Origin of the sequence: Pseudoxanthomonas daejeonensis, from assembly GCF_010093205.1 — a bacterium.
In the GTDB taxonomy this organism is placed as follows: domain Bacteria; phylum Pseudomonadota; class Gammaproteobacteria; order Xanthomonadales; family Xanthomonadaceae; genus Pseudoxanthomonas; species Pseudoxanthomonas daejeonensis.
Map to the genome: position 1 here is coordinate 56,757 of NZ_PDWN01000012.1, position 56,621 is coordinate 113,377.

Sequence of the window (56,621 nt, forward strand, 5' to 3'; positions counted from 1 at the left end):
CTGCCGCCGCAGGGACAGGCGTTCGCCGACACCGTGCACACCGCGTTGGCGCACATGCTGGTCTCCCGCATCGGTCCGAGGCTGCAGCCCGGCACGCGTTCGTATTCGCGCAGCTGGATCCGCGATGGCGCGATGATTTCCGAAGGCCTGCTGCGGCTTGGGCGGCCGGAAGTCGTGCGCGACTACCTGGAGTGGTACGCGCCGTACCAGTTCGACAATGGCAAGGTTCCGTGCTGCGTGGACGACCGCGGCAGCGACCCGGTACCCGAGAACGACAGCCACGGCGAACTGATCTTCAACATCGCCGAGTACTGGCGCTACACCGGCGACCGCGCGTTCCTGGAGAAGATGTGGCCGCATGTCGCCGGCGCGTTCGACTACATGGAACAGCTGCGCGCCAGCGAGCGCACCGACGCGAACCGCAGGCTGGACCCGGCGTTCTACGGAATGATGCCGGCATCCATCAGCCACGAAGGCTACTCGGCCAAGCCGATGCACTCGTACTGGGACAACTTCTGGGCCCTGCGCGGCTACAAGGATGCGGTGGAGATCGCGCGGGCGCTGGGCAGGGACGACGAGGCGAAGCGGATGGCCAGGGCGCGCGACCAGTTCCGCGCGGACCTGGCAGCATCGCTGCGCGCGGCGACCACGCGCCACGGCATCGACTACCTGCCCGGTGCCGCCGAGCTGGGCGACTTCGACCCGACCTCGACCACGATCGCGCTGGCGCCGGGCGGCGAGCAGGACTGGCTGCCGCGCGACCTGCTTGAGAACACGTTCGAGCGTTACTGGCACGAGTTCGTCCAGCGCCGCGACGGCCAGCGCGAGTGGAAGGACTACACGCCGTACGAGTGGCGCAACGTGGCCGCGTTCGTACGCCTGGGTTGGCGCGAGCGCGCCTGGGAGGCGACCGGGTACTTCTTCCGGGACCGTGCCCCGGTCGAATGGAACCAGTGGGCCGAGGTGGTCTCGCGCACCCCGCGCACGCCGTTCTTCGTCGGCGACCTGCCGCATGCCTGGGTGGCGTCGGACTTCCTGCGCTCGGCGCTGGACATGTTCGCCTACAGCCGCGAGCGCGACGACAGCCTCGTGCTGGCGGCGGGCGTACCGGTGGACTGGCTGGACGGCGAGGGGATCGCGATCGAAGGCCTGTATACGCCCCATGGCCGCCTCGGCTACACGCTGCGCCATGCCGACGGAGAACTGCGGCTGGACCTGGCCGCGGACGCGGGCCTGCCGCCCGGCGGCCTGGTGCTGCCCTGGCCGTATGCGGGAACGCCGGGAGCGACCACCATCGATGGATCGGCGACGCAGTGGCAGGACGGCGAGTTGCGAATCACCCGACCTGGCGCGCGGGTGCGCATCGCGATGCCCTGAGAGCCGGGCGCAGACGCGAGCCCACAACCTGGGATCACTGGCGGAGACCTGCCATGTCGCGCAGCACTGTTCCCTTATGGATCTTTCCGCTGGCCATCGCGCTGGTGATGCTGGCGTCCGCGCACCTGGCCTGGTGGCTGTCGCTGCGGGCCGGCTACATCGAGCCCTGCAACCCGTACTGGGACGGCTGCACCTCGATCAGTCGCGCCGCCCGGCATGGGTTGGGAAACCACCTGTTCCGCCTGATGATGCTTCCCTGCGCATTGCTGGTGGCGATCCACTGGTGGCTGGCTGGGCGCTGGCTCGGCGCGGGTCGCAAGCCGGCACGCGCCTTTGCCGTGCTCGGAATGGCCTGCGCGGTGGCGCTGGGTGTGTACGCGACCTTCCTGGGCACCGAGGGCGCCGCCTATGGCTTCCTGCGCCGGTATGGCATCACTGTGTTCTTCGGCTGCGGTTTCCTGGCCCAGCTGGTGTTCCTGCGGCGATGGAATGGCGATACGACGACGGGCGCAGCGCGGCCGCAGTGGCGGATGATGGCCGCGGTCTGCGTGGCGATGCTGCTGCTGGGCGTCGGCAACGTGCTCGGAGATGCGTTGCTGCAGGACCGTGCACGCCAGGACCGGCTGGAGAACGCGCTGGAATGGCAGCTGGGCCTGCTGTTGGCCACCTGGTATCTGCTGCAGGCGTGGTGCTGGCGTCACGAGCGCCTGCATCTTTCCTTCAATGATCCGTAGAACGCGGCTTGCCCCGCTGCTGCGGCCTGCGAATTCGACGCGACGCCGCGTAAACGGGGCGACGGAAGCAGGGCAAGCCCTGCTCTACAAATCCATCGTGCGACGGCAGCGGGGCTGGCTCCACTCTACGTACAGCCAAGCGGCGGTGCATGGGTCAGCGGGCGCGCACACCTGCCACGATCGCCGCGGCCTTCGCCGCACTGGCCTCGACCTTGTCCCACTCGCCGGCCTTGAGCCAGTTCTTCGGCACCATCCACGAGCCGCCAATACAGACCACGTTGGGCTGCGAGAGGAAGTCGGCCGCAGTGTCTTCGGTGATGCCGCCGGTAGGGCAGATCTTCAGGTCGGCCATCGGGCCGGCCAGGCCCTTGAGCATGGCCAGGCCGCCGACCGCGGTGGCGGGGAACAGCTTGCACACGCGGAAACCGCGTGCCATCAGCGACAGGAACTCGGTCGGGGTGGCGCCGCCGGGGACCACCGGGATCGGCGCCTTGGCCAGTGCGTCGGCCAGCTCCGGCGGAGTGCCCGGGGTGACCAGGAAATCCGCACCGAGTTCGATGCACTTCTGCATCTGCTCGATGGTCAGCACCGTACCCATGCCCACCGCGATGCCGGGCAGCTCCTTCTTCAGCGCGACCAGCGCGTCCAGCGCGGCCGGCGTGCGCAGGGTCAGCTCGATCGCGGTCAGTCCGCCCTTGAGCAGCGCCGCGGACAGCTTGCGCGCTTCGTCCACGCTGTCGGCGGTGACCACCGGCAGGATGCCGGACTTGCGCAACAGCTGTTCGGCCTGGGCCTGGGTGGCGGCGATGCTCATGGGGTGCGTATTCCGTGCGTATTCGTGCGGACGCCGATTCTAACCGAGGCCCCGGGCATCCACGCTTCGGTTGCAGTTGCATCCAATGGGTTAGGCCATGGCGTAGAGCGGGGCAAGCCCGGCGCTACGCCACCCGGTATTGGTGCCGCGTGGCCCGCGTGATGCCACCGCGGGCTCAGGCGTCCTTGGCCTCGTGTGGTGCGAGCGCGGCTTCGGCGTCGCAGCCCAGTTCGTACTCGGCGTCGTAATCCCAGGCACCACCGTCGTGTGCCGGCGGGCCGCAGGAAATCGACAAAGCACCCTGGTCGGCAGGCCCGACCAGCGCCCGGCTGTTGGCGAACAGGTTGCGACCCATGTCGTGCAGCGCAGGGCTGGTGTTGGCAGCCACCTCGCGTGCGTTGAACTCGGCCGCGTCGACCAGGATCTGCAGCGTGCCGGCCTCGCTGTCCAGGCGCACGAGGTCGCCGTCGCGGACCTTGCCGATCGCGCCACCGCGCGCCGCTTCCGGGGTGACGTGGATCGCCGCCGGGATCTTGCCCGAGGCACCGGACAGGCGGCCGTCGGTGACCAGCGCGACCTTGCGGCCCTGGTTCTGCAGCATGCCCAGCAACGGCGCCAGCGAGTGCAGTTCCGGCATGCCATTCGCGCGCGGGCCCTGGTACGTCACCACGGCGACGAAGTCGCGGGGCAGCACGCCGGCGGCATGCAGCTTGTTGAGCTTCTGCGGCGCATCGACCACCACCGCCTGCGCCTCGACGTAGCGGTGCTCGGGCTTCACCGCGGAAAGCTTGATCAGGCCGCGCCCGATATTGCCGCGCAGCAGGCGCAGCCCACCCTGCGCTTCGAACGGCTCGGCCACGGTGCGCACCACCGATGCGTCGGCGGAGAGCGCCGCGGCAGGCGCCGAGGACAGCGTGCCGCCGTCAAGGCGCGGCTCGCGGGTGAAGGCGCGCATGCCCTCGGGCACGACGGTCACCAGGTCATGCATCAGGCCCGCGTCGAGCAGTTCGCGGAACACGAAGGGCACGCCGCCGGCGGCCTGGAAGCGGTTCACGTCGGCCTCGCCATTGGGATAGACGCGCGCCAGCAGCGGCACGACCTGCGAGATCTCGTCCATGTCATCCCAGGTGAGGACGACTCCGGCGGCGCGTGCGACCGCGATCCAGTGGATGGTGTGGTTGGTCGAACCGCCGGTGGCCATCAGCGCGACCACCGCGTTGACGATCGCGCGTTCGTCAATCAGCCGGCCCAGCGGCCGGTAGTCGTCGCCCAATGCGCTCATCGCCAGTACGCGGCGTACCGCTTCATCGTCCAAAGCCTCGCGCAGCGGCGTGCCCGGATTGATGAACGAACTGCCCGGCAGCTGGACGCCCATCGCCTCCAGCAGGACCTGGTTGGAATTGGCGGTGCCGTAGAAGGTGCAGGTACCGGGCGCGTGGTAGGACTGCGCCTCGACCTCGAGCAGCTCCTCGCGCGAGGCTTCGCCGGCGGCGTAGCGCTCGCGTACTTCGGCCTTCTTCTTGTTCGGGATGCCCGCCGGCATCGGCCCGGCTGGCACGAACAGCGCCGGCAGGTGGCCGAACGCGAGCGCGCCGATCAGCAGGCCCGGCACGATCTTGTCGCAGATGCCCAGGTACAGCGTCGCGTCGAAGGCGTCGTGGCTCAGGCCGATCGCCGCGGCCTGGGCGATGACGTCGCGCGAGAACAGCGACAGCTCCATGCCGCCGCGGCCCTGGGTCACGCCATCGCACATCGCCGGCACGCCTCCGGCGACCTGCGCGGTCGCGCCGAGGCTGCGGGCGAGGGCGCGGATGCGCTCGGGATAGTGCTCGTACGGCTGGTGCGCCGAGAGCATGTCGTTGTACGCGGTGATGATGCCCAGGTTGGGCGTGGCCCCGCCGCGCAGCCGCGACTTGTCGGTGGTGTCGCAGGCGGCGAACACGTGCGCCAGGTTGGCGCAGCTCAAGGGCTTGCGGTTGGGGCCGTTGCGCACGGCTTCGTCGATGCCCGCCAGGTAGGCGGCGCGCGAGGCGGCGCTGCGCTTGCGGATGCGCTCGGTGATGGCTTCGATCTTGGGATGCAGGCTCATTGGCGTGGGGGCTACCTGAGTCGGGGGGAGGCGCCTGGCGGAATCATCCAGCGCCATGCTCTTCGTTGAATCCCCGCACATGGACGTGCGGGGTCTTGCGAGGGACTCGCATCAAGCACACCAGTGCACGCGCATCGGCTCGATCCCGATGCCGATCGCGGCCCGGATCGGCAGTTCGCGGACATCGTCGCCGTCGAGCGCGCGCAGGAATACCTCGCGCTTGGTTTCACCGCGCAGCAGCAGCAGCCGGTGGCGGGTGCGCGCCAGTCCGGCAGGCGTCAGGGTGATGCGCAGCGGCCAGTCACCGGCCACCGCGCAGCCGCTGGCATCCAGCGCCGCGTAGGGCTGGTCGCTCGCGAGCACGCGGTCCAGGTCGATCGAGCCGGGGAACAGCGACGCCGTATGCCCGTCGTTGCCCATGCCCAGCACCGCCACGCAGGCCTCGTCGGCATGGCGTGCCTCGACGTTTGCGGCATGGACCGACTCGGCCAGGGTCAGGCCTTCCCGGACCAGCGGCTCGAAGCGTCCGACTTCGGCGTGGTCGAGCAGGCTCTCGCGGATCAGGCGGGAATTGCTCGCGCTGTCGTGCGGCGAGAGCCAGCGTTCGTCGACCAGGCCGACCGTGATCCTGGACCAGTCCAGCGGCGCCACCGCCACCTGCGCGTATGCCGGCGCCGGCGTGGTGCCACCGGAGAGCAGCATCCGCGCGCGGCCGCGGATCGCCAGCTCCACGGCGAGCATGCGCTCCATGTCGCGGGCGATGCCATGTACCCAGGATTCCGGATCGCGGTGCTCGATCCACTCTATGCGCGAGTCGCGCTTCATCGGTGCGGGTTTCATTGGGCCTCCCGGCGCAGCAGGTCGACCGCGTAGGCGGCCGCGCCGAGCAGGCCGGCGCGCGGATGCATCACCGCCAGCGACGGGACCCGCGACATGTTGGGCGAGAACCGGCCCTTGTATTCGAAGCGCTGGCGGAAACCGGAGTGGCGCAGCGAGTCGAGCATCTTGGGCACCAGCCCGCCGGTGAGGAACACCCCGTCCCATGCGCCCAGGGTCAGCACCAGGTCGCCGGCGATGGCGCCGAACACCGCGCAGAACACATCGACCGCGCGCATGCCCAGCGCATCGCCCTGCGCGGCGCGCGCGGTGATGTCCTTGGGCTCGAGCAGGCCCGGGTCGACCCCGGCGATCTCGCACAGCGCGCGGTGGATGTTGACCAGGCCCGGGCCGCAGATCAGGCGCTCGTTGGACACGCGGCCGAACTGGGCCGACAGGATTTCCAGGATCCGGATCTCCTCCGGCGTGCCCGGCGGGAAGCTGACATGGCCGCCCTCGGTCTCCAGCGGATAGCAGCGGCCGTCGCGGACCACCAGCCCACCCACGCCCAGGCCGGTGCCCGGGCCGAGCACGGCGTAGGTGCGCGGCTGGTCCGGTGCGGCCGGGATCCAGCCCGCGCCGCCGATCTGGACCACGTCCTCGGGCCGGTACAGGCTGATCGCCATCGCCTGCGCGGCGAAATCGTTGAGCAGGTGGACCTGGTCGAAGCCGAGCATCTCGCAGGTCCGGCTGCGCGAGATCACCCAGGGATGGTTGGTGATCCGCGCCTCGTCGCCGTCGACCCGCCCGGCGACCGCGAACACGCCGCGGCTGGCGTGCGCGCCGACCTGCTCGAGGTAGTGGCGCGCGGCATCGGCCAGCGACGGGAAATCGGCGACGGCGAACTCGCGCACGCTGTCGTCCAGCAAGGGCACCGCGGCGTGCGGGTCGGCCAGGGCGAAGCGGGCGTTGGTCCCGCCGATGTCGGCGATCAGCAGCGTTCCGGACATGCTCAGGACCCGCGCTGCGCCGGGCGACCGACCGCGTCGAACTGCGCGGGCAGGTAGGCGGTGGCTTCATGGGGTCCCGAGGTCCCGGCCGGGTAGTAGCGCAGCGGCACGTCACCGGCCTTCCAGCCTTCGACCACCGAGTCGATCCACGCCCAGGCGGCCTCGACCTCGTCGTTGCGCACGAACAGCGCGTGGCTGCCGTGCAGCGCGTCCAGGAACAGGCGCTCGTAGGCGATGCGACGGTTCTTGCCGGTTTCCGAGGAAAGCTCCAGCTCCAGCGGCTGCAGCTCCAGCGTGCCCCATTCCGGTCCGGCCAGGCTGCTCATCAGGCCCAGCTCGATGTCCTCCTGCGGCTGCAGGCGGAAGGTCAGGCGATTGGGCGCGGCGTGCGCGCCGTCCGGGCGTTCGAACAGCCAGTGGCTGACCGGCTTGAGCGTCACCGTGACCACGGTGGCGCGCTCGGCCATGCGCTTGCCGGTGACCAGGTGGAACGGCACCCCGGCCCAGCGCCAGTTGTCGATGTGCGCGGTGACGCCCACGTAGGTTTCGACATCGCTGTCATCCGGGGCCGCATAAGCCTGCACCGGCGCGCCATCGATCGTGCCCGCGATGTAGCGGCCGCGCACGCTGTGGCGTTGCGCCTCGTGGGCGGTGAACGGGCGCAGCGCGCGCAGCACCTTGACCTTCTCGTCGCGGATGCGATCGGCGGCCAGCGAGGCCGGCGGCTCCATCGCCACCAGGCACAGCAGCTGCAGGATGTGGCTCTGGACCATGTCGCGCAGCGCGCCGGAACGGGCGTAGTAGGCGTTGCGGCCATCCACGCCCTCGGTTTCCGAGACCAGGATGTTGACCGAGTCGATGTAAGTGCGGTTCCAGACCGCCTCCAGCAGCGTGTTGCCGAAGCGCAGGGCCAGCAGGTTCTGCACCGCCGCCTTGCCCAGGTAATGGTCGATGCGGAAGATCCGGTCCTCGTCGATCAGGCCGCCGATCGTGGCGTTGATCTCGCGCGCCGACGCCAGGTCCGCACCGATGGGTTTCTCCAGCATCAGCCGGTTCGGCGCTTTGAACGCGCCGCCCAGGGCGAGGCCTTCGCAGGTGCTGATGTACAGGCCCGGCGGGATCGACAGGTAGCTCACGCAGGGCCGGTCGACCAGGTCGCGCACGGCCTCGGCCACCGATTCGGGCGTGCGCATGTCGACCGAGCGGTAGTCGATCCTGGCCAGGAACGTGTCGACCTGCTCGGCGGTCGGGGTGTAGTGGGCGAGCTGGGTGAAGCGTTCGCGCAGGATCTCGCGGAACTTGTCAGTGTCGTGCGGCGACAGGGCCAGCGCACGCACGCGGAAATTCTCCGGCAGCAGCCCGTCGCCCTGCAGGCGCAGCAGCGATGGGAACAGGTAGCGCTGCGCGAGGTCGCCAGTGGCGCCGAACAGCAGCAGGGTGTCGTGCATCCGGTGGGCTTCCGTGGCGTGTGGCATCGGTTCCGTGGCTTCTCTCGTGGGTCGCGTCCGGCGGGCGGACGGATGACGCTGTGGGGATGTGAAGGCTGCCCGTGCGCGGGCGTACAAACTGTCGAAATATGGCCGTCCGCCGCACTTCTTGTCCAGTGGTCAGGAACGTCTCTGTGGAAACGGTCGATTCCATGCCCCGGCGCACGGAGGGGGCTTGGCCCTATCCCGGTACGCATACCGGCACGCGCCGGACACAACCGCATGCAGGCCCTGTCGTACCTGCATCGCGGGACATCGCGCGTTCTCGCGCGAGCGGCGGCGGGTCGCCTCGGCCCCGGTCGCGTGACATGATCCCGGTCCAGTCGGGCGAATGCCGGGGATGGCGCCGCACGCGTAACGCATACGTATTCCCGGAGGTCCGGATGGCGGGTTTGCAGCTGGAACAGGTCCGCAAGGTCTATCCGAACGGCCAGGTCGCCGTGCATGGCGCGACCTTCGAGATCGCCGATGGCGAACTGATGGTCCTGGTCGGTCCGTCGGGTTGCGGCAAGTCGACGCTGTTGCGGATGATCGCGGGGCTGGAGGAGATCAGCGCGGGAACCCTGAAGATCGGCGGGCGCGTGGTCAACGACGTCGCCCCCAAGGATCGCGACATCGCCATGGTCTTCCAGAGCTACGCGCTGTACCCGCACATGACCGTCGCCGAGAACCTGGCCTTCGGCCTGAAGCTGCGCGGCCAGCCGCGCGCCGAAGTCGAGCGGCGGGTCGCGGACGCGGCGGGGATGCTCGGCCTGGACGGCATGCTTGGCAAGCGCCCGCGCGAGATGTCCGGCGGGCAGCGCCAGCGCGTGGCGCTGGGGCGGGCGCTGGTCCGCGAGCCGGCGGTGTTCCTGCTCGACGAGCCGCTGTCCAACCTGGACGCCAAGCTGCGCCACTCCACCCGCACCGAAATCGCACGCCTGCACCAGCGCCTGGGGGCGACGATGGTGTACGTCACCCACGACCAGGTCGAGGCGATGACCCTGGGCCAGCGCATCGTCGTGCTCGACGCCGGCCGGATCCAGCAGATCGACACCCCGATGGCGTTGTACGAGCGCCCGGCCAACCTGTTCGTGGCCGGTTTCCTGGGCAGCCCGGCAATGAACGTGCTCGAAGGCGAGCTGCAGCTCGCCGATGGCTTGCGCCTGGTGCTGGACGGGCAGGGCGACGTGCCGCTGCCGGGCGCTGAAGTTCCCCCGGCCTGGCTGGGGCGGCGGGTGGCCCTGGGCGTGCGTCCCGAGCACCTGCTGCCAGTGGCCGGCGAAGGCCTGCAGGCGCGGGTGGACGTGGTCGAGCCGATCGGAAGCGAGGCGTTCCTGCACCTGGATTTCGGTGGTCGTGCCCTGGTCTCGCGGCTGCCGCCGCAGCGCCTGCCCGAGCCGGGCACGCAGCTGAACCTGCGGGCCGATCCGGCGCACCTGCACTTCTTCGACCCGGGCAACGGCATGCGGCTGGCGGCCTGAGCCGCCCTCCGCCCGGACGGTTCAGCGGGCGAAACCCTCGACGAAGGCTTCAGTCACCGTTTCGCTGCCGTCCGCGAGCAGCGGGGCTGGCTCCCGTTCCAGCGGCAGGACCGCCAACGCGTATCGCCGCGACCGCCCGGCCGCACTGACGATGCTGCCGATCGCGGTGCCGGACTGGGTGACCTGGGCGCCCGGATCGACCTTGTCGGCGACCCGCAGCAGGAGCAGTTCGCGCTTGGCCCTGCCGAGGAAATGGGTGCGGGCGACGATTTCCTGGCCGGGGTAGCAGCCCTTCTTGACGCTGAAGGCCTCCAGCCGGTCGAGCGCCAGCTGTTGTGGCGTCCACTGTTCGCGCTGCGGCGGCGGCAGGCGTGGCAGGCCCAGCCGCAGATCGGCGACGTTCCAGGCTTCGACGGATGCGGGATCGTCGGGCAGCAGGGCGGGGGACAGGCGCAATGTGCGCGGCAGCCCCGGCGCTCCGTAATCGAGCTCCAGGCCGCTTTCCTCGTCGCCCGCCAGCACCGGGCCGTGCGCCTGGGCCGGCGCGGCGAACATCCCCGACACGCGCAGGTCGGTTCGCGCCGAGATGGTGACCTTGCGCCGGAACACGAATCGACGAAGCGCGTCGCCCAGTTCCGCCGCGTCGTGGTCCGGCAGCACCAGCCGCAAGGCCGTATCGCCCGTGCGCAGCAGCGCGAACACCGCGATGACCCGGCCCTTGGCGGTCAGCCACGCACTCCAGTGCCAGTGTCCGGGGGCGAGGGCGACGACGTCGCTGGCGAACTGGGCCTGGGCGAAAGCAACCGCATCGGCCCCGTCCAAGGCGAGTACCGTATGGCTCTCCAGTGCGAAAAAACCCGCTGGATTCAAGGGGGATACGAATGGCTGGTTGTCAGGCACGTGACCGGGGCTTAAAATTTTGTGCGTTGCAAGGAATCCCATGATAGGTCAGATCCCCGTGGTTCCCGAGCCTGCCGCCGCGCAGGATCCCGGAACGATGCGGTCCGCGGACGCGGACGGCGCGGTGTTGCCACGCGAAATCGGTGGTCGCGAGGGTCCGGAGCCGACCCGCTACGGGGATTGGGAAAAGAACGGGCGCTGCGTCGATTTCTGACGCCGTACCTTCAGCCACGCGGCCGGTCGGCCGCACAGCCGAGACATACCAGCGAATGAGCAGTCGCGAACGTCCCCTGTCACCGCATCTGCAGGTGTACCGCTGGCAGATCCAGATGGTGACCTCGATCCTGCACCGCGCCACCGGCATCGTCCTGTCGGCCGGCGCCCTGGTCATCGCCGCGGGCCTGTTGTGCCTGATGCTCGGTCCGGACCACTGGGCCTGCTTCACCGGCGTGGCCGCCACCTGGTACGGCAAGCTGTTCCTGTTCGGCTGGAGCTGGGCCTTCGCCTACCACCTGTGCAACGGCATCCGCCATGTCGTGCAGGACTTCGGCCACGGCTTCAGCATCGCGGCCTTCGTCCGCAGCAGCTGGCTGTCGGTCGTCGCCAGCCTGGCCATCACCGCGCTGATCTGGTTCTGCGCCCGCAACGGAGGTGCCGCATGACCCGTTTCCGCACCCCGCTGAAGAACGTGCGCGGCCTGGGCACGGCCAAGACCGGCACCGAGCACTTCGTCCACCAGCGCCTGACCGCCACCGCCCTGGTGTTCCTGGGCATCTGGTTCGTCTGGTTCGTGCTGGGCCTGGTCGGCAGCGATTACCTCACGGCCGCCGACGCGGTGTCCAAGCCGTGGAACGCGGTGCTGCTGGTCGGCTTCCTGGTCGCCGCCTTCTGGCACGCGCAGTTGGGCCTGCAGGTCATCCTGGAGGACTACATCCACAATTCGCTGCTGGCCCTTGCGCTGCAGGTCAGCGTCAAGTTCATCGCGGTGCTGGGCGCGATCGTCAGCATCTTCGCCGTGGCCCGCATCGCGCTGGCCGGCTGACCGCGCGCAAAGGAACCAAGACTCGATGTCCGCCTACAAGATCACCGAACACAAGTACGACATGGTCGTCATCGGCGCCGGTGGCGCCGGGCTGCGCGCCACCTTCGGCCTGGCCCAGAAGGGCCTGCAGACGGTCTGCCTGACCAAGGTCTTCCCGACCCGCTCGCACACGGTCGCCGCGCAGGGCGGCATCTCCGCCGCGCTGGGCAACATGGGCGAAGACGACTGGCGCTACCACTTCTACGACACCATCAAGGGTTCGGACTGGCTGGGCGACCAGGACGCGATCGAGTACATGTGCCGCGAGGCGATCCCGGCGATCATCGAGCTGGAGCACTACGGCGTGCCGTTCTCGCGCACCGAGGAAGGCAAGATCTACCAGCGCCCGTTCGGCGGCATGACCACCAAGTTCGGCGAAGGCCCGCCGGCGCAGCGCACCTGCGCCGCCGCCGACCGCACCGGCCACGCCATGCTGCACACGCTGTACCAGCAGTCGCTGGCGCACGACGCGCGCTTCATGATCGAGTACTTCGCGCTCGACCTGATCTTCGACGAAGAGGGCGCATGCCGCGGCGTACTGGCCCTGGACATGGCCGAGGGTTCGCTGCACCTGTTCCGCGCCCATGGCGTGGTCCTGGCCACCGGTGGCTACGGCCGTGCCTACTTCAGCGCCACCTCCGCCCACACCTGCACCGGTGACGGCGGCGGCCTCGTGGCCCGCGCCGGGCTGCCTTTGCAGGACATGGAGTTCGTGCAGTTCCACCCGACCGGCATCTACGGTGCCGGCTGCCTGATCACCGAAGGCGTGCGCGGCGAAGGCGGCATCCTGCGCAACGCCAATGGCGAGCGCTTCATGGAGCGCTACGCACCGCATTACAAGGACCTGGCTTCGCGCGACGTGGTCAGCCGTTCGATGACCATCGAGATCCGCGAAGGCCGTGGCGTCGGCGAGCACAAGGACCACATCCTGCTCGACCTGACCCACCTGGGCCCGGAAGTCATCAACGAGAAGCTGCCGGGTATCGCCGAAAGCGCGCACATCTTCGCCGGCGTGGACGTGACCAAGCAGCCGATCCCGGTGATCCCGACCGTGCACTACAACATGGGCGGCATCCCGACCAACTACCACGGCGAAGTCGTGCGCAAGGTCGGCGACAACCCCGACGCGGTCGTGCCCGGCCTGTACGCGATCGGCGAGGCGGCCTGCGTGTCGGTGCACGGCGCCAACCGCCTGGGTTCCAACTCGCTGCTGGACCTGGTCGTGTTCGGTCGCGCGGTGGCCAACCGCTGCGCCACCACGATCAAGACCAACGCCCCGCACAAGCCGCTGGCGTCCGACGCCTGCGACAAGGCGCTGTCGCACCTGGACAAGCTGCGCAACGCCGATGGCGACACGCCGACCGCCGTGATCCGCGACCGCATGCAGCGGACCATGCAGTCCGACGCGGCGGTGTTCCGCACCAGCAAGACGCTGAAGGAAGGCTGCGAGAAGATGGCCGACATCTTCTCCAGCTTCGAGGACGTCAAGGTCTCCGACCGCTCGCTGGTCTGGAATTCGGACCTGATCGAGACCTACGAGCTGCACAACCTGCTGCTGAACGCGGTGGCCACGATCAATTCGGCCGAACAGCGCCATGAGAGCCGCGGCGCCCACGCCCACGAGGATTTCCCCGAGCGCGACGACGTCAACTGGCACAAGCACACGCTGGTCACCGTCGACGACAAGGGCGCCTGCAGCTTCGACTACCGCCCGGTGCACATGTACACGCTCAGCGATGACGTGGCCGTGGTGCCGCCCAAGCCGCGCGTGTACTGACGCGGTGATGCAGCGCCCGACCTTCCATTCCCACGACGCGCGCTGCGCGCGCGTCCCGCTCGCACTGCGGGCCGCCTGAGCCAACGAGATCAGCCATGGCAGAGTTCAGTCTTCCGAAGAATTCCACGGTCAGGAAAGGCAAGCATTTCCCGGCCAAGGACGCGAAGAACCCGCGTACGTTCAAGGTCTACCGCTGGAACCCGGACGACGGGGCGAATCCGCGCACCGATACCTACGAGGTCGACCTGGCCGCGTGCGGGCCGATGGTCCTGGACGCGCTGATCAAGATCAAGAACGAGATCGACCCGACCCTGACGTTCCGCCGTTCCTGTCGCGAGGGCATCTGCGGTTCGTGCGCGATGAACATCGACGGCACCAACACGCTGGCCTGCACCCGCGCGATCGCGGATTGCGGCAAGGCCGAAGTGCCGATCTATCCGTTGCCGCACATGGAGGTGGTCAAGGACCTGGTCCCGGACCTGACCCACTTCTACGCGCAGTACGCCTCGATCAAGCCGTGGATCCGCACGCAGACGCCGGCGCCGCCGGACCGCGAGCGCCTGCAGTCGCCGGAAGATCGCAAGAAGCTGGACGGCCTGTACGAGTGCATCCTGTGCGCATGCTGTTCGACCAGCTGCCCGAGCTACTGGTGGAACGGCGAGCGTTACCTGGGCCCGGCGATCCTTTTGCAGGCCTATCGTTGGATCATCGACTCCCGCGACGAGGACACCGGTGCGCGCCTGGACGACCTGGAAGATCCGTTCAAGCTGTACCGCTGCCACACCATCATGAACTGCGCGCGGACCTGCCCGAAGGGCCTGAATCCTGCGCTGGCGATTGCCGAGATCAAGAAGCTGATGATGGCGCGCCGCGCCTGATCCAGGCCTGGCGGTGGAGCGATCCACCTGGGCGAGTATCGAAAGGCCCGGCAATGCCGGGCCTTTTTCTTTGGTCCTCATGGGCCGCGATACGCAGCCTCGGGTAGTGGTCGAAACTGCGTACGAGCGGGCATCGCGACCGGAAGGGCCTCGCCCCGGCATGCGGACCCCGCCAGCGAATGTCCCCCGGCATCCGCTTGCGCGGCTGCCTCCTCCTTGATTTCGCTTCTGGGATACGCATGCCAGGTCGAGGCTCGGGGAGTCGAGCTTGTTTCAGCGCGGGATTTCGAACGAGGCTGGCCGGGGCCTGGGCGGAACTGCGCTTTCACGGGCAACACACCACACCCGGTTCGTCGGTGCGAGGTCTCCTGGCGCGAAATAAAGGAGGAGGCGTCGGCCGCAGGCCGGCGCCGGGGGACATTCGCGCCAGGAGGCCTCGCGCCTGGCGACACGACCAATTGAAAGAGCGGCCTTTTTGGCGGGTGCTTCTTGCGTGAATCGATGCGCTCGAGGCAGACCCGCGCGCCCGCTACTTGACCTGCTGCTTGCCGAGCTTGCGCGCCAACGTGCGCCGGTGCATGCCCAGTCGACGCGCGGTTTCGGAAACGTTGAAGCCGGTCTCGGCCAGCACCTCGTGGATGCGTTCCCACTCCAGGGTCTTGATCGAGCTCTGGCGCTCGCCCAGCGCGACTTCCACGTTACCCCCGGCGCGGCCGAACGCGGCCTCGATGTCGTCGGTGTTGGAGGGTTTGGCCAGGTAATGGCAGGCGCCGAGCTTGATTGCCTCCACCGCCGTGGCGATGCTCGCGTAACCGGTCAGCACCACGATCAGCATGTCGGCATCGTGCGCATGCAGCGCCTGCACGCAGGCCAGGCCGGAACTGCCGCCGGCCAGTTTCAGGTCCACCACCGCATAAGCCGGAGCGAAGTCGCGCAGCACCTCCTCCAGTTCGGCTTGGCTGGTCGCGTGGCGCACTTCGTAGCCGCGCCGTTCGAACGAGCGCAACAGCGTGCGTGCGAACGCGGCATCGTCCTCGACGACGAGGAGGCGGCGTAGCGCGGCAGGAGGGTCATTCGTCATCGGCATCGTCCAGGTCGTTCTCGCCCGCGGTGTCGCCTGGCAGTGCCAGCGAGGCCAGCGGGAGTTCCAGCACCACCGAGGCCCCGTTCGGGACGCGATTGCTGGCGGCAAGGCGGCCGCCGAGGCTGCGTGCGACGTTGAGCGAAAGGAACAGGCCCAGGCCACCGCCTGGCCGGCCCTTGCTCGAATTGTAGGGCTTGCCGAAATCGGCCAGGGTGCCGGCGGTGAACCCCGTTCCGGAATCGCTCACCTTCAGCCGCAGTACTTCGCCGTCCTCACCTTCGCGGGTCACATCGAGGCCGACCCATTGCGGCGACGCCTCCAGCGCGTTGTCGAGGATGTTGTTGATCATCTGCTTGAGGCCCGAGTCCGACACGATCGGCACGTCGGCATCGAGCTCGCGACGGTAGTCCAGCGTTTCCACCGGCCGGGTGGCGCTCCATTCGCTGACCAGTTCATCCAGGAACACCGCCAGCGTGGTGTGGGCCGGGGCCTCGCCGCGCGCATCGCCCGCCGACTGCAGGATGCCGGTGACGATGCTCTTGCAGCGCACGAGCTGGGTCTGCATTTCGTCCAGGTCCTGCTGGAGGTCGGGGTGCGAGGTGAACGGCTCCATCCGTCGCCAGTCGCCCAGCAGCACCGACAGGGTCGCCAGCGGCGTGCCCAGCTCGTGCGCCGCGCCGGATGCGAGCAGGCCCATGCGCACGATGTGCTCTTCCTCGACCGCCTGCTGGCGCAGGTCTGCCAGGCGCGCGTCGCGGTCGCGCAGGATCCGCGCGATGCGCCCGATGAATACCGCCGCCAGCACCGTGGTCAGCAGGAAGCACGCGAGCAGGCCCTGCACGTAGGGATCGGCGATGCCGCGCGCAGGGTCCGCTGCGAGGGTGACGGGTCCGGGCGATGCCACCAGGTAGAGGACGCCCACGCAGCTGGCCGCGACCACGACGCGGCCCGCCCAGGCCGGCAGCAGCACCGCGCCCAGGGCGACCTGCAGCAGGTAGAGGAAGACGAACGGATTGGTGATGCCGCCACTGAGGTGCAGCTGCGCGGTCAGCGCGGCCACGTCGACCAGCAGCGCGACCAGCAGGACCGCATCGCCAACCTCCTGGCGCGGCCGCCAGAACACCAGGCTGGCCAGGTTGAACGCCGCCAGCCCCCCGGCCACGGTGAGCATGGACACCAGCGGCAGATGGATGCCGAGGACGAAGTGCACGAACGCGATGGTGGCGAGTTGGCCGACGATGGCGATCCAGCGCAGCTGGATCAGCTGTTGCATGCTGCGGATGCCCGCACCGCGGGTGGTGTCGGTGCGCGCGGACTCGATCGCCTGGCGTTTATCGGTGCCGGGAACCGGCGCTTGTTCCTGGGGCATCCGTGGACTCCGTGTGCTGGCGCCAGTGGCGGCGGATCCGGCGTTCCTCGACCGCGAATCGCCAGCCGCCGCCGGCCACCAGCAGGGCCAGCGCGAACCAGGTCAGCGCATAGCCCAGGTGGTTGTCGCGGAACCGTACCACCGTCAAACCGCCACGGGGCCATGGCGTGCCGGCCTGCGTGGCGGAAGCGGCATCGGCATCGACGAACCAGGGGGCTGCCGGCGCGAGCCCGCGGTGGAGCGCGATCGCTTCGACGTCACGGGAGTACCAGCGCTCCGCTGCCGGCACGTTCTGGCGCAGGAAGCCGCCCCCGGGTTCGGACAGGCGCAGCAACCCGGTCACCGCGGCCCGGCCGGAAGGCGGCTCGGGCAACGGCCAGTCTTCCGGGACGAAGCCCAGGTTGACCAGCACGACGCTGCCATCCTCCCTGCGCAGCGGGCGCAGCAGCCAGCGACCGGCGCCGGCCTCGGTCACCGCCTGTACGCGGGTGTCCTTGCCCGGCAGCCACGCACCGTGCAGGACCACGTGGCGGTACTCCTGGTCCTTCGGTGTGCTGGCGGCCCATGCGGCGGCATCAGGCGCCGGCTCGGCGGGGGCGTGGATGCGCGCGTCCACCCGCGCGACGAGGTCGTGCTTCCAGCCCAGGCGCTGCACCTGCCAGGCGCCGAGCGCGGCGAACAGCAGGAAGCCGGCGATGAACGCGACGACCAGCACGCTCGCCGCGAGCGGGCTGCGCGGCGGGCGCGGTACCTCGCCGCTGGCGTGCGACGACCGCGGCGGAAGTTGCCGGGTGCTCATGTCCGCGTGCAGGGCATGCCGTGGCTGGCCGTGATCAGGGCTGGATCCGCGCCTCGTGGGGCGACATCGGCATCATGTTCTTGTTCATGTGGTGCATCACCCACATCGAACCGGCCAGGATGATCACCACGAATACCGTGGTGAAGATCAACGCCAGGATGTTCCAGCCACCCTCCGAGCGCGGGTTCATGTGCAGGAAATAGACCATGTGCACCACGATCTGCGCCGCCGCGAATCCCAGGATCACCAGCGCGGTGGTCCCCGGGTCGGCGATGACCCCGTCCATCACCAGCCAGAACGGGATCGCGGTGAGGATCACCGACAGGATGAAGCCGGTGACGTAGTCGCGCATCGAGCCGTGCGCGGCTTCCACGTGCGGGCCGTGCTCGCCGCCATGCTCCTCGTGTGCGGGGCCGTGCGCGGAGTCGTGGCGTGCGTGCGGATCACTGGGCAGGCTCATCACAGCACTCCCATCAGGTAGACGAAGGTGAAGACGCCGATCCAGACGACATCCAGGAAGTGCCAGAACATCGACAGGCACAGCAGCCGCCGCTGGTTGGCCGCGTGCAGGCCATGGCGCTGCACCTGCACCATCAGCACCACCAGCCAGACGATGCCGAAGGTGACGTGCAGGCCGTGGGTGCCGACCAGGGCGAAGAACGCGGACAGGAACGCGCTGCGCTGCGGGCCTGCGCCCTGGTGGATCATGTGCGAGAACTCGTACAGCTCGATGCCCAGGAAGGCCAGGCCGAACAGGCCGGTGATCGCCAGCCAGGCCAGCACGCCGGGGATGTGGCGACGCTGCATCGACAGCATGGCGAAGCCGTAGGTGATCGAGGAGAACAGCAGCATCGCGGTGTTGATCGCCACCAGCGGCAGGTCGAACAGGTCCGCGCCGGTCGGGCCGGCGGCGAAGTTGCGGCCGAGCACCCCGTAGACGGCGAACAGCGAGGCGAAGATGAGCAGGTCGCTCATCAGGTACAGCCAGAAGCCGAGCAGGGTGCCCTGCTGCGGGTGGTGATCGCCGGACAGGTCGTAGAACCGCAGCGGCTCGCCGGGCGCGGCGGCGCCGGTCAGGGGCAGGGTGGTGGCGTCAGACATGGGCATCCAGCAGGGCGGTGCGCTGCTCCTCGGTCCGGGCCACGGTCTGCGCCGGGATGTGGTAGTCGCGCTTGTAGTTGAAGCTGTGGACGATGGCGGCGATGAGGGTGGCGGCGAACGAGGCGATCACCAGCCACCAGATGTGCCAGATCAGGGCGAAGCCGAGCACGGTGCTCAGGCCGGCCAGGACCACGCCGGCGGCGGTGTTCCTCGGCATGTGGATCGGCAGGAAGCCGGACCGCGGGCGCGCGGCGCCGCGCTGCTTCATGTCCCACCACGCATCGTTGTCGTGCACGACCGGGGTGAAGGCGAAGTTGTACTCGGGCGGCGGCGAGGAGGTGGACCATTCCAGGCTGCGCGCATCCCACGGGTCGCCGGTCACGTCGCGCAGCTGTTCGCGCTTGCGGAAGCTGACGAAGATGCAGATCAGGAAGCAGGCGATGCCGATCGCCACCAGCACGGCGCCGAACGCGGCGATCTGGAACCAGATCTGCAGCGAGGGATCGGTGAAGTGGCTCACGCGCCGGGTCACGCCCATCAGGCCCAGCACGTAGAGCGGCGTGAACGCGAACCAGTAGCCGGCCAGCCAGAACCAGAACGACATCTTTCCCCAGAAGTCGTCCAGCCTGAAGCCGAACGCCTTCGGGAACCAGAAGGTCATGCCGGCGAACAGGCCGAACACCACGCCGCCGATGATCACGTTGTGGAAGTGGGCGACCAGGAACAGGCTGTTGTGCAGCACGAAGTCGGCCGGCGGCACCGCCAGCAGCACGCCGGTCATGCCGCCGACGACGAAGGTGACCATGAAGCCCATCGTCCACAGCATCGGCACCTCGAAGCGGATCCGCCCGCGGTACATGGTGAACAGCCAGTTGAAGATCTTCGCCCCGGTCGGGATCGAGATGATCATCGTGGTGATGCCGAAGAACGAGTTGACGCTGGCGCCCGAGCCCATGGTGAAGAAGTGGTGCAGCCACACCAGGTAGGACAGGATCGTGATCACGACCGTGGCGTAGACCATCGAGCTGTAGCCGAACAGGCGCTTGCCCGAATAGGTGGCCACGATCTCGGAGAACACGCCGAACACCGGCAGGATCAGGATGTAGACCTCCGGGTGGCCCCAGATCCAGATCAGGTTCACGTACATCATCGGGTTGCCGCCGAGGTCGTTCGTGAAGAAGTTGGTCCCCACGTAGCGGTCCAGGGCGAGCAGGGCCAGCACCGCGGTCAGCACCGGGAAGCTGATCACGATCAGAACGTTGGTGCACAGCGCGGTCCAGGTGAACACCGGCATGCGCATCAGGGTCATGCCCGGCGCGCGCATCTTGACGATGGTGACGATCAGGTTGACGCCCGATAACAACGTGCCCAGGCCGGCGATCTGCAACGCCCAGATGTAGTAGTCCACGCCCACGTCCGGGCTGTAGTCGATGCCGGACAGGGGCGGGTAGGCCAGCCAGCCGGTCTTGGCGAACTCGCCCACGAACAGCGACAGCATGACCAGCACCGCGCCGGCGGTGGTCATCCAGAAGCTGAAGTTGTTGAGGAACGGGAAGGCCACGTCGCGGGTGCCGATCTGCAGCGGCACCAGGTAGTTCATCAGGCCGGTGACCAGGGGCATGGCCACGAAGAAGATCATGATCACGCCATGGGCGGTGAACACCTGGTCGTAGTGGTGCGGCGGCAGGTAGCCCAGGTTGTCGCCGAAGGCCATCGCCTGCTGCATGCGCATCATCAGCGCGTCGGCGAAGCCGCGCAGCAGCATCACGATGCCCAGCACCATGTACATGATGCCGATCTTCTTGTGGTCGATGCTGGTGAACCAGTCACGCCACAGCGTGCCCCACAGCTTGTAGCGGGTGATCAGCGCCAGTATCGCGATGCCCGCGACCGCGGTGCCGATGAAGGCCGACAGGATCACCGGGTCGTGCAGGGGGAACGACTCCCAGCCCAGGTAGCCGGTCAGCGGGTTGTGGGGCGCGGAGGTGGAGTGCGGCGAGGACATGTGTTCGGACTTCCGTCGTCAGGCCGCCACGCGGGCGGCAGGCGCAGGGTTCAGGGCGAATTGCGGTAGAGGGCAGTGGTCAGGCCGGGCGCGGGTGCGTCGGTGGATGCGCACATCGCCGACTGCACGTAGCGGCGCCCGCGCAGGTCGCCGGTGCGACGCTGCTCCAGGCCTTCCATGCCGCTGCGGCCTGGGCCGTTGCCGGCGTCGATGGCCATCATCTCGTGCATGCACATCCGGCGCGGATCCACGCAGCGGTTGAGGATGGCCTCGTACAGGCCGCCTTCGACCTGGCCGAAGTGCTGCGCGGGCTCGCGCTCGCTGGGCTTCTCCAGCACCAGGTACGCCTCGCGGTCGAGCTTGCCGCCGGCGCGCACCGTGGTGACCCACTCGTCAAAGCCGCCCTGGTCCAGCGCATGGAAGCGGAAGCGCATGCCGGAGAAGCCCGCGCCGCTGTAGTTGGACGAGAAGCCTTCATAGTCGCCGGGCGTGCTCATCACCGCGTTCAGTTCGGTCTGCATGCCGGGCATGGTGTAGATCATGCCGGCCAGCGCGGGGACGTAGAACGCGTTCATCACCGTGGAAGAGGTGAGCTTGAACAGGATCGGCCGATCGACGGGGGCGGCCAGTTCGTTGACCGTGGCGATCCCCTGTTCCGGATAGAGGAACAGCCACTTCCAGTCCAGGGCCACCACCTCGACCACCAGCGGTTCGGTGCCTTCGGGGACCGGCCGGCCCTCGGCGATGCGGTCCAGCGGCCGGTATGGGTCCAGGGTGTGGGTGCTGATCCAGGTGATCGCGCCCAGCGCGATGATGATCAGCAACGGCGCGGCCCAGATCACCAGTTCCAGCTGCAGGGAATGGTCCCAGTCCGGCTTGTAGGTAGCGTCCTTGTTGGCTGCCCGATAGCGCCAGGCGAAGAACAGCGTCAACGCGATCACCGGGACGATGATGATCAGCATCAGCAGCGTCGAGACGATGATCAGGTTGCCCTGCTGGCGGGCGATGTCGCCCGGGGCATTGAGCAGGATCGTGTTGCAGCCGGCCAATGGCAGGGCCAGGGCGGCGGCCATCAGCAGGCGGCGCAGGGGCGTGAAGGAAGGCATCTGAATAGGCGGCTGGTGGGGGCGCAGCGAGGTGCCACTCTACTCCCGCTCCGTGAACGCCACGATTGGGCGTTTTGTCCTATGGCCCCCCCGTGGGAATGGTGGGACTCTGTACCGCCGCCACCCGGCCCGGCGGCGGCTGCACGCCCGCCACACGGACCGGTGTAGCCTCTCACGCAGGCCTCAGCACAGCCCCCCCGCGATGTCCTCGACCCCCGCGTCCAGCAGTTCCACCGTCTCCGTCCACGGCCAGGATTCCGGCGCGCATGCGCATGTCGCTCCCGGCGAGATCGCCGTGGGCGTGGTCATCGGCCGCACGTCCGAGTACTTCGACTTCTTCGTGTACGGCATCGCCTCGGCGCTGGTGTTCCCGAAGGTGTTCTTTCCCTTCGCCGAACCTTTGCAGGCGACGCTGTATTCGTTCGCGGTGTTCGCGCTGGCGTTCGTCACCCGGCCGCTGGGCACGGTGCTGTTCCTGTGGATCCAGGAGCGCTGGAGCCGCGGCACCAAGCTGACCGCCGCGCTGTTCCTGCTCGGCACCAGCACCGCCGGCATCGCGTTCCTGCCCGGCTACGGGAAGATCGGCGCGGCGGCCATCGTGCTGCTGGCGATGTTCCGCTGCAGCCAGGGCGTCGCCCTGGGCGGCTCCTGGGACGGATTGCCCTCGCTGCTGGCGTTGAATGCGCCCAAGCACCGCCGTGGCTGGTACGCGATGCTCGGCCAGCTCGGCGCGCCGGTGGGCTTCATCGTCGCCGCATCGCTGTTTGCGTTCCTGTACTCGAGCCTGTCCAACGACGACTTCTACGATTGGGGCTGGCGCTATCCGTTCTTCGCCGCGTTCGCGATCAACGTGGTCGCGCTGTTCTCGCGCCTGCGCCTGGTGGTCACCCACGAGTACGCGCAGCAGATGGGCGAGCGCGAGCTGGAGCCGGTGCCGGTCGCCGAGCTGTTCCGCGAGAAGGGGCGCCACGTGTTCATCGGTGCGTTCGCCGCGCTGGCCAGCTACGCGATGTTCCACATCGTCACCATCTTCCCGCTGTCCTGGATCCAGCTGTTCACCCAGCAGGACATCAGCCGCTTCCTGATGGTGCAGGTGGTCGGTGGCTTCCTCGCCATCGGCGGCATGCTCGCGTCGGGCGTGATCGCCGACCGTTTCGGCCGCGTGCCGACCCTGGGCGCGACCGCGCTGGCGATCGCGATGTTCAGCGGTTTCGCGCCGACCCTGCTTGGCGGCGGTCCAGGCGCGCAGCAGGTGTTCATGCTGCTGGGCTTCCTGCTGCTGGGCCTGTCCTACGGCCAGGCTTCCGGCGCGGTGACCCGCAACTTCGGCTCGCGCTACCGCTACACCGGCGCGGCGCTGACCACCGACCTGGCGTGGCTGATCGGTGCCGCCTTCGCGCCGCTGGTGGCGCTGGGCCTGTGCGCTCACTTCGGCCTGCCGTACGTCGGCCTGTACCTGCTGTCGGGCGCGCTGGCCACGCTGGCGGCGCTGCTGTTCAACCGCTGGCTGAAGCAGCGCGAAGTGGCGCGCGGCTGATCCCGGTCGTCCGCGCCATGCGCGCGGCGTAGCGGCCTTTCCGACTGCTGGATACCGCGGGTGCTGCGCGGCGCCCTGCCAGCACCGTTTCCGACGCCGATGGCGGCCCCGTCCGTCGCGACCACGGGTCGCGTGTCACTGGGTGGTCGCGTCGTTGTGCCGCGCAGGGGCCCCAGCTCCTACAATTGGCGGATGACGGACACGCACACCGACCTGCAAGCCGACCCCGCCGCCGACCTGCGCCGCATCCGCTGGCGCTGCCGCCGCGGCATGCGCGAACTGGACCAGCTGTTCGAGCGCTGGCTCGCACGCGACTATCCGGCTGCGACCGACGCCGAGCGCGGGGTTTTCCTACGCCTTCTGGATTGCGAAGACGATAAGTTGTGGCGCTGGTTCATGGGCTACGAGGCCTGCCCGGATGCGGAGCTGTCAGCCCTTGTCGCCCACATCCGCGCCCTGCCGGCTTGAATGGCGTCCCTCGCGCTGGCTGCTGGCCGCGCTGCTGATCTTCGCCTGCCTGGCGCCGCTGTCGGTGCTCGGCTCGGACCTGCCACCTGCGCTGGCCTGGCCGCTGGCCATGGCCGCCGGCGGCTACGGCCTGTGGAGCGCGCGGCGCGAGGCGGGCAGGGCGCCGCGAAGGCTGGTCCTGGCCGCAGGCACCGCGTCGCACGGGCCGCACAGGCCGCCGGACACGCTCGATGGGCGACCGATGCCTGCCTGCCGGATCGCGTGGCGTGGTCCGCTGGCCTTCATCCACCTCGTGGATCGTGACGGCCGCAGCGAACGCCTGGTCTGGTGGCCGGACACGCTGCCACCGCCGCTGCGGCGTGAACTGCGGCTGGCCGCCGCAGCGCGCGCGGCTTCGCGCCACGACCGGCCGATGGCACCATAGTCGCCATCGAACGCCGGGGTGAGCCGGCCACGGACCCCGAAGGCCCATGTTCAAACCCGTGCAAGTGGCCATCGGCCTGCGTTACCTGCGGGCCAAGCGCCGCAACGGCTTCATCTCCTTCATCTCGCTGGCCTCGATCCTCGGCATCGCCTTGGGCGTGACCGTGCTGATCACCACCATGGCGGTGATGAGCGGCTTCCAGAAGGAGATCCGCGACCGCCTGCTCCAGTTCGCCGCCCACGCCACGGTGGTGGCCGACGGGGTGCCGATGCAGGACTGGAGGCATGCGCTGGAGGTGGCCGGGCAGGATCCGCGCGTCTCCGGCGCCGCACCGTTCATCGAGACCGAGGCGCTGCTGTCGGGCCCGCGCAAGCAGCCGGCGATGGTGCGCGGCATCGAGCCGACCCTGGAGGAAAAGGTGTCGGTGCTGTCGCAGAAGATGAAGCGGGGCTCGGCCGACTCGCTCACCGAAGGTTCGTACAACATCCTGCTCGGCCAGGAACTGGCGTTGTGGCTGGGCGTGGACGTGGGCGACCCGGTCACCGTGATGCTGCCCGAGTTCCAGGGGTCGCCCGTCGGCGCAATCCCGCGCTACAAGCGTTTCACCGTCAGCGGGGTGTTCGAGGCCGGCTACAACGACATCGACCGCGGCCTGGCCGTGGTCCACATGGGCGACCTGCAGCGCGTCCTTCGCATGGACGGCGCCAGCGGCGTGCGCCTGATGCTGCACGACATGAACCAGGCCTACGAGGTGGCCCGCGACCTGGCCCTGAAACTGCCCGGCTTCTACCGGGTCAGCGACTGGACCCGCGAGAACGCCAACCTCTACCACTCGCTGAAGATGGAAAAGACGGTGATGGGCATCCTCCTGTCGCTGATCATCCTGATGGGCGCCTTCACCCTGGTGAACTCGCAGGTGATGCTGGTCACCGACAAGCAGGCCGACATCGCCATCCTGCGCACGCTGGGCCTGACCCCTGGCGGGGTGATGCAGGTGTTCATGGTCCAGGGCACGCTGATCGGGATCATCGGCACCGTGCTCGGCTTCGTGGGCGGGGTGACCCTGACCTGGAACCTCGAGCGGATCCTCGATGGCATCGAGGCTTTGTTCAACGTCACCCTCCTGCCGGAGGATGTGTACTACATCACCGGTCTGCCGACCGACATGCAGACCCCGGATGTCGTCGCCACGCTGGTGGTCGCCTTGCTGATGAGCTTCCTGGCCACGCTTTACCCGGCCTGGCGCGCCGCACGCACCCAGCCGGCGGAGGCTTTGCGCTATGAATGAGGCCAGCCCGATGGATTCCGCACCCATGCATGCCGAAGGCGAGGCCTTGCGCGCCGAGGGCCTGGGCAAGACCTACGCCGAAGGCAAGCTGAAGACCCACGTATTCGACGGCCTGGACCTGCGCGTGGCCGCGGGCGAGACCGTGGCGATCGTGGGCGCGTCCGGCGCGGGCAAGAGCACGCTGCTGCACCTGCTCGGCGGGCTGGACACGCCCAGCGCGGGCGAGGTCTATGTCGCCGGGCACAAGATGTCTTCGCTTTCCGACAGCCAGCGTGGTCGCCTGCGCAACCGCGCGCTGGGCTTCGTCTACCAGTTCCACCACCTGCTGCCGGAGTTCACGGCACTCGAGAACGTGATGATGCCGGTGCTGCTGGCCGGCGGCGAAGGGGCCGAAGCCAGCCAGCGCGCCAGCGCGTTGCTGGAGTCGGTCGGCCTGGGTCATCGCCTCGCGCACAAGCCGGGCGAACTGTCCGGTGGCGAGCGCCAGCGTGCCGCGGTGGCACGCGCGCTGGTCAACCGCCCGGCCTGCGTGCTCGGCGACGAGCCGACCGGCAACCTGGACGAGAAGACCGCTGCGACCGTGTTCGCGCTGATGCTCGAGCTCAACCGCGCCCAGCGCACCAGCCTGGTCCTGGTCACCCACGACCGCCGCCTGGCACGCCGCCTGGACCGGGTGCTGGAGCTGCACGAAGGCAAGCTGCGCGAGGTGGCGCCGCAGGACGTGCAGCCGGACTGAGCGGTGCGCGGGCATGACCGCCCCGCGCTACAGCGGCGGCCGGTCGCCTGCGTCGATGGAAGCGGGTGCGGACGCTTTCGGCGTCCTGGGCATGAATATCCATAGCGCGATGTAGGCGACGAAGCCCACTCCGATTCCGATGGTCGTCGCGACGAAGATCGTCCGCCACAGCCACGAGGGCAGCGGCGTGTGCTCGCCCAGGCCGCCGCAGACCCCGCTCAGCCAGACATCGCGCGAGGACTTGCACAGGTCCTGCATATCCCACGTCATCGGTTCTTCCCTGGGCTGGGTGGAGTTGCCAGGCCCGAGGATGACGCTGCATGACGCACGTGCGCCATAGGCCGATGCCGCGGCATGCGTCGGATTATTCCGACTCCAGGACGATGTCGCCGCGCGGGTGCGGGCGCGGTGGTGGAGTTCCTTGGCGTACTCCGCGATCAGCACGAAGCGTTAACCGCCGCCGCGCTCGCCCCCGCGCAGGTGCCGCTTTTTTTTCATGGCACGCCACGGTCGGAAGATGAAGGCACGGTCGCGTGTCGGCAGTGCAGGTAGGCGTGGAGCGATCAGTCCACGCGTGGCCCCGCGCGATCGACGTGGCCCAGGTCGCGCCCGGGCGCGATGGCATCGCGGACGCGCTGCTTGAGTTCGACGATGTCGGGGAAGCGTCCCTCATCGCTTCGCGACCACACGAGGTGGCCATCGGCGCGTACCTCGAATACGCCGCCCGTGCCCGGCCGCAGCACCAGCTCGGCGACTTCGCCATCGAAAGTCGTCAGCAGTTCCTGCGCCATCCATGCCGCACGCAGCAGCCAGCGGCACTGGGTGCAGTATTCGATCTCGATGCGATGGGGCAGGGGCGGGCTGCCGGTCGAAGGACCGCTCACCGCGGCCCGCCTGCACCGGCCACGGCCATGCATTCCAGTTCGACCTGCGCGCCCAGGGCCAGGCCGCTCGTCCCCAATGCACTGCGCGCCGGATAGCGGCCGCCGCTGAAGTAGCCGCGGTAGATCGCGTTGAAGGAATTCCAGCCCGACATGTCGGCCAGCATCACCGTGCACTTGACCAGGTCGCCCATGGCGAACCCGTGCGCTTCCAGCGTGGTCCGGATGTTGTCCAGGGTCTGTCGCGTCTCCGCCTCCAGGCCACCGGGGACCAGTTTCATCGTCCCCGGTTCGATGCCGATCTGGCCCGACAGGTAGAGCGAGTCGTCGACGCGCACCGCCTCGGAGAAAGGCAGGCTCGCGGGCATCACCTTGCCGGAGTTGAGGAACTCGACCCGCGCATGGGGTTCGGCGTCGGCGGCCGGGGCGACAGGTGCGAGGGCGAGCATGCCGAGGAGGAAGGCCAGGAATCTCATGTCGTGCGTCGTCCGAAGGGGTGTTGCAGGGAAACGGGGACCGGAGCATGGCCGTGAACCGGGTCGCACAGCAGGTCGCTATCGGCCTTCCGGCGGTTGCCACAGTTCGATCTTGTTGCCTTCCGGGTCCAGGACCCAACCGAACTTCCCGAATTCGGAGGGGCCGCTCGCATCTATTACTTCGCAACCTTCTTCGCGAAGCAGGGCGAGCAGTCCGTCGAGGTCGGCTACGCGGTAGTTGACCATGAACGAGGCCGTGCCCGGCGCGAAGGATTCCCCGCCGCCGATCGACCACACGGTGGTGCCGCCGATGGGCACGTCGTTGCCATCGACCCAGCGGAACGCAGTGCCGCCCCAGCTCTGCACGTCGATGCCGAGGTGGGTCCGGTACCAGGCACGAAGTGCCTCCGGATCCCTGGCCCTGAAGAAGATTCCCCCGAGTCCGGTCACGCGGTCCATGGCAGGCTCCTGGCGAAGTTCCTGGTGTGCGCCGGCGTCCGGATCCCGGTCCGCCCGATGGGGCCGGAACGGTTCGACCCGATTGGCGGCTCCGGCGGACCGCGACAGGTCATCCAGTGCGTCCAGCGCCTGCCGTGCCTGGTCGAACGGCACGAACAGATGGTCGTGGCGTACGCCTGCGACCACGTTGCAGCTGATCCCGGCCTGGCCCAGTGCCCGCGAGAATGCGGCAGTGAAGCCGACCGCCGCAAGGTCGGATTGGACACGCAGGGTGATCCAGGCGGCAGTGAAGGCGACCTGCAGGCCGAGTTCCCTGGCGATGCGCTCTTCGACGACCACCGAAAGTCCTTCGGGCTCGCGGATCGAAGCCACGACATGGGCAGGGTCCAGGACAGTGCCCGGCGGCAGGGCAACGAACGCGTAGCGGCCGGGCTCGAGTTCCGGGCGCATGTGCGCAAGCAGAACCTGCAGTTCGTTGCCGGGTCGCATTGCAGTCCTTGCGATTCGGTCGAGCGGCCGCCTGGCTGGCGGTCGCCCCACCTGGTGGAGAAATCCTACCGTCGCGATCCAGCTTCACCTATCGGCGGCGGTCGCGCGGGCGAACAGGATGGACGCAACGCCTCCGGGGTCGTGCCGGCATGTCTTCTCTGCCATCCAGCGTCGCCACGGGTGAAGCACGCGCGGAAGCATGCGAAAGCGCCGCGCCGGTACGCCCATGCCCGCATCCGTTCGGCCCGGGTTGCGCGGCCGGCCTGCTTGCCGGCGCGGTTGCGGTGCTGGGGTTGCCCTGGCTGTTGCCCGTGCCGGCCCTCTGGGGCCTGCTGGTCGTGGGGTTGCCGGCGTGGGCATGGAGGTGGAACGGCCGGGCCGTCGGCGCACTGCTGGCCGGCGCGGGTTGGGCCGCACTGGGCGCTGGCTGGGCGCTGGCCGGCTGGCTGCCGCCGGAACTGGAAGGGCGGGAAGTGGGCCTGAGTGGGCGGGTGCTGGACCTGCCGCAACACGAAGTACGACGCACGCGCTTCCAGTTCGTCGTCGATGCGGACGACAGCGTGCCGCCGCCGCTGCGCGGTCGCCGGCTGCAACTGGCCTGGTACGACGACTTCGGCGCGCGCGAGGCGGGGCCGCGCATGGCGCTGCAGCCCGGTTCGCGCTGGCAGTTCCAGGCCCGGCTGCGTGCGCCACGCGGGCTGGCCAACCCGGGCGGGTTCGATGCCGGGCGGCATGCGCTGGCGCAGAGGATCGCGGCCACCGGCTACGTGCGTTCGCCACACCTGGCACGGGAACTCGCGCCCGCAGCGGGCATCGATGCCTGGCGCGATGCGATGGCCGGACGCATTGCCGGGTCGGTGCCTTCATCGTCTTCGCGTTTCGTCCGGGCGCTGGCGCTGGGCGACACGCGCGGGCTGGCCGATACCGACTGGGAAACGCTGCGGGCGGTCGGGCTGACCCATCTGATCGCCATCTCCGGCTTCCATGTCGGGCTGGTCGCCGGATTCGCGGCGTGGCTGGCGATGGCCGCGTGGTGGCTGTTACCGGCACTGGGCCGCCGCTGGCCACGACCCCAGGCTGCGGCGGTCGCGGCGGCGCTCGGCGCGGCAGGCTACGCGGCGGTAGCCGGTTTCGCATTGCCGACCGTCCGCACCGCACTGATGATCGCGGTGGTGGCCGCTGCGCGGTTGGTGCGAAGGCCGCTGGATGCGTGGCAGGCGTTGGCGCTGGCCTTGCTGGCCATGCTGCTGGTCGATCCGCTGGCGGTGCTGCAGTCCGGGTTCTGGCTGAGTTTTGCCGGCGTGGCCTGGCTGGTGTGGTGCCTGCCGGCGCAGGGCGGAGAGCGCCACCTGCTGCGCGACTTCTTCGCCGCACAGGGCGTGGCCACGCTTGGCCTGTTGCCGCTGGGTGCGGTGCTGTTCCTGCAGGCATCGCTGGTGGGACCGGTGGCTAACCTGCTGGCGGTGCCGTGGTGGAGCCTGGTGGTGGTGCCGCTGTCGTTGCTGGGTACCGCGCTGGAAGCCTTGCACGCAGGCGCCGGTGCATGGGCCTGGCGCCTGGCCGCCGCCTGCTTCGAGCCGAGCTGGGCAGTCTTCGAGCGGATGGCGGCCAGTCCCTTTGCACTGGTGTGGTTACCCGAGGGCCGCGCCTGGGCGCTGCCGCTGGCGCTGCTCGGCGCCTTCTGGTGGCTGCTGCCGCGTGGACTGCCGGGCCGGCCGCTGGCGCTGCTGCTGTGGCTGCCGTTGTTGTGGCCTCCGCGCGACCTGCCAGCGCCCGGCGCCGTCGAACTGAACGTGATCGACGTGGGGCAGGGCCTGTCGGTCCTGGTACGCACCCGCAACCATGCGCTGCTCTACGACGCCGGTCCGGCCATCCGCGACGGTTACGACGCCGGCGAGCGCGCGGTCCTGCCCGCGTTGCGCGCACTGGGCGTTTCCAGGCTGGATCGCGTGGTGCTCAGCCATGCCGACCAGGACCATGCCGGTGGTTGGCCTGCGGTGCAGCGCGGCATGCCGGTGTCCGTTTCGCTGGCGCCTGCGCGCGCACCGCTGGCGGCGCAGGGGGCATGCGAAGCGGGACGCCGCTGGAGCTGGGACGGGGTCGAGTTCGCCTTCCTGCATCCGCCCGTGCACTTTCCCTATCTGCGCAACGAGGCCAGCTGCGTGCTGCGGATCGCTTCGCGGCACGGCGCGGTGTTGTTGCCGGGCGACATCGGCGAGGTCGTCGAGCGTCGCCTGTTGCGCGCCCCGGGGGTGCTGCGCGCGGACGTGGTGCTGGTTCCGCACCATGGCAGTGGCGGCTCGTCCTCGGCCGCGTTCATCGCCGCCACCGGCGCGCGCGTGGCGGTGGTCGCGGCCGGCCATGGCAATCGATTCGGTCACCCGCGACCGGAGGTGGTGCGGCGCTGGCAGCGGCAGGGCGCTGAAGTGCTGGCGACATCGCAGTCGGGCGCCATCCGGATCTGGGTCGACGAGGGCGGCATATCGGTGCGAGAACGCCGCGCGTGGCGCCGTCGCCTGTGGGACCAGCCCGGCCCGCCTCCCTAGGTGTGGCTGTCCCGCCGGGGCGGGTCGGTGCCAGGGGCGAGGCACGCCAGGCGCCCTTCCAGCCCGTGGGCTGGGCGCGACCGGAACATTCCGGCGGATGGAATGTCGGGCCCGCGACGGCGGCGTTCGCTGGGTGCAACCGCTGCTGTGGCGTCACTTCCGCGCGTGGTGGAGTGCCAACCGGAGGCCATGCGACCGGGCGGGGGAACGTGCGCGGTTCCCCGTTCCCGGCGGCACGGGCTGGCGTCCGGGTCGCGTTTGCCGTCATCCTAGCGGCTCGTCGCAAGCGGCCCGGTGCCGGAGGTGGTTCAGGTGTGGGAGCTGGTAAAAGCCGGTGGATGGCCGATGCTGCCGTTGCTGCTGCTGGGCGTGGCGGCCCTGGCGATCATCCTGGAGCGGCTCTGGAGCCTGCGCCGGGCCGAGGTCATGCCGCCGAAGCTGGGGAGCGAGGTGCGCACCTGGGCGGCGCGTGGCCAGCTCGACCCGGCCCACATCGAATCCCTGCGCCGCAACTCGCCGCTGGGCGCGCTGCTGGCCGCCGCGCTGGACGTGCGCCACAAGCCGCGTGACGTGATCCGCGAGCGCCTGGAAGACACCGGCCGCCACCTGGTCTTCAAGATGGAGAAGTTCCTCAGCGCGCTGGGTACGATCGCCTCGGCCGGCCCGCTGCTGGGCCTGCTGGGCACGGTGGTCGGCATGATCCAGATGTTCCTGGGCATCCTCGACCACGGGCTGGGTGACGTGAACCAGCTGGCCGGCGGCATCGGCAAGGCGCTGGTGTGCACGGCCACCGGCATGATCATCGCGGTGCCGGCGCTGATGTTCCATCGCTTCTTCCGCAGCCGCATCGCCGGGTACGTGATCGAAATGGAGCAGGAAGCGACATCGCTGCTGGACGCCCTGGACAATTCGCGCACCGCAGCGCAACCGGCCTCCGCCGTCGCCCAGGCCGCCGCCGCACGCGTCGCGGCCGCGCGCCCGACGCCCGCCGCCCCGCTGCGCGACTGACCCGCCATGCGCATCCGCGACCAGCGCGCCTACGACGAGCCGGGGATCGACCTGGTCCCCCTGATCGACGTGATCCTGGTGCTGATCATCTTCTTCGTGATCACCACCACGTTCGATGTTCGCTCGACCTTGCAGCTGCAGCTGCCGGTAGCCAGCGCGCAGGCGCCGCCGCCGGCGCAGACCCTGAACATCCTGGTCAATGCCGATGGACGCTATTTCATCGGCGAGCGTGAAGTGCTGCGCACCGGCATCGAGGCGGTCAAGCAGGCGATCGTGGAAGCCGCGGGCGACGATCGCGACCAGGCGGTGATGCTGCGCGCCGACGCGCGCACCCCGTACCAGGCCGTGGTCACCGCGCAGGACGCGCTCGCCCAGCTGGGGTTCCGCCGCATCGCGATCGCCACCGCGCCGGAGCCGCAGTCTTGAGCGAACCGCGACCGCCGGTCTGGCCGATCTACAGGCGCCTGCTCGGTTACGCGGCGCATTACCGCCTGTTCCTCGGCGCCGCGCTGGTCGGCATGCTGATCGAAGCCGGTGCCGGCGCGGCCTTCATCTGGCTGATGGAGCCGCTGACCAACCGCGGCTTCGTCAAGCCCGAACCGCAGATGGCGGTATTGCTGCCGCTGGCCATCGTCGGCCTGTTCGTGTTGCGCAGCGTGGCCACCTTCGTCACCGACTACGGCATGGCCCGCACCGGCCGCAGCGTGGTCCGCGACCTGCGCGAGCAGGTCCTGGCCAAGTACCTGCGCCTGCCATCGACCCAGTTCGACACCGAGTCCACGCCGGTGATGGTCAGCCGGCTGAACTTCGACACCGAGCAGGTGACCCAGGCCAGCTCCGAGGCGCTCAAGACCCTGGTCACCGACAGCCTGACCATTGCCTACCTGCTGGCGCTGATGCTCTACATGAGCGTCAAGGTGACCCTGGCGATGCTGCTGATCACCCCGCTGATCGGCGTGATCGTCTGGTACGTGGGCAAGCGCTATCGGCGAATCAGCGGCGGCATCCAGGACGGCATGGGCCGGATGGCGGCCAGTGCCGAGCAGTCGCTGGCCGCGCAGCAGGACGTCAAGATCCACGGCGCACAGGCGCTGGAGATCTCGCGTTATTCGGTCCTGGCCAACAGCATCCTCGGCCTGAACATGAAGGTGGAGACCACCCGCGCGGCGGCGTCGGGCCTGGTCCAGCTGCTGGCCGCGATCGCGCTGGCGCTGATCGTGGCGGTCGCCACCCGGGAAGCCCTGGCCGGGCGCCTCAATGCCGGCCAGTTCATCAGCCTGATGACCGCGATGATGGGCATCATCCCGTCGCTGCGCCGGATCACCAGCGTGCAGACCGCGATCGCGCGCGGCGTGGCCGCGTCCGAGCGGCTGTTCGCGATCCTGGATGCCGAAGAAGAGGCCGACACCGGTACGCGCAGCCTCGCCCGCGCCCGCGGCGAACTGGTCTTCGACAACGTCAGCCTGCGCTACCGCGACCAGCCCGGGTTCGCCCTGGACGACATCAGCTTCAGCGCACGGCCGGGCACGGTCACCGCCATCGTCGGCCGCTCGGGCAGCGGCAAGACCAGCCTGGTGCGGCTGGTGCCGCGTTTCTACGAACCCAGCAGCGGCAGCATCACCCTCGATGGCGTGCCGCTGCACGACTACCGCATGGCCGACCTGCGCCGGCAGATCGCCCTGGTCGGGCAGAAGGTGATGCTGTTCGACGACACCGTCGCGGCCAACATCGCCTATGGCGGCCAGGCCAGCCACGAAGCGATCCGCGCGGCGGCCGAGGCGGCCAACGCCTGGGAGTTCATCGAACGCCTGCCGCACGGCCTGGAGACGCCCATCGGCGAGAACGGCGCCCTGCTGTCCGGCGGCCAGCGCCAGCGCCTGGCGATCGCCCGCGCGATCCTGCGCGATGCGCCGGTACTGATCCTTGACGAGGCGACGGCCGCGCTGGACAACGAATCGGAGCGCCTGGTGCAGGATGCCTTGCAACGCCTGATGCCAGACCGCACCACGCTGGTGATCGCGCACCGGCTGTCGACCATCGAGCACGCCGACCAGGTGCTGGTGCTGGACCACGGCCGCCTGGTGGAACGCGGCAGTCACGCCGAACTGATGGCCGCCGGTGGACTCTACGCGCACCTGCACGGCATGCAGTTCCGCGAACGCAGGGCCTGATGGGGCCACGGAAGGGAAGGAAAGGATGAGCAAGGGCGCTCCAAAGACGCCGGCCTGGTGGTTCGGCGACGCGGCGGTGCCGTGGTGGGCGCAACTGTTGGCACCGGTCTATGCCGGGGCCACCGGCTTGCGCAGGCGCCTGTACCGCGGCGGCCTGCTGCGTCAGCGCCGCACGGACGTGCCGGTGATCGTGATCGGCAACCTGGCCGCGGGTGGCGCCGGCAAGACGCCGCTGACGATCGCGGTGGTCCAGAAGCTGCGCGACGCCGGCTGGCGTCCGGGCGTGGCCAGCCGTGGCTACGGTCGCAAGGACGAGGGCATGGCGCGCTGGGTGACGGCGGAAACTTCGCCCGAAGAGGGTGGCGACGAGCCCGTCCTGGTCGCGCGCCGGCTGGCCGTGCCGGTGCGCGTGGATCGCGATCGCGCCGCCGCCGCGCGCGCGCTGGCCGAAGCCGGCTGCGACATCGTGGTCTGCGACGACGGCCTGCAGCACTACCGGCTGGCACGCGACATCGAAATCGAGGTGGTCGACGGCGCCCGTCGCTACGGCAACGCCCGGTTGCTGCCGGCCGGTCCCTTGCGCGAACCGGTCGAGCGCGGGCGCTGCTGCGACTTCCGCGTGGTCAACCTCGGGCACGGGGGCGGGGAGGTCGGTACCGGCTTCGGCGAGTGGCCGATGCAGCTGAACGCCCGCGCTGCGGTACCGATCGCCGGCGGGCGTCCCCGCGCGCTGGCCTCCTACATCGGCATTCGCGTGCACGCGGTCGCTGGCATCGGCAACCCGCAACGCTTCTTCGACATGCTGCGTGCCCTGGGCGTGGGCGTGGTGCCGCACGCGTTCGCCGACCACCACGCCTATCGCGTCGAGGACCTGCAGTTCGGCAACGACCTGCCGGTGCTGATGACCGAGAAGGATGCGGTCAAGTGCGCCCCGTTCGCCGATGCGCGCTGTTTCTCGATCCCGGTCGATGCCGAGTTGCCGGCGGCCTTCTGGGTCGCGTTGCTGGACCGGCTCGCGCGCCTGCGCTGAAGGCCTGGCGGCTGCTTCGAGTCGCGCTGGACCGCTTTCTGCAGGAGCGGTCATGACCGCGACACCGACGATGCCAACCGGGATGGCGCCTCGTGGTTCCTGCGGCTTCGGTGTCGCGGTCATGCCCGCTCCTACGACAGCTCCTGCTGCATCCACCTTGCGGGGCACAATCGCAAGTACCGAGGTTGCCTGGGCCGCGGGGCGCCGTGCCCACCATTACCTGCGGTGTCGCGGGTGGGACCGCGCTCCTACAATGGGCGCCTCGACAGGGAGCACTGCATGGACCCCGCAAACGGATTCGTGGTTGCCATCCCGGCCCGTTATGCCGCCAGCCGGCTGCCGGGCAAGCCATTGCGCCTGCTCGGCGGCGAGCCGCTGGTGCTGCATGTCGCGCGCCGCGCACTGGCCGCCGGTGCGCGCGAGGTGTGGCTGGCCACCGACGACGCGCGCGTGGCCGATGCTATGGACGGAACCGCCGGCGTGCGCGTCGCGATGACGTCCCCCAACCACGCCTCGGGCACCGACCGGCTGGCCGAATGCGCGACGATCGCGGGGTGGGGCGGCGACACCATCGTGGTCAACCTGCAGGGCGACGAGCCGTTCGCGCCGGCCAGTGGCATCGGCGAGGTGGCCCGCGTGCTGGCCGCCAGCGGCGCACCGATGGCCACCCTGGCCGAGCCGGTGACCGATGCGCGGACGCTGTTCGATCCGAACACGGTCAAGCTGGTCCGCGCGTCCTCGGGCGATGCGCTGTACTTCAGCCGCGCGCCGCTGCCATGGCCGCGCGATGCCTTCGCCCGCGACCGCGATGTCCTGCCCGAGGGCGGCCATTGGCTGCGCCATATCGGGATCTATGCCTACCGCGCCGGGTTCCTGCAGGCGTTCTCGCGGATGCCGCCGGGTCTGCTGGAGCAGGTCGAATCACTCGAACAGTTGCGCGTGCTCGAGGCCGGGTACCGGATCGCGGTGGCGCTGGCGCCCGAGCCGTTCCCGCCGGGGGTCGATACGCCCGAGGACCTGGATCGCGCCGAAGCGCGCCTGGCCGGCACGGCGCCTCGGACGGCATGAAGCTGCTTGTGGTGTGCCTGGGCAATATCTGCCGTTCGCCGCTGGCGGAAGGGGCATTGCGCGCGCGCATCGGGGCCTCGCCGCTGTCCGACCGGGTGGAGGTCGATTCGGCCGGTACCGGAGGCTGGCATGCCGGCGAACCCCCTGATCGGCGCGCCATCGCCTGTGCGCGCAGGCACGGCGTGGATATCGGCGGACAGCGTGCCCGCCAGCTGCGCGCGGACGATTTCCACGAGTTCGACTGGCTGCTCTGCGCCGACGCCGGCAACCTGCGCGATGCGCGCAGGCTGGCACCGGACGGGCTGGAAGAGCGTGCGGTGTTGCTGCTGGACTGGAGCGGGATAAGCCCGGCAGGCGAGGTTCCCGATCCCTACCACGGAAGCGAGGACCACTTCGAGGAGGTCTGGCGACTGGTCGATGCAGCGGCACAGGCGGTCGTGGCGCGCCTGTCCCGGCCGGCCGGGACAGGCATAATCGGACCATGAACGCGGCCACCCTCCAGGAACTGCCCCGCGAACTGCCCTGGCTCAATGCCCCGGCGGCCTCGCTGCACGAATTGCGCGGCCGCCCGGTCGTGCTTGCCTTCGTCAACGCCGCGTCCGCCTGGTGCGCGCAGCGGCTGGCCGAACTGGCCCAGTGGCAGGCGCGCAACCCCGGCCGGCTCCAGATCCTGGTGGTCCAGGTGCCGCGCTTCGACAGCGAGAGGGTGCCGCAGCGCTCGCTCAAGCTGCTGCGCAGGCTTGGCGTGGCCGCGCCGGTGCTGCTGGACGCCGACTGGACCGCCTGGCAGCGCTATGGCATCGAGGCGTGGCCGACCTTGCTGCTGGTCGATGCCGATGGCTGCGAACGCGAACGCATCGTCGGCCTGGGCGGGGACCTCGAGCGGGCGCTGTTCGCGCTGGTCGAGGGCCTGCCGCGACCGCTGGACGAGGATCTGCTTTCGACCGAGACGCTGCCCGAGCCGCGCCTGCCGCTGCGATTCCCCTGCGGGATCGCGGCCACTCCCGACCGCCTGTTCGTCGCCGACAGTGGCCACCACCGCATCCTGGAATGCAGCCATGGCGGCCGCATCCTGCGCCAGTTCGGGCTGGGCACGGCCGATTTCATGGACGGCCCCGCCGACCAGGCCGCGTTCAACCGGCCGCAGGGCCTGGCCGTTGAGCGCGAGTACCTGTACGTCGCCGACACCGGCAACCACGCCGTGCGCCGGATCCAGCTGCGCACCGGCCAGGTCGACACGCTGTGCGGCAACGGCCGTCCGGGCGACCCGGTCGAGGGTCCGCTCGCGGCCAATGCGCGCAGCCCGCTCAACCATCCGGTGGGCCTGGCAGTAGCCGGCAACCAGGTGCATATCGCCAGCGCCGGAGACAACCGCATCTGGAGTTGCGACCTGGGCCGCGGCGAACTGCACCTGCGGGCCGGTTCGGGCCGGCTGGAGCTTCGCGACGGCAACGCGATGATGGCTGCCTTCGCGCAGCCTGCGGGGCTGGCCGCCGTGCAGCAGGTCGTTTATGTCTGCGACGCGCTGGGTTCGGCGGTGCGTTCGCTGCAGCTGCGCAACGACCTGGTCCAGACCCTGGTGGGGCAGGGGCCATGGGATTTCGGCGATGCCGACGGCCCGCGTTCCAGCGCACGCCTGCAACATCCGCTGGGGATCGCACTGAGCCCGGATGCTCCGCTGCTGTGGATCGCCGACAGCGGCAACGGCACGCTGCGCACCCTGCGCCTGGGCGGCGGCGAGCTGTCCACGATCGAACTGCCGCGGCGCCTGCACGGGCCGACCGGCCTGGCAATCGCCGCCGGTTCGGTCTGGATCGCCGAGACCGACGCACACGGCGTGCTGCGCTACGACATCGTCACCGGCAGCCTGGAAGACGTGTCGATCAGCGAATGAACGACGCGGCGGGCGGTACGGCAGCAGGGGAATTCGATGGCAAGGCGTTCGTCGCACAGCTGAGCACGGCGCCCGGCGTCTACCGCATGTACGCCGCCGATGGCAGCCTGCTCTACGTGGGCAAGGCCGGTGCGCTGAAGCGTCGCGTCGCCAGCTACTTCAGCAACGCCCCGCGGACGCCGCGCATCCACGCGATGGTCGCGCAGATCGCGCGCATGGAAGTCACGGTCACCCGCACCGAGGCCGAGGCCTTGCTGCTGGAAAACCAGCTGATCAAGTCGCTGGCGCCGCGCTACAACGTCTCGCTGCGCGACGACAAGAGCTATCCCTACGTGCTGCTGACCCAGGAGAAGTGGCCGCGGCTGGCCTTCCACCGCGGCCCGCGGGCGGTGCCGGGGCGCTACTTCGGCCCGTATGCGAGCGCCGGCGCGGTACGCGAGACCATGGACCTGATGCACAAGCTGTTCCGCCTGCGCAGCTGCGAGGACAGCGTGTTCCGCAACCGCAGCCGGCCGTGCCTGCAGTACCAGATCGGCCGCTGCAGCGCCCCGTGCGTGGGGCTGGTCGAAGCCGACGAATACGCCCAGTCGTTGCATCGCGCTTCGCTGTTCCTGGAAGGGCGCAGCGACGAGCTGGGCGAGGAGCTGGCCGCGGCGATGGAGGCGGCCAGTGCCCGGCTCGAATTCGAGCAGGCCGCGCGCCTGCGCGACCTGCTGGCGACCCTGCGCGGACTGCAGGCCCGGCAATACGTGGACGGGCATGCCGCCAACCTGGACGTACTCGCCTGCGCGATGCAGGGCAGCACCGCCTGCGTGCTGCTGCTGGCGTTCCGCGACGGCCGCAACCTGGGCACGCGCGCCTTCTTCCCGCGCACCAACGGCGAAGACAGTGCCGAGGAAGTGCTGGCCGCGTTCGTCTCGCAGTACTACGCCGAGCAGCCGCCGCCGGCGGAGATCGTGCTCGACCGCGCGATCCCCGACGCGGACCTGATCGAACTGGCCCTGGCCGAGACCGCCGGGCGCAAGGTGGCGCTGAAGTCCAGCGTGCGCAGCGAACGCGCCGGCTACCTCGACCTGGCCCGGCGCAACGCGCAGCTCGCGCTGGCCACCGAGCTGGCCAGCCGCGGCGCGCAGCAGGCCCGCAGCGAAGGGCTGCGCGCGCTCCTGGAACTGGCGGAAGTCCCGGCCCGGATCGAGTGTTTCGACATCAGCCATACCCTGGGCGAGGCCACGGTGGCCTCATGCGTGGTGTTCGATCCCGCCGGGCCGGTGCGCAACCAGTACCGGCGCTACAACATCACCGGAATCGAACCCGGAGACGATTACGCGGCCATGCGCCAGGCGATCGAGCGCCGCTTCAGGCGCGCGCTGGAGGCCGGTGACGGCGCGTCGAGCCCGGGCAGCAACGCGATCCTTCCCGACGTGCTGCTGATCGACGGCGGCGCAGGCCAGCTGGCCCAGGCGCGCGAAGCGCTGGCCGACCTGGGCGTGGAGGGCGTGCTGCTGGTCGGCGTATCCAAGGGCGAGCAGCGTCGTGCCGGTGACGAGACCCTGGTCCTGGCCGATGGCCGCGAACTGCGGCCCGGTGCCGCGTCGCCGGCCCTGCAGTTCATCCAGCAGGTCCGCGACGAAGCGCACCGATTCGCCATCACCGGGCATCGCGGCAAGCGGCAGAAGGCGCGCAGCACCAGCCGGCTCGAAGACATCCCCGGAATCGGCCCTCGCCGGCGCGCCGCGCTGCTGCGCCATTTCGGTGGCCTGGGCGGGTTGAAGGCGGCAGGCGAAGAGGAAATCGCGCGCGTGGAGGGGATCAACGCCGCCCTGGCCGCGCGCATCTACGCTACCCTGCACGGGCTGGCGCCTCCGGCAGAACCCGGACAAAACGAAACACGATGAAGTTGACCATCCCGACCTGGCTGACCCTGCTGCGGATCGTGCTGATCCCGGTGCTGGTGATGGTGTTCTACCTGCCCTACAAGTGGACCAACTTCGCCTCGGCGGCCGTGTTCATCCTGGCGGCGGTGACCGACTGGCTCGACGGCTGGATCGCGCGTCGTTACCACCAGTATTCGGCGTTCGGCGCCTTCCTCGACCCGGTCGCCGACAAGCTGATGGTGGCCGTGGCCCTGTTCCTGATCGTGCAGGGCCATCCGACGCCGTGGATGGCGTTCTGGGCCTCGGTGATCGTCGGTCGCGAGATCGCCGTCTCGGCGCTGCGCGAGTGGATGGCCGAGCTGGGCCAGCGGGCGACGGTCAAGGTCGCGACGATCGGCAAGATCAAGACGGTCGCGCAGATGGTCGCCGTTTCGTGCCTGCTGTATTCGATCAACCCGAAGTACCCGTTGCACCCCGGGACCGACATCTGGCTCGGCGAGTGGATTTTCCACCTCGGCGACTGGTTGCTGGCGATCGCCGCGGTGCTCACCCTGTTGTCCGGGGTCCAGTACCTGCACGCGGCGTGGCCGGCGTTGCGCGACGACGAAAAGGCCGCAGCGACCCGGGCGAGCGAAGAAAAGCGCAAACACGGTTGACACCGCCCGCCGAATCCCTAAAATGCGCGTCTCCCAAGCGGGAATAGCTCAGTTGGTAGAGCGCAACCTTGCCAAGGTTGAGGTCGCGAGTTCGAGTCTCGTTTCCCGCTCCAGATAAGCTGATCCAGCCGTCGCCCAGGCGCCGGAACGGATCGGAAACAGACCCCGGCAACGGGGTTTTGTTTTGTCGGCAGGCCGCAAGCGATTACACTGCGGTACGCACCACCGGCCTGGTGGCAGAGTGGTCATGCAGCGGACTGCAAATCCGCGTACGCCGGTTCAATTCCGACCCAGGCCTCCATATCGAAAGCCCCTGAGCGATCAGGGGCTTTTTCGTTTCCAGGTGCGTCCAGCCGGTGCGGAGGGGCGGGGCCGGTGATCGGGCCTTGGCGGTGGATTCCCGCGCTGGCCACGCTTGTCGTCCCGCTCAGGGCCCTCGCGGCACCGGCCCGGTCGAGTGCCGGATCTGCAGCTGGTAGGGCACCCTGACGATGCTGCCCGGGCCGCGGCTGCTGATCTCGTCGAGCAACTGGTGAGCGGCGATCCGGCCCATCTCGCGGCTGGGCTGGCGGATCGTGCTCAGGCTGGGCCACACCTGGCGCGACATCGGGGTGTCGTCGAAGCCGAATACCGACAGCTGGTCAGGCACGACCAGGCCGCGCGCGGCCGCCTCGTAGAGCACGCCACAGGCGGTGTCGTCATTGGCGCCAAAGATCGCCGTCGGAGGATCGTCCAGGTCGAGCAATCGCCTTGCGCCGGCGATACCCGAATCGAACGAGAATTCGCCTTCGATCACCAGCGCCGGATCCGGTTCGATCCCGGCGTTGTTCAACCCGTCCAGGTAGCCGGCCAGACGCCAGGCGCGCGCGCCATGGCTGCGGTGGCCGGTGATGTGGGCGATGCGCCGGTGCCCGAGCGCGACCACGTGGGCCATCATGTCGGCCACCGCGGCGCGCTCGTCCAGGGTCGCGCCGATGCGGGTGTTGTTGCGCTTGGCCGAGATGCCGGCATAGCGCACATCCAGCTCGCGCAGCCGCCGCAGCAGCGGCAGGTCGTCGGTCAGCGGGGGAGTCAGCACCAGTCCGTCGGGGCGGTACTGGTTGATCAGGCCTTCGACCGATTCGACGTGTCCGCGGCGGCCGAAATCGACCGGACGCAGGGTCAGTCCGTAGTGGGCCTGTTCGCAGGCCGCCAGCACGCCCTCGATGATCTCCATGACGTAGTTCGACGACGGATTGTCGTACAGCAGGGAGATCAGGTACGAGCGCCGGCCGGCCAGGCTGCGTGCGGAGGAATTGGGCCGGTAGCGCAGCTGGCGCGCGGCTTCCTCGACCTTCAGGCGCGTGTCGTCGCGCACATTGGGTTCGCGATTGAACACCCGCGAGACGGTCTTCATCGACACGCCCGCGGCGGCGGCGACGTCCTCGATCCTTGCGCGCATGCGTCGTGGGTCCCCATTGCCCGCGGCCGGCGGGTCGGCCGCATCATAGCCTGCGACCCGGCCGCGGCGCCCGGCCCCGGTGGCACAATGCACGCGCCCTGCCCGGGTGGTGAAACTGGTAGACACAGGGGACTTAAAATCCCCCAGCCGCGAGGCTATGCGGGTTCGACCCCCGCCCCGGGCACACCCGATATCCGCCAGGAGTTCCATGTCCGAGCCGACCGCCCCGGTGCCGTTGCCGCCCGCCGATGCCCGCATCGCGGTCATCGGCCTGGGTTACGTCGGACTGCCGCTGGCGGTGGCGTTCGGTGCCGTGCGCGAAGTGCTGGGGTTCGACCTCGACGCCGGGCGGGTGCGGGAGCTGGGCGAGGGGATCGACCGCACCCTGGAGCTGGATGGCGCCGAGATCCGCGCCGCGACCGGCCTGCGCCTGGACAGCGACCCGGCCGCGCTGGTGGGCTGCGAGGTGTTCATCGTCGCCGTGCCCACGCCTATCGACGCGTCGCACCAGCCGGACCTGGAGCCGCTGCGCAGTGCCAGCGCGCTGGTCGGTGCAGCGCTGCGGCGCGGGGCGCTGGTGATCTACGAATCCACCGTGTATCCGGGCACGACCGAGGAAATCTGCGTGCCGATCCTGGAGCAGGCTTCGGGGCTGCGCTTCAACGTCGACTTCAGCTGCGGCTACAGCCCGGAGCGGGTCAGTCCGGGCGACCGGCAGCGACGGCTGACCGACATCCGCAAGATCACCGCAGGCTCCACGCCCGGGGCGGCCGAAGCGGTCGATGCGCTGTACCGGCAGGTGATCAGCGCCGGCACGTTCCCGGCGCCGTCGATCCGCGTGGCCGAGGCAGCCAAGGTGGTGGAGAACATCCAGCGCGACGTCAACATCGCCCTGGTCAACGAGCTGGCGCTGGTGTTCGACCGGCTCGGCATCGATACCGGCGACGTGCTCGAGGCAGCCGGCACCAAATGGAACTTCCTGCCGTTCCGACCGGGCCTGGTCGGCGGCCATTGCATCGGCGTGGATCCGTACTACCTGCTGCACAAGTCCGAGAGCGTCGGCTACCACCCCGAGCTGATCCACACCGCACGCGAGGTCAACGAACGCGTCGGCGCGCACGTGGCGGGCCGGGTGCTGGCGATGCTGGGCGAGCGCGGCGTGGCGGCGGCCCAGGCGCGGGTGCTGGTCCTGGGCGTGACCTTCAAGGAGAACTGCCCGGACCTTCGCAACAGCCGTGCGCTGGACCTGGCACGGCAGCTGGCGGAGGCGGGCGCGCAGGTGGAAGCCTGCGACCCATGGGCCGATCCGGCCGAGGTCGCGCGGCAGGGCGTGACCCTGCTCGCCGAACCGCGGGCCGGCAGCTACGACGCCGTCGTCCTGGCCGTGGCGCACGATGGCTATCGCGGCTACGACGCAGCGCAGGTGCGCGCGCTGGGGCGTCCTGGCGCGGCGGTGTACGACGTCAAGTCGGCGTGGCCGCGCGCGGCGGTGGACGACCGCCTGTAGGCGCAGGCGTCAACGCGACACGAGCGCCTGAATCGCGCGAGCGAGCGCCCGTGGCGGGGCTTGGACGCGTCCGTTCCTTCAAGCAGGCCCGGAAGCGGCGGTATTGCTTCGTTCCGGTCGGCCCGCGGCTAGACTGGATCGGGTCCGGTCCACGAGGGAGCAGGGATGAGCCGTTACTCGGCCTATGCGGCCAGCTGGCTGCTGTTGCTGGTGTCGATGCCGCTGGCCTTGCGCTGGCCCGGCTGGTGGTGGGGCGTGGTGATCGCTTTGCTGCTGGTGCTGCTGGGGTCGTGGGACCTGTTGCAGACCCGCACCACGTTGCGCCGCAACTATCCGATCCTTGCCCACTTCCGCTACGGACTGGAATCGGTCGGTCCGGAGATGCGCCAGTACTTCATCGAAAGCGATACCGCCGAGGCCCCGTTCTCGCGCCAGCAAAGGACGCTGGTCTACCGCCGCGCCAAGAACGTGATGGACGTGGTCCCGTTCGGCTCGCTGCAGGACGCCTATGCGGTGGACTACGAATGGATCAACCACTCGCTGGCGCCGACCGAAATTCCCGACCACGATTTCCGCGTGGTGGTTGGTGCCGCTTGCGCGCGGCCGTACTCGGCCAGCGTCTTCAACATTTCGGCGATGAGCTTCGGTTCGCTGTCGGCCAATGCGGTGCGCGCACTGAACGAAGGCGCGCGGCGCGGAGGTTTCTACCACGACACCGGAGAGGGCTCGATCTCGCCCTATCACCTGGAAAACGGTGGCGATCTCGTGTGGGAGATCGGTTCGGGCTACTTCGGCTGTCGCGACGAAGCCGGACGCTTCGATCCGGCGCGTTTCGCCGAGCAGGCCGCGCGGCCGCAGGTGAAGATGATCGAGATCAAGCTCTCCCAGGGCGCCAAGCCCGGGCACGGCGGCGTCCTGCCGGCGGCCAAGGTCAGCGCGGAGATCGCGGCCACGCGCGGCGTGCCGATGGGGATCGACTGCGTTTCGCCAGCCCGGCACGCGGCCTTCGACACGCCGATGGGGCTGCTCCGGTTCGTGGCCCGGCTGCGCGAGCTCTCCGGCGGCAAGCCGGTCGGGTTCAAGCTGGCCATCGGCCACCCCTGGGAGTGGTTCGGCATCGCCAAGGCGATGGCCGAGAGCGCAACGTCGCAGCCGGAATGCCTGCCGGACTTCATCGTCGTCGATGGCGCCGAGGGCGGAACCGGCGCGGCGCCGGCCGAGTTTATCGACCATATCGGCGTGCCGATGCACGAAGCGCTGCTGCTGGTCCACAACACCCTGGTCGGGCTGGACCTGCGCGACCGGGTGCGGGTCGCGGCGGCCGGCAAGATCACCAGTGCCTTCGACATCGCGCGCACCCTGGCGCTCGGCGCGGACTGGTGCAATGCGGCGCGCGGCTACATGTTCGCGCTGGGTTGCATCCAGTCGCTGAGCTGCCATACCGACCGCTGCCCGACCGGGATCGCGACCCAGAACCCGCACCGCTGGAAGCACCTGGACCCGGCCGACAAAGCCACTCGCGTCCACCAGTTCCACGACAACACCCTGCGCGCGTTGCGCGACCTGCTGTGCGCATCGGGGCTGGAGCATCCCTCGGACCTGGGGCCGGAGCACATCCTGCGCAGGGTGTCGCCGGTGGAGATCCGTTCGCTGGCGGCGCTGTACCGCTACCTGCGCCCGGGCGAACTTCTGCAGCGTATTCCCGAGCATGCCGTCTTCCACGATTTCTGGGCCGAGGCCCGCAGCGACGCGTTCTGTCCCCCGGCCCGGGTCGATGCCCTGCGCCGGAGCAAGGCCAGCTGAACGCGGAAGGGGCAAGGCGAGGGCGATGCCGACGACGACGCCGGCCGTGCAGCGGTGGCGCCTGCACGCACACGCCACGGGGCATGCGCCTAAACCCTCCGAAAGCACGCCCAGACGCCTCTGCGGCGTTGACCGGATCGCCACGCCCCATTAACATGCGCACCCGCATCAAGGTGCGGCTGATCCAGATTTCCGGGCGGTTAGCTCAGCGGTAGAGCATTGCCTTCACACGGCAAGGGTCACAGGTTCGATCCCTGTACCGCCCACCACATTCCAGGCCTGCACATGCGGGTGCTGTCGGAGAGGCCGGCCCTGCCGGCCTTTTCTGTTTCAGGCTCCCGCCCGTGCAGCCGGCCTCATCCCGCCGCGGGGGACGCGGATCCTGACAAGGCCGATGCCAGCAGGCATCATCGGGCGGTACCGGCCGCACAACGGCCCGCCAGCGGAGACCCCGAGCATTGCGGCAGGACAGCCTCACCATCACCTATGTCCGCTGGCGCCTGCCCCTGCTGGTATCGGCGCTGGTCCTCATCCTGCTGGTGCCCTACCTGCTGATCCGGCAATGGACCGAGAACAGCCAGGAGGCCGACCGCTGGGTCCGCCACACCCAGCAGGTGGAATCTTCCACTCATAGCCTAGAAGCGATGATCCGCGAGCTCGATTCGATCGGCTTGGCCCTGGGCAGCGGCAGCAGCAATCCGCGACTGCGCCAGCGCCTGGAGGAAACCCTCGCGCGGATCGATCCGCAGCTGAGGCAGCTGACCGAACTGAGCCGCGACAACCCCGGGCAGCAGATCCTCATCGGCCGCCTGCAGACCCTGATCGAGCGTCGCATCGACGTGGCGAGGCGGCTGAGCATGGGCGTGACCCCGGCCGAACGCCTGGACCTGATCGACGAGCTCTACGGCAAGTACCAGGTCCGCGACCTGTTCACGAATTTCATGGCCAATGAGCGTTCCTTGCTGGTCGAACGCAGCGCCTATGCCGACCGGCAGCGCGAACGCGTGCGCTGGCTGGGCCTGGCTGCGCTCATGGCCCAGCTGACGCTCATGGGCGTGGTCATCTACCTGCTGTACCGGATGGAGCAACGACGGGCCGATTCGGAGGGCGAGGTGCGCCAGGCCAGTGCGCGGGCGTTGGCGGTGGTGCAGACGGTGCGCGAACCGATCGTGCTGCTGGACCGCGAACTGCGCGTGCTGATGCACAACACCGCCTTCGCCGAGCTCTACGCCGACGAGGACGGCGACGAGCATTACGAGCGCCTGGACGAGATCGGGCACGGCGCCTGGCGCGACCCGGTGATCCGCCAGCGCCTGAGCGAAGTGCTCGCCCGCGGTCGCGAACTATGGGATTTCGAACACGTCCAGCGCACTGCCGACGGGGTCAGCCGGACCATGCTGCTCAACGCCCGGCGCATGCAGTTGCCCGATCGCGACGACGACGTCGCGCTGATGACGGTCAGCGACATCAGCGCACAGAAGGCCGCGCAGCACCGGATCGGCGAGCTCAACCGGCAGCTGGAGGGCAAGATCGAACAGGTCACCGAGGTGAATCGCGAACTTGAAGCGTTCAGCTATTCGGTGTCCCACGACCTTCGCGCCCCGCTGCGCCATGTGGCAGGATTCGCAGACAAGCTCTCGCGCCACCTCGGCGACGGGATCGACGAAAAGGGGACGCACTACCTGGAGGTGATCGGCAGCTCCGCGCGGAGGATGTCGACCCTGATCGACGACCTGCTGGTCTATTCGCGCCTGGGCCGCAACGCGATGAAGCTGCAGGCGGTGGACATGCAGTCCCTCGTCCACGAGACGCGGGCGATGCTGGATGCGAACCGGCAGGCCGACGCCGCCGAAGGCGTCGCGGCGCACCGGATCGACTGGCGAATCGCGCCTTTGCCGGTGCTGGTGGCCGACGAGAACATGATGCGGCAGGTGTGGCTGAACCTGCTGGGCAACGCGGTCAAGTACTCCGCCCGCAGGGAACCGGCGGTGATCGAAGTCGCTTGCGAGGTGCAGGAGGACGGCGGCCACCACTTCAGCGTCCGCGACAACGGGGTAGGTTTCGACATGGAGTACGCCGGCAAGCTGTTCGGGGTGTTCCAGCGGTTGCACAAGGCCAGCGACTATCCGGGCACCGGCATCGGCCTGGCCAGCGTGCGCCGGGTCGTGACGCGACTGGGCGGCAAGGTCTGGGCCGAGTCGGTCCCGGACCAGGGTTCCACCTTCCACTTCGTCCTGCCTCCGCAGGACAATATTTCAACGGGCGAAACCTTCAAATGAGCACGATCCGCACCATCCTGCTGGCCGAAGACAATGCCGCCGACGCCGAAATGGCCATCGATGCGCTGCGCGAGGCCAACCTCGCCAACCCGATCGTCCACGTCGAGGACGGGGTGGAGGCGATGGAGTACCTGCTCCGCAAGGGCGCGTACGCAAACCGCACCGACGAGGAGCCGGCGGTGCTGCTGCTCGACATCAAGATGCCGCGCATGGACGGGCTGGAAGTGCTGCAGCGCATCCGCGCCGACGACAAGCTGCGGCGCATCCCGGTGGTGATCCTGTCGTCCTCGCGCGAGGAAAGCGACCTGGCGCGCAGCTGGGACCTGGGCGTGAACGCATACGTGGTCAAGCCGGTGGACGTGGGCCAGTTCTTCGGCGCGGTGAAGACGCTCGGCAAATTCTGGGCGGTCATCAACGAAGCGCCCGGCGGCGAAGGCTGACGATGGCGCCGTTGCGGGCGATCAGCACCGAAAGGCGGTTCCGGGTCCTGTTCGTCGAGGATTCGCCGGAGGACGCCGAGCTGCTGCAGATGCAGCTGGAGGACGCGGGCCTGGATGCGGACTTCATGCGCGTGGACGAGGAGCCGGCGCTGCAGCAGGCGCTGGCCACGTTCCATCCGGACATCGTCCTGTCGGACCTGTCGATGCCGGGCTTCTCCGGGCACGATGCGCTGCGGATCGTCCGTGCGCATACGCCGCACCTTCCTTTCATCTTCGTCTCGGGCACCATCGGCGAGGACGTTGCGGTGGCGGCCCTGCACGAGGGCGCCAACGATTACATCCTCAAGCACAGCAGCGCGCGCCTGCCGGCGGCGGTGGAGCGCGCCCTGCGCGAAGCGCGCCTGGAGACCGAGCGCGCGCGCGCCGAAGTCGAGCTGATGCGCAGCCAGCGGCTGGAGAGCCTGTCGTTGCTGGCCGCCGGGCTCAGCCACGACCTGCGCAACATCCTGCAGCCCCTGCTGATCGTGCCGGACCTGATCGCCCAGCGCAGCGACGACCCCCGCCTGCACCAGCTGGCCTCGGTGGTGGCCGAGTGCGGACGCCGTGGCCACGAGATGGCCGAATCGATGCTGTCGTTCGTGCGCGGCTCGCGCCGTGCCAGCGAGCGTTTCCTGCTGACGGACCTGTTCCGCGCGGTGCAGCTGCTGCTCAAGGGCAGCCTGCCGCGCGACGTGCAGCTGGAAGTGAGGCTGGCCGACCCGGCGCTGGCACTGGACGCCAACTACACCGAGCTGCAGCAGTGCCTGCTCAACCTGTGCCTCAACGCGATCCAGGCGATGCCCCAGAGCGGCCGCCTGGAACTGGTCGGCGAGGAAGCCGATGGCGGCGTGCGCCTGGTCGTGGCCGATACCGGCAGCGGCATGGATGCGCAGACCATCGCCCAGCTGTTCACGCCGTTCTTCACAACCAAGACCAGCGGTACCGGGTTGGGCCTGGTTTCGTGCAAGCGCATCGTCGAGGGCCTGGGCGGCCGGATCGGGGTGGCCAGCGTGGTCGGCGAGGGCACGCGGTTCGAGCTTTGGCTGCCGGCCCCGGTGGAGGCCGATGAACTGGACCTCGACGACGCGCCCGCGATCGCCGGGCAGGGCGAAAGGATCCTGCTGGTGGCCCGCGAAGGCGCGCGCCTGTCGCTGGTGGGCGATGCGCTGATCAGCCAGGGCTACCTGATCGACCGGGCGGCCGACGGCGCCGCGGCGCTGCGCCGATGGGCCGAGACCGGCGCGGCGGACGTGGTCGTGGTGGACAGCCGGATCAGCCTGTTCCCCGCCGAGGCGTTGCTGTCGACGATGCACGAAACCGGCTACACCGGACCGGCCATCGTGATCGAGGATGACGAGGCGCCGTTCGACCCCGCACAGGTGCCCGCTTCGATGCCCTTGCAGCGGTTGCAGCGACCGCTCGACATGCACCGTTTGTTCGAAGCGGTGGCGGCCGCACTGGCAGCCGGCGACTGACCTTCCGCGCTTCGCGGCGGCGGCCCCCGGCGTCGGCGTGACCGCACGCCGTCCTATACTCGGAGCAACGGGCAGGGAGCGCGACGCATGACGCGGACGGCAATGGACGGGCGTGGCAAGGGGTGGCGTGGCAAGGGCTGGCGTGGAACCGGCCCGGCGTGGCTGGCACGGGTGGCGATGCTGGCGATCCTGGCGGTCGCCGGATGCAGTCGCGATCCCGGCGGCCAGCTGCCCGCAGCGGGCGGCGAGAAGCTGCAGGCCCAGCGTGCCGAGGTGACCGGATTCGCACTGGTCCGTGCCTGGCCCGACCAGCAGGATGGCAGCCTGGCCCTGGCGCTGGAGTTCTCGAGGCCACTGGTCGGGACCCAGGAATTCGACCGCCTGTTGCAGGTCGAGCCGGCCGGCTCGGGCGAAAGCGGCTGGACGCTGTCCGATGATGGCAAGACGTTGCGCTATCCCTTCGTCGAACCGGCGCGCGACTACACCGTGACCGTCGCCGCCGGGCTGCTCGCCGCAGACGGCAGCCGCCTGGACGCGCCCCTCAAGAAAACGATCCATACCGGCGAGCTCGATCCGGTGGCCGGGTTCGCCTCGCAGGGCAGCGTGCTGCCGGCGCGCGAGAGCCGTGGCCTGCCGGTGGTGTCGGTGAACGTGCCGGAAGTGGACGTGGAATTCCTGCGCGTGCGCGAGTCGGAGCTGCCGCGCTTCTTCGCCCAGTTCCAGCGCGGCGGCCGTCGCGGTGGCTGGGAGCTCGACCGTGATTACGACGACCGGGCGCCGTTGCGCGAGCTGGCCGAGCCGGTCTACCTCAACCGCTTCGTCCTGGGCGGCGAGCGCAACGAACGGGTCCTCAACTACCTGCCGGTGCAGGACATCGCGGAGCTGCAGCAACCCGGCTTGTACTTCGCGGTGCTGCGCCGGGTCGGCCAGTTCAGCGACCAGTACGACACCGCGTTCTTCAGCGTCAGCGACATCGGCCTGCACGCGCGCGCCTACCGCGACACGCTCTACGTGCACACCGCTTCGCTGCACGACGGTTCGCCGCTGAAGGGCGTGGAGCTGCGCGTGCTCGACGCCAGGGGCGAGGCGGTGCTGAAATCGGCCACCGACGGCAACGGCAACGCGCTGCTGGACTACACGCTCGACGCCGGCCAGGTGCTGGTGGCCCGTCGTGGCAAGGATGTGTCCCTGCTGCCGTTCAACCAGCCGGCCCTGGACCTGTCCGAGTTCGCGGTCGGGGGACGCGCCCAGGCGGATTTCGACGTGTTCGCCTGGTCCGGGCGCGATCTGTACCGGCCTGGCGAGACGGTTCGCATCTCCGCCCTGCTGCGTGACGGTGACGGCAAGTCGCTGGCGCCGGCCCCGGGGGGCAAGGTGGGGGCGCCTGGAGCGGGCGCAGCGCAACCGTTGTTCCTGCGACTGAAGCAGCCTGACGGTCGCGTCTTCCGCGAGACCCGGCTCGAGCCGGGCGCGCAGGGGTATTACGCGTTCGAGCAGGCGATCCCGTCCGATGCGCCGACCGGTCGCTGGCAGGTGGAGTTCCGCACCGACCCGGCCGGCAAGGACGTCGTCCAGGGCATGGCCTTGCGGATCGAGGAGTTCCTGCCGGAGCGCCTGAAGCTGGACCTGTCCGCGCAGGACACGCTCAAGCCGGGCGAGCCGTTGAAGCTGCAGGCCGAGGCGGCCTACCTCTATGGCGCATCGGCCGCCGGCAACCGCTTCACCGCGAAGATGGCCTTGGCGGTCGCGCGCCAGCCGGTCGAGGGCCTGCCCGGGTTCTTCTTCGGTGATCCGACCGTGGACCTGCCACGGGAGCCTCGCGACGTACTCGATGCGACGCTCGATCCGCAGGGCCGCCTGGAGGCCTCGCTGCCGCTGCCCGAAGAAGCGGCCAAGGCCGCCACGCCGGTGCAGGTGACGATCGCCGGCAGCGTCCACGAGAGTGGGGGACGCCCGGTCAACCGCAGCCTGCAGCGCGTGCTGTGGCCGGCGCCTGCGCTGGTCGGGGTGCGCCCGCTGTTCGACGAGGCCGACGGCGCCGATGCCAATGCCGCCGCCCGTTTCGAGCTGGTGCGGGTGGATGCGCAGGGCAAGCCGCAACCGGCCAAGGGGCTGAAGGTGACCCTGGTGCGCGAGCTGCGCGACTACCACTGGCGCTACGAGGACGACGGCGGCTGGGACTACGATTTCACCCGCCGTTTCGAGAACGTGCAGACGCGCAGCGTCGATGCCGGCGCCACCGCGGCACGTTTCGATTTCCCGGTGGAGTGGGGCGAGTACCGCATCGACGTGCTCGATCCGGCGACCGGCCTGACCGCGCGCTATCCGTTCCGCGCCGGCTGGAGCTGGGGCGACGACAACCGCGGCCCGGATGCGCGCCCGGACCGGGTCAAGCTGGCCCTGGATCGCACCGGCTACCGCGCCGGCGATACGCTCAAGGTCACGGTCACGCCGCCGCACGCCGGCCGCGGCGTGCTCCTGGTGGAAAGCGACCGCTTGCTGTACGCGCACGACATCGAACTGCGCGGGCAGGACGGAAAGGCGACCGGCACGTTCGAGATCCCGGTGACCGCGGACTGGGAACGCCACGACGTATACGTCACCGCGCTGGTGTTCCGCGGCGGCTCGGCGGCCAGCCAGGTCACGCCCGCGCGTGCGGTCGGCGTGGCCCACGTGCCGATGCGGCGCGACGACCGCCGCGTCTCGGTCGGATTGAAATTCCCCGCGCAGAGCCGGCCACAGCAGGACCTGCCGGTCACCGTGAGCGTGCCGCAACTGGCTGGGCGCGATGCGCATGTCACCGTGTCGGCCACCGACGTGGGCATCCTCAACATCACCCGTTTCCCGGTGCCGGACGCCAATGCCCACTTTTTCGCCCAGCGCCGGCTGGCCACCGATGCCTACGATGTCTACGGGCGGGTGATCGAGAGTTTCGCCGGTGGAAACGCGCGCCTGCGTTTCGGCGGCGACATGGCGCTGGAGGCGTTGCCGCAGGCGCGCAGGCCGACCGCGCGGGTGCAGACCGTGGACCTGTTCTCCGGGCCGGTGAAGCTGGATGCGCAGGGCAACGCGCGGCTGAAGCTGCCGCTGCCGGACTTCAACGGCACCTTGCGCGTGTCGGCGCTGGTCTATGCCGACGACCGTTACGGCAAGCGCGACGGCGAGGCCCTGGTGCGTGCGCCGGTGGTGGCCGAGGCTGGCATGCCGCGGGTGATGGCGCCGGGCGACCGCGGCACGGTCAGCCTGGACGTGCAGAACTTCAGCGGTGCGGCGTCCGAATTCCGGGTGCGCGTGGAAGGCGAAGGACCGCTGGCGGTGGGCGAGGGCCAGCGTCGCCTGCGCCTCGACGACGGGGCCAAGGCCACGCTCGAATTCCCGCTGCTCGCCGAGCCGGGCAACACGGTGGCGCGGGTGCGCGTGCGCGTGGATGGCGGGGGGTATGCGGTGGACCGGCGTTACGACCTGCCGGTGCGCGCGGCGTGGCCAGGGGTGTTGCGTACCAGTACGCCCGTGCTGAAGGAAGGCACGCCGCTGGTGCTGGATGCGTCGCTCGCCGAAGGCCTGGTCGCCGATACGGTCAACGTGCGGCTGCGCATCACTGCCTCGCCGCCGATCCCGTTCGCCAGTGCGCTGCAGGGCCTGCTCGAGTATCCGTACGGCTGCGCCGAACAGACCACCAGCAAGGGCTACGCGGCACTGGTGATGGATGCGGCGACGGCACGGCAGCTCGGCGTGCCGGGCCTGGACCCGGCCACGCGTCGCGCGCGCCTGGAAGGCGCCGTCGGCCGCCTGGCGGCGATGCAGGCTGGCAGTGGCCACTTTTCGATGTGGGGCGGGGACAGTGGCGACACCGAGCCGGCATTGACGCCTTACATTGCCGATTTCCTGCTCGATGTACGCGAGGCCGGCTTCGCCGTGCCCGACGGCGTGCTGCAGAAGGCGCTGGACCGTCTCTCCGAAGACCTGTTGTCCGGCGGTGCGCAATTCTATGGACGCGACCATCGCGACCACCTGCGCTTCGCCAACCGTGCCTATGCCGGTTACGTGCTGGCGCGGGTCAACCGCGCGCCGCTGGGCACCCTGCGCGCGCTCTACGACCAGGAGAAGGGCGAGAGCCTGACCGGCCTGCCGCTGGTCCAGCTGGGCCTGGCGCTGGAGCTGCAGGGCGATGGCAAGCGCGGCGCGCAGGCCATTGCCGACGGGTTCGCGCGCGATCCGGACGACCGTCCAGCCTGGCTGGGCGACTACGGCAGCCGCATCCGCGACGACGCGCTGATGATCGCGCTGCTGCACGAGCGCGGGCGCGGCAATGCGAAATACGACGGGCGCGCGGTCGATCTGGCGCGCGCGCTGCAGGCACGCCGCGACGTCGACCGCGATGGCCGGCTGTGGCTGAGCACGCAGGAGCAGATGGCGCTGGCGCGCCTGGGCAAGGCGCTCGATGCCGGTGGCGGACGCACCCTGGCCGGGCGCTGGGTATCGGGCGGCGAAACCGTCGAGGTCGAACCCGTGGCGGTCTTCGCGCGCAGCCTGGACCATGCCGCGCTGGCACAGGGCGTGCGCTTCGAACCGCAGGGCGGCCCGTACTACGCGAGTGTCGAAGTGGCCGGCATTCCGCGGCAGCCGCCGGCCGAAGACCGTCGGCGTGTCGGCATCGTCCGCGACTGGTTCCTGCCCGACGGTTCGCCCTGGAAGGGCGGCACGCTCAAGGAGGGCCAGGTGCTGGTCGCGCGCCTGACCGTGCAGGCCGAGCAGGCCATGCCCGATGCGCTGGTCACCGACCTGCTGGCGGCCGGCCTGGAGGCCGAGAACCTCAACCTCGGCGACAACGCGCAGTGGGACGGCGTGCAGATCGAGGGCGTGGCCCTGTCAGATCGCGCCGACCAGGCCGAGCTGCAGCACGAGGAGTATCGCGACGACCGCTATGTGGCGGCGCTGTCGCTGGACCAGGGCGCCACCGCGCGGCTGTACTACCTGGTGCGCGCGGTCACGCCGGGCACCTACACCGTGCCGCCCCCGCAGGCCGAGGACATGTACCAGCCGACGCTGCGCGGCACCGGTGCGGCACGGCCGGCGACGGTCACGGTGACGCCGCCCTGAGTGGCACGGATTCGCTAGTCATCCCCGCCCAGGCGGGGAATGCGGTTCGAGGTTGTGATGCGGTGGCCCGGGTTTTGTGCGGCAGAGGACCGTGCTCCTCGCTCTCGTAGGAGCGGGCATGACCGCGACACCGACGCCTTCAGCACAGGCGACCCGCTAGTGGTTTCCGAGGCCGTCGTGGTCGCGGTCATGCCCGCTCCTACGGAAGTGCACGCCTCCTACGGAAGTGGCACGCCTCCGGCAGAATGGCGCCACGGTGCTGCATGCGGGCGCATGACCGGCACGGGATTACTGTGTCGTCCCCTTGGCCTCCGTCCCGGCTGCGGGTGGCGCCGATGCCGTCTGCACCAGCTGGTCCATCACTTCGTCCAGGCGCGCCTCGTAGTTTTCCGGGAACGTCCAGAACTGCAGGTCCGCTTCGTTCTGGTTGCGCTGCAGCCCGCGTTCTTCCGGCGCCATGTGGAACAGCATCTTCAGCAGCACGTCGCTGCTGACCCAGGGATGGTCGTACCAGAAGATGTGCGAACGCCGGTCCATGCCCGGCAGGTCGTCGGCGCTGGCCGAGATCAGGTCGAAGTCCAGCCGGTTGGAGGCGTCGATCATCCACTGCGCGTCTTCGGGGCTGAGTTCGGTCGGATCCGGCCTGCCGGCACGCGAGCCACGCTGGTGCAGCCGCGACAGCACCAGCACCGAGTCGCGCATGTTCACCGTGACCGTCACCCTTTGCGGATAGCCGTGGTAGACCTGCAGTTCGCTCACGAACTGGCGGAAGTCGGCATCGGGCGCGGGAAAGTAGACCTCGCCCAGCCGCGCTGACGCCGGATCGTATCCCGCGGTGGGCGTGCCCAGGATCGCCAGGCCGGGCGAGGCCACCATCGCCCCTGAGCTGTAGGCGATCACGTTGATGTGCCGGGCCCGGGTGTGCTGGCTGAGCATGCGTACGAGCTGGGCGAAAGCCGGAGCGGTGCCGCCGGCCTTGGCCACGTCGTGGGAGAAGCGCATGAAGTTCTCGGCCGACGGCCAGATGAAGGACAGCACCACCGAATTGCGCCCGGTGAAATGGCGGTACTGCGCCGCCTGCGCGGTCGCGCGGCCGACGCTGGTATTGGCGCCGTGGACGTAGATGGTCAGGTTCGGGTCGGCACTGCGCGCGAGCGCCTCGTCGACCAGGCGCAGGAAGGCGAGGGCTTCCTCGCCCGGCTCGTCCACGGAAGCGCCCGGTGCGACCGATGCCTTTTCGTCCATCGAATTGACCAGGAGCTGCGGCCGGCGCTCGGCGGAAGCATTGGTGGACTGCTCGTAAAGCCAGTCCCAGCTGCGGCCGCCACCGCCGATGCTGAGGTTGGCCACGCCCAGGTGGAGTTCGTCGCCGGGGAACACGGTGTAGGCGCGCGCGCCCGACGGACCGAAGGGCACCCGGTTGGTCGCGTAGAAGACCTGGATGTCGCTGCTGCGATCGAGGTTGGCGTTGGCGCCGAACAGGTTGTGTTCGCCGTTGAGGAACACCGCCGGTGCCGGCATCAGCCGTACCGGAGGCTGGCAGGCGGCCAGGGCGAACAGCATCAACAGGCAGGCAAGCAATCGGGTCGACGATCGGAGCATGGGAACCTCGCGTGCGTGGTACATCACTGGGCCCGCGTCC

48 protein-coding genes and 4 tRNA genes (1 of these 52 only partly in view) are annotated in these 56,621 nt (G+C 69.5%); 33 read left to right on the forward strand and 19 right to left on the reverse strand.

The genetic code is table 11. The features are described 5' to 3' along the window. Together CSC65_RS12555 and CSC65_RS12560 are read left to right on the forward strand one after the other, a co-directional pair. On the forward strand, positions 1-1,377 hold the 3' portion of the coding sequence (locus CSC65_RS12555) for a discoidin domain-containing protein (protein ID WP_162410914.1). It extends 1,785 nt beyond the left edge of the window; only the last 1,377 of its 3,162 coding nucleotides appear in the window; its start codon lies off the left edge, out of view; it ends in the stop codon at positions 1,375-1,377. A gap of 53 nt (positions 1,378-1,430) precedes the next feature. Then, positions 1,431-2,111: a hypothetical protein gene (locus CSC65_RS12560; RefSeq protein WP_162410915.1), complete on the forward strand. Its 681-nt coding sequence runs from the start codon at positions 1,431-1,433 to the stop codon at positions 2,109-2,111. A 154-nt stretch (positions 2,112-2,265) separates the two neighbouring features. On the opposite strand, the gene eda is transcribed toward CSC65_RS12560, so the two are convergent. From eda to zwf, 5 genes are all read right to left on the reverse strand, one after another. Then, the gene (eda, locus tag CSC65_RS12565) at positions 2,266-2,925 is read right to left on the reverse strand and encodes a bifunctional 4-hydroxy-2-oxoglutarate aldolase/2-dehydro-3-deoxy-phosphogluconate aldolase (protein WP_162410916.1); all 660 of its coding nucleotides are present in this window, start codon (positions 2,923-2,925) and stop codon (positions 2,266-2,268) included. Positions 2,926-3,100: 175 nt separating this feature from the next. Further along, entirely contained in the window at positions 3,101-5,014 is a 1,914-nt protein-coding gene (gene edd / locus CSC65_RS12570) for a phosphogluconate dehydratase (RefSeq protein ID WP_162410917.1), read from the reverse strand. Between the two features lie 111 nt (positions 5,015-5,125). Next, a complete protein-coding gene (locus tag CSC65_RS12575) occupies positions 5,126-5,854 on the reverse strand; it encodes a 6-phosphogluconolactonase (protein WP_238390384.1) in 729 nt (242 codons plus the stop codon). After that, on the reverse strand, positions 5,851-6,840 hold the full coding sequence (glk, locus tag CSC65_RS12580; RefSeq protein ID WP_238390385.1) for a glucokinase: 990 nt from the start codon (positions 6,838-6,840) through the stop codon (positions 5,851-5,853). Before glk ends, CSC65_RS12575 begins: the two co-directional genes overlap by 4 nt. Before the next feature lie 2 nt (positions 6,841-6,842). Beyond that, the gene (gene zwf / locus CSC65_RS12585; protein ID WP_162410918.1) at positions 6,843-8,288 is read right to left on the reverse strand and encodes a glucose-6-phosphate dehydrogenase; all 1,446 of its coding nucleotides are present in this window, start codon (positions 8,286-8,288) and stop codon (positions 6,843-6,845) included. A gap of 422 nt (positions 8,289-8,710) precedes the next feature. On the opposite strand from zwf, the gene CSC65_RS12590 reads away from it, so the two are divergent. Next, positions 8,711-9,790, forward strand: a complete 1,080-nt coding sequence (locus CSC65_RS12590; protein WP_162410919.1) for an ABC transporter ATP-binding protein — start codon at positions 8,711-8,713, stop codon at positions 9,788-9,790. Between the two features lie 21 nt (positions 9,791-9,811). On the opposite strand, the gene ygfZ is transcribed toward CSC65_RS12590, so the two are convergent. Continuing rightward, on the reverse strand, positions 9,812-10,690 hold the full coding sequence (gene ygfZ, locus CSC65_RS12595) for a CAF17-like 4Fe-4S cluster assembly/insertion protein YgfZ (protein WP_425501362.1): 879 nt from the start codon (positions 10,688-10,690) through the stop codon (positions 9,812-9,814). A 97-nt stretch (positions 10,691-10,787) separates the two neighbouring features. Between ygfZ and CSC65_RS12600 the strand changes: the two genes are divergently transcribed. From CSC65_RS12600 to CSC65_RS12620, 5 genes are all read left to right on the forward strand, one after another. Beyond that, the gene (locus CSC65_RS12600; protein ID WP_238390387.1) at positions 10,788-10,904 is read left to right on the forward strand and encodes a DUF1674 domain-containing protein; all 117 of its coding nucleotides are present in this window, start codon (positions 10,788-10,790) and stop codon (positions 10,902-10,904) included. Positions 10,905-10,959: 55 nt separating this feature from the next. Then, positions 10,960-11,352 (forward strand): succinate dehydrogenase, cytochrome b556 subunit, encoded by a 393-nt coding sequence (gene sdhC, locus CSC65_RS12605; RefSeq protein WP_162410922.1) that lies wholly within the window; start codon positions 10,960-10,962, stop codon positions 11,350-11,352. Further along, positions 11,349-11,732 carry a succinate dehydrogenase, hydrophobic membrane anchor protein gene (gene sdhD / locus CSC65_RS12610; RefSeq protein WP_162410923.1) on the forward strand — a complete coding sequence of 128 codons (384 nt, stop codon included), beginning with the start codon at positions 11,349-11,351 and terminating at the stop codon, positions 11,730-11,732. The genes sdhC and sdhD overlap by 4 nt, the downstream gene beginning before the upstream one ends. 25 nt (positions 11,733-11,757) lie before the next feature. Further along, the gene (gene sdhA / locus CSC65_RS12615; protein WP_162410924.1) at positions 11,758-13,548 is read left to right on the forward strand and encodes a succinate dehydrogenase flavoprotein subunit; all 1,791 of its coding nucleotides are present in this window, start codon (positions 11,758-11,760) and stop codon (positions 13,546-13,548) included. Between the two features lie 95 nt (positions 13,549-13,643). Continuing rightward, positions 13,644-14,426, forward strand: a complete 783-nt coding sequence (locus CSC65_RS12620; protein WP_162410925.1) for a succinate dehydrogenase iron-sulfur subunit — start codon at positions 13,644-13,646, stop codon at positions 14,424-14,426. Between the two features lie 529 nt (positions 14,427-14,955). On the opposite strand, the gene CSC65_RS12625 is transcribed toward CSC65_RS12620, so the two are convergent. The 7 genes from CSC65_RS12625 to cyoA all read right to left on the reverse strand — a co-directional run bounded on the left by CSC65_RS12625 (position 14,956) and on the right by cyoA (position 21,890). Further along, positions 14,956-15,507: a response regulator transcription factor gene (locus tag CSC65_RS12625; protein WP_162410926.1), complete on the reverse strand. Its 552-nt coding sequence runs from the start codon at positions 15,505-15,507 to the stop codon at positions 14,956-14,958. Next, positions 15,497-16,879: an ATP-binding protein gene (locus CSC65_RS12630; protein ID WP_162410927.1), complete on the reverse strand. Its 1,383-nt coding sequence runs from the start codon at positions 16,877-16,879 to the stop codon at positions 15,497-15,499. Before CSC65_RS12630 ends, CSC65_RS12625 begins: the two co-directional genes overlap by 11 nt. Then, the gene (locus CSC65_RS12635) at positions 16,842-17,678 is read right to left on the reverse strand and encodes an SURF1 family protein (RefSeq protein WP_162410928.1); all 837 of its coding nucleotides are present in this window, start codon (positions 17,676-17,678) and stop codon (positions 16,842-16,844) included. The genes CSC65_RS12630 and CSC65_RS12635 overlap by 38 nt, the downstream gene beginning before the upstream one ends. Before the next feature lie 34 nt (positions 17,679-17,712). After that, positions 17,713-18,138 (reverse strand): cytochrome o ubiquinol oxidase subunit IV, encoded by a 426-nt coding sequence (cyoD, locus tag CSC65_RS12640; protein ID WP_162410929.1) that lies wholly within the window; start codon positions 18,136-18,138, stop codon positions 17,713-17,715. Then, on the reverse strand, positions 18,138-18,785 hold the full coding sequence (gene cyoC / locus CSC65_RS12645; RefSeq protein WP_425501363.1) for a cytochrome o ubiquinol oxidase subunit III: 648 nt from the start codon (positions 18,783-18,785) through the stop codon (positions 18,138-18,140). Before cyoC ends, cyoD begins: the two co-directional genes overlap by 1 nt. Continuing rightward, positions 18,772-20,745, reverse strand: coding sequence for a cytochrome o ubiquinol oxidase subunit I (cyoB, locus tag CSC65_RS12650; RefSeq protein WP_425501365.1), 1,974 nt, complete (start codon positions 20,743-20,745; stop codon positions 18,772-18,774). Before cyoB ends, cyoC begins: the two co-directional genes overlap by 14 nt. Positions 20,746-20,834: 89 nt before the next feature. After that, on the reverse strand, positions 20,835-21,890 hold the full coding sequence (gene cyoA / locus CSC65_RS12655; protein ID WP_162410932.1) for a ubiquinol oxidase subunit II: 1,056 nt from the start codon (positions 21,888-21,890) through the stop codon (positions 20,835-20,837). Between the two features lie 202 nt (positions 21,891-22,092). On the opposite strand from cyoA, the gene CSC65_RS12660 reads away from it, so the two are divergent. The 5 genes from CSC65_RS12660 to lolD all read left to right on the forward strand — a co-directional run bounded on the left by CSC65_RS12660 (position 22,093) and on the right by lolD (position 26,343). Continuing rightward, positions 22,093-23,427 (forward strand): MFS transporter, encoded by a 1,335-nt coding sequence (locus tag CSC65_RS12660; protein ID WP_162410933.1) that lies wholly within the window; start codon positions 22,093-22,095, stop codon positions 23,425-23,427. Positions 23,428-23,619: 192 nt separating this feature from the next. Further along, positions 23,620-23,895 (forward strand): FAD assembly factor SdhE, encoded by a 276-nt coding sequence (locus CSC65_RS12665; protein ID WP_162410934.1) that lies wholly within the window; start codon positions 23,620-23,622, stop codon positions 23,893-23,895. Then, positions 23,864-24,319, forward strand: a complete 456-nt coding sequence (locus CSC65_RS12670; protein ID WP_338015109.1) for a hypothetical protein — start codon at positions 23,864-23,866, stop codon at positions 24,317-24,319. The genes CSC65_RS12665 and CSC65_RS12670 overlap by 32 nt, the downstream gene beginning before the upstream one ends. A gap of 46 nt (positions 24,320-24,365) precedes the next feature. After that, positions 24,366-25,607 carry a lipoprotein-releasing ABC transporter permease subunit gene (locus tag CSC65_RS12675; protein ID WP_162410936.1) on the forward strand — a complete coding sequence of 414 codons (1,242 nt, stop codon included), beginning with the start codon at positions 24,366-24,368 and terminating at the stop codon, positions 25,605-25,607. Positions 25,608-25,617: 10 nt separating this feature from the next. Next, positions 25,618-26,343 (forward strand): lipoprotein-releasing ABC transporter ATP-binding protein LolD, encoded by a 726-nt coding sequence (gene lolD, locus CSC65_RS12680; RefSeq protein WP_484573190.1) that lies wholly within the window; start codon positions 25,618-25,620, stop codon positions 26,341-26,343. Between the two features lie 27 nt (positions 26,344-26,370). Here the strand turns inward: lolD and CSC65_RS16240 are convergent, their stop codons facing one another. The 4 genes from CSC65_RS16240 to CSC65_RS16325 all read right to left on the reverse strand — a co-directional run bounded on the left by CSC65_RS16240 (position 26,371) and on the right by CSC65_RS16325 (position 28,648). Beyond that, positions 26,371-26,787 (reverse strand): PspC domain-containing protein, encoded by a 417-nt coding sequence (locus CSC65_RS16240; RefSeq protein ID WP_238390388.1) that lies wholly within the window; start codon positions 26,785-26,787, stop codon positions 26,371-26,373. Positions 26,788-26,906: 119 nt separating this feature from the next. Continuing rightward, on the reverse strand, positions 26,907-27,227 hold the full coding sequence (locus tag CSC65_RS12690) for an Rdx family protein (RefSeq protein WP_238390389.1): 321 nt from the start codon (positions 27,225-27,227) through the stop codon (positions 26,907-26,909). After that, positions 27,224-27,700: a RidA family protein gene (locus CSC65_RS12695; RefSeq protein ID WP_162410939.1), complete on the reverse strand. Its 477-nt coding sequence runs from the start codon at positions 27,698-27,700 to the stop codon at positions 27,224-27,226. Before CSC65_RS12695 ends, CSC65_RS12690 begins: the two co-directional genes overlap by 4 nt. Positions 27,701-27,778: 78 nt before the next feature. Continuing rightward, complete coding sequence (locus CSC65_RS16325; RefSeq protein WP_338015110.1) at positions 27,779-28,648, reverse strand: ACT domain-containing protein; 870 nt, start codon at positions 28,646-28,648, stop codon at positions 27,779-27,781. 149 nt (positions 28,649-28,797) lie between these two features. Between CSC65_RS16325 and CSC65_RS12710 the strand changes: the two genes are divergently transcribed. The 12 genes from CSC65_RS12710 to CSC65_RS12765 all read left to right on the forward strand — a co-directional run bounded on the left by CSC65_RS12710 (position 28,798) and on the right by CSC65_RS12765 (position 41,196). Next, the gene (locus tag CSC65_RS12710) at positions 28,798-31,194 is read left to right on the forward strand and encodes a DNA internalization-related competence protein ComEC/Rec2 (RefSeq protein WP_162410940.1); all 2,397 of its coding nucleotides are present in this window, start codon (positions 28,798-28,800) and stop codon (positions 31,192-31,194) included. Positions 31,195-31,506: 312 nt separating this feature from the next. Next, entirely contained in the window at positions 31,507-32,202 is a 696-nt protein-coding gene (locus CSC65_RS12715; protein ID WP_202922882.1) for a MotA/TolQ/ExbB proton channel family protein, read from the forward strand. 6 nt (positions 32,203-32,208) lie between these two features. Then, a complete protein-coding gene (locus CSC65_RS12720; RefSeq protein WP_162410942.1) occupies positions 32,209-32,628 on the forward strand; it encodes an ExbD/TolR family protein in 420 nt (139 codons plus the stop codon). Continuing rightward, positions 32,625-34,373, forward strand: coding sequence for a lipid A export permease/ATP-binding protein MsbA (gene msbA / locus CSC65_RS12725; RefSeq protein ID WP_162410943.1), 1,749 nt, complete (start codon positions 32,625-32,627; stop codon positions 34,371-34,373). Before CSC65_RS12720 ends, msbA begins: the two co-directional genes overlap by 4 nt. 25 nt (positions 34,374-34,398) lie before the next feature. Further along, positions 34,399-35,403, forward strand: coding sequence for a tetraacyldisaccharide 4'-kinase (lpxK, locus tag CSC65_RS12730; RefSeq protein WP_162410944.1), 1,005 nt, complete (start codon positions 34,399-34,401; stop codon positions 35,401-35,403). A 279-nt stretch (positions 35,404-35,682) separates the two neighbouring features. Continuing rightward, positions 35,683-36,471, forward strand: a complete 789-nt coding sequence (gene kdsB, locus CSC65_RS12735; protein WP_162410945.1) for a 3-deoxy-manno-octulosonate cytidylyltransferase — start codon at positions 35,683-35,685, stop codon at positions 36,469-36,471. Continuing rightward, complete coding sequence (locus tag CSC65_RS12740) at positions 36,468-36,956, forward strand: low molecular weight protein-tyrosine-phosphatase (RefSeq protein ID WP_162410946.1); 489 nt, start codon at positions 36,468-36,470, stop codon at positions 36,954-36,956. Before kdsB ends, CSC65_RS12740 begins: the two co-directional genes overlap by 4 nt. Continuing rightward, positions 36,953-38,365, forward strand: a complete 1,413-nt coding sequence (locus tag CSC65_RS12745) for a redoxin domain-containing protein (RefSeq protein ID WP_162410947.1) — start codon at positions 36,953-36,955, stop codon at positions 38,363-38,365. The genes CSC65_RS12740 and CSC65_RS12745 overlap by 4 nt, the downstream gene beginning before the upstream one ends. Further along, on the forward strand, positions 38,362-40,260 hold the full coding sequence (gene uvrC, locus CSC65_RS12750; protein ID WP_162410948.1) for an excinuclease ABC subunit UvrC: 1,899 nt from the start codon (positions 38,362-38,364) through the stop codon (positions 40,258-40,260). Before CSC65_RS12745 ends, uvrC begins: the two co-directional genes overlap by 4 nt. Continuing rightward, the gene (pgsA, locus tag CSC65_RS12755; RefSeq protein WP_162410949.1) at positions 40,257-40,895 is read left to right on the forward strand and encodes a CDP-diacylglycerol--glycerol-3-phosphate 3-phosphatidyltransferase; all 639 of its coding nucleotides are present in this window, start codon (positions 40,257-40,259) and stop codon (positions 40,893-40,895) included. The genes uvrC and pgsA overlap by 4 nt, the downstream gene beginning before the upstream one ends. 37 nt (positions 40,896-40,932) lie before the next feature. Continuing rightward, positions 40,933-41,008, forward strand: a tRNA-Gly gene (locus CSC65_RS12760). 114 nt (positions 41,009-41,122) lie between these two features. Further along, positions 41,123-41,196: transfer RNA gene (locus CSC65_RS12765), tRNA-Cys, on the forward strand. Between the two features lie 126 nt (positions 41,197-41,322). Here CSC65_RS12765 and CSC65_RS12770 read toward each other — a convergent pair. Next, positions 41,323-42,336 (reverse strand): LacI family DNA-binding transcriptional regulator, encoded by a 1,014-nt coding sequence (locus CSC65_RS12770; protein ID WP_162410950.1) that lies wholly within the window; start codon positions 42,334-42,336, stop codon positions 41,323-41,325. 100 nt (positions 42,337-42,436) lie between these two features. Between CSC65_RS12770 and CSC65_RS12775 the strand changes: the two genes are divergently transcribed. The 8 genes from CSC65_RS12775 to CSC65_RS12810 all read left to right on the forward strand — a co-directional run bounded on the left by CSC65_RS12775 (position 42,437) and on the right by CSC65_RS12810 (position 54,979). Continuing rightward, positions 42,437-42,520, forward strand: a tRNA-Leu gene (locus CSC65_RS12775). A gap of 24 nt (positions 42,521-42,544) precedes the next feature. Beyond that, a complete protein-coding gene (locus CSC65_RS12780) occupies positions 42,545-43,843 on the forward strand; it encodes a nucleotide sugar dehydrogenase (protein ID WP_162410951.1) in 1,299 nt (432 codons plus the stop codon). Between the two features lie 165 nt (positions 43,844-44,008). Then, positions 44,009-45,646, forward strand: coding sequence for an FMN-binding glutamate synthase family protein (locus CSC65_RS12785; protein WP_162410952.1), 1,638 nt, complete (start codon positions 44,009-44,011; stop codon positions 45,644-45,646). A gap of 194 nt (positions 45,647-45,840) precedes the next feature. After that, positions 45,841-45,915: transfer RNA gene (locus CSC65_RS12790), tRNA-Val, on the forward strand. Positions 45,916-46,104: 189 nt separating this feature from the next. Further along, positions 46,105-47,925, forward strand: coding sequence for a sensor histidine kinase (locus tag CSC65_RS12795; protein ID WP_162410953.1), 1,821 nt, complete (start codon positions 46,105-46,107; stop codon positions 47,923-47,925). After that, positions 47,922-48,365, forward strand: coding sequence for a response regulator (locus CSC65_RS12800; protein ID WP_162410954.1), 444 nt, complete (start codon positions 47,922-47,924; stop codon positions 48,363-48,365). Before CSC65_RS12795 ends, CSC65_RS12800 begins: the two co-directional genes overlap by 4 nt. 2 nt (positions 48,366-48,367) lie before the next feature. Next, positions 48,368-49,879, forward strand: coding sequence for a sensor histidine kinase (locus CSC65_RS12805; protein WP_162410955.1), 1,512 nt, complete (start codon positions 48,368-48,370; stop codon positions 49,877-49,879). Between the two features lie 102 nt (positions 49,880-49,981). After that, positions 49,982-54,979, forward strand: coding sequence for an alpha-2-macroglobulin family protein (locus CSC65_RS12810; protein ID WP_425501366.1), 4,998 nt, complete (start codon positions 49,982-49,984; stop codon positions 54,977-54,979). Positions 54,980-55,267: 288 nt separating this feature from the next. Here the strand turns inward: CSC65_RS12810 and CSC65_RS12815 are convergent, their stop codons facing one another. Beyond that, a complete protein-coding gene (locus CSC65_RS12815; RefSeq protein WP_162410956.1) occupies positions 55,268-56,581 on the reverse strand; it encodes an alpha/beta hydrolase in 1,314 nt (437 codons plus the stop codon). Positions 56,582-56,621: the final 40 nt, after the last annotated feature.

Excerpts from the sequence above, each read along its gene's own strand:
- CSC65_RS12560 (WP_162410915.1), top strand. The coding sequence starts at position 1,431 with ATGTCGCGCAGCACTGTTCCCTTATGGATCTTTCCGCTGGCCATCGCG.
- CSC65_RS12620 (WP_162410925.1), top strand. The coding sequence starts at position 13,644 with ATGGCAGAGTTCAGTCTTCCGAAGAATTCCACGGTCAGGAAAGGCAAG.
- eda (WP_162410916.1), bottom strand. The coding sequence starts at position 2,925 with ATGAGCATCGCCGCCACCCAGGCCCAGGCCGAACAGCTGTTGCGCAAG.
- CSC65_RS12810 (WP_425501366.1), top strand. The coding sequence starts at position 49,982 with ATGGACGGGCGTGGCAAGGGGTGGCGTGGCAAGGGCTGGCGTGGAACC.
- CSC65_RS12785 (WP_162410952.1), top strand. The coding sequence starts at position 44,009 with ATGAGCCGTTACTCGGCCTATGCGGCCAGCTGGCTGCTGTTGCTGGTG.
- CSC65_RS12695 (WP_162410939.1), bottom strand. The coding sequence starts at position 27,700 with ATGAGATTCCTGGCCTTCCTCCTCGGCATGCTCGCCCTCGCACCTGTC.
- cyoA (WP_162410932.1), bottom strand. The coding sequence starts at position 21,890 with ATGCCTTCCTTCACGCCCCTGCGCCGCCTGCTGATGGCCGCCGCCCTG.
- CSC65_RS12745 (WP_162410947.1), top strand. The coding sequence starts at position 36,953 with ATGAACGCGGCCACCCTCCAGGAACTGCCCCGCGAACTGCCCTGGCTC.
- CSC65_RS12815 (WP_162410956.1), bottom strand. The coding sequence starts at position 56,581 with ATGCTCCGATCGTCGACCCGATTGCTTGCCTGCCTGTTGATGCTGTTC.
- cyoC (WP_425501363.1), bottom strand. The coding sequence starts at position 18,785 with ATGCCCATGTCTGACGCCACCACCCTGCCCCTGACCGGCGCCGCCGCG.
- edd (WP_162410917.1), bottom strand. The coding sequence starts at position 5,014 with ATGAGCCTGCATCCCAAGATCGAAGCCATCACCGAGCGCATCCGCAAG.
- sdhD (WP_162410923.1), top strand. The coding sequence starts at position 11,349 with ATGACCCGTTTCCGCACCCCGCTGAAGAACGTGCGCGGCCTGGGCACG.
- CSC65_RS12720 (WP_162410942.1), top strand. The coding sequence starts at position 32,209 with ATGCGCATCCGCGACCAGCGCGCCTACGACGAGCCGGGGATCGACCTG.
- cyoD (WP_162410929.1), bottom strand. The coding sequence starts at position 18,138 with ATGAGCCTGCCCAGTGATCCGCACGCACGCCACGACTCCGCGCACGGC.
- CSC65_RS12800 (WP_162410954.1), top strand. The coding sequence starts at position 47,922 with ATGAGCACGATCCGCACCATCCTGCTGGCCGAAGACAATGCCGCCGAC.
- CSC65_RS12740 (WP_162410946.1), top strand. The coding sequence starts at position 36,468 with ATGAAGCTGCTTGTGGTGTGCCTGGGCAATATCTGCCGTTCGCCGCTG.
- CSC65_RS12770 (WP_162410950.1), bottom strand. The coding sequence starts at position 42,336 with ATGCGCGCAAGGATCGAGGACGTCGCCGCCGCCGCGGGCGTGTCGATG.
- CSC65_RS12805 (WP_162410955.1), top strand. The coding sequence starts at position 48,368 with ATGGCGCCGTTGCGGGCGATCAGCACCGAAAGGCGGTTCCGGGTCCTG.
- sdhC (WP_162410922.1), top strand. The coding sequence starts at position 10,960 with ATGAGCAGTCGCGAACGTCCCCTGTCACCGCATCTGCAGGTGTACCGC.
- CSC65_RS12625 (WP_162410926.1), bottom strand. The coding sequence starts at position 15,507 with ATGACGAATGACCCTCCTGCCGCGCTACGCCGCCTCCTCGTCGTCGAG.
- sdhA (WP_162410924.1), top strand. The coding sequence starts at position 11,758 with ATGTCCGCCTACAAGATCACCGAACACAAGTACGACATGGTCGTCATC.
- lolD (WP_484573190.1), top strand. The coding sequence starts at position 25,618 with ATGGATTCCGCACCCATGCATGCCGAAGGCGAGGCCTTGCGCGCCGAG.
- CSC65_RS16325 (WP_338015110.1), bottom strand. The coding sequence starts at position 28,648 with ATGCGACCCGGCAACGAACTGCAGGTTCTGCTTGCGCACATGCGCCCG.
- CSC65_RS12590 (WP_162410919.1), top strand. The coding sequence starts at position 8,711 with ATGGCGGGTTTGCAGCTGGAACAGGTCCGCAAGGTCTATCCGAACGGC.
- lpxK (WP_162410944.1), top strand. The coding sequence starts at position 34,399 with ATGAGCAAGGGCGCTCCAAAGACGCCGGCCTGGTGGTTCGGCGACGCG.
- CSC65_RS12710 (WP_162410940.1), top strand. The coding sequence starts at position 28,798 with ATGTCTTCTCTGCCATCCAGCGTCGCCACGGGTGAAGCACGCGCGGAA.
- CSC65_RS12575 (WP_238390384.1), bottom strand. The coding sequence starts at position 5,854 with ATGAAACCCGCACCGATGAAGCGCGACTCGCGCATAGAGTGGATCGAG.
- glk (WP_238390385.1), bottom strand. The coding sequence starts at position 6,840 with ATGTCCGGAACGCTGCTGATCGCCGACATCGGCGGGACCAACGCCCGC.
- CSC65_RS12780 (WP_162410951.1), top strand. The coding sequence starts at position 42,545 with ATGTCCGAGCCGACCGCCCCGGTGCCGTTGCCGCCCGCCGATGCCCGC.
- CSC65_RS12665 (WP_162410934.1), top strand. The coding sequence starts at position 23,620 with ATGACGGACACGCACACCGACCTGCAAGCCGACCCCGCCGCCGACCTG.
- CSC65_RS12635 (WP_162410928.1), bottom strand. The coding sequence starts at position 17,678 with ATGAGCACCCGGCAACTTCCGCCGCGGTCGTCGCACGCCAGCGGCGAG.
- CSC65_RS12630 (WP_162410927.1), bottom strand. The coding sequence starts at position 16,879 with ATGCCCCAGGAACAAGCGCCGGTTCCCGGCACCGATAAACGCCAGGCG.
- zwf (WP_162410918.1), bottom strand. The coding sequence starts at position 8,288 with ATGCACGACACCCTGCTGCTGTTCGGCGCCACTGGCGACCTCGCGCAG.
- kdsB (WP_162410945.1), top strand. The coding sequence starts at position 35,683 with ATGGACCCCGCAAACGGATTCGTGGTTGCCATCCCGGCCCGTTATGCC.
- pgsA (WP_162410949.1), top strand. The coding sequence starts at position 40,257 with ATGAAGTTGACCATCCCGACCTGGCTGACCCTGCTGCGGATCGTGCTG.
- CSC65_RS12600 (WP_238390387.1), top strand. The coding sequence starts at position 10,788 with ATGCGGTCCGCGGACGCGGACGGCGCGGTGTTGCCACGCGAAATCGGT.
- CSC65_RS12675 (WP_162410936.1), top strand. The coding sequence starts at position 24,366 with ATGTTCAAACCCGTGCAAGTGGCCATCGGCCTGCGTTACCTGCGGGCC.
- uvrC (WP_162410948.1), top strand. The coding sequence starts at position 38,362 with ATGAACGACGCGGCGGGCGGTACGGCAGCAGGGGAATTCGATGGCAAG.
- CSC65_RS12660 (WP_162410933.1), top strand. The coding sequence starts at position 22,093 with ATGTCCTCGACCCCCGCGTCCAGCAGTTCCACCGTCTCCGTCCACGGC.